General features: G+C 40.2%; 49 protein-coding genes and 1 pseudogene (1 of these 50 running past the window's edge). 27 read left to right on the forward strand and 23 right to left on the reverse strand.

Features of this window, described 5'->3' with window-relative positions:
- Positions 1-659: transposase (locus RMX98_RS02580; protein WP_409881017.1), on the forward strand; the 659-nt coding region annotated here is incomplete at its 5' end.
- A 57-nt stretch (positions 660-716) separates the two neighbouring features.
- On the opposite strand, the pseudogene RMX98_RS02585 reads toward RMX98_RS02580, so the two are convergent.
- The 3 genes and pseudogenes from RMX98_RS02585 to RMX98_RS02595 all read right to left on the reverse strand — a co-directional run.
- Positions 717-1,507, reverse strand: a pseudogene (locus RMX98_RS02585) (ISKra4 family transposase); the annotation flags it as partial.
- Between the two features lie 735 nt (positions 1,508-2,242).
- Positions 2,243-2,482, reverse strand: a complete 240-nt coding sequence (locus tag RMX98_RS02590; RefSeq protein WP_322676508.1) for a hypothetical protein — start codon at positions 2,480-2,482, stop codon at positions 2,243-2,245.
- A gap of 65 nt (positions 2,483-2,547) precedes the next feature.
- Positions 2,548-2,748 carry a chlorophyll a/b-binding protein gene (locus tag RMX98_RS02595; RefSeq protein WP_322676509.1) on the reverse strand — a complete coding sequence of 67 codons (201 nt, stop codon included), beginning with the start codon at positions 2,746-2,748 and terminating at the stop codon, positions 2,548-2,550.
- Between the two features lie 584 nt (positions 2,749-3,332).
- On the opposite strand from RMX98_RS02595, the gene RMX98_RS02600 reads away from it, so the two are divergent.
- Both RMX98_RS02600 and RMX98_RS02605 read left to right on the forward strand, forming a co-directional pair.
- Positions 3,333-4,295 (forward strand): orange carotenoid protein N-terminal domain-containing protein, encoded by a 963-nt coding sequence (locus tag RMX98_RS02600; protein WP_322676507.1) that lies wholly within the window; start codon positions 3,333-3,335, stop codon positions 4,293-4,295.
- 325 nt (positions 4,296-4,620) lie between these two features.
- Positions 4,621-5,313, forward strand: coding sequence for a hypothetical protein (locus RMX98_RS02605; RefSeq protein ID WP_322676506.1), 693 nt, complete (start codon positions 4,621-4,623; stop codon positions 5,311-5,313).
- A gap of 416 nt (positions 5,314-5,729) precedes the next feature.
- Here RMX98_RS02605 and RMX98_RS02610 read toward each other — a convergent pair whose 3' ends face one another.
- The 3 genes from RMX98_RS02610 to RMX98_RS02620 all read right to left on the reverse strand — a co-directional run bounded on the left by RMX98_RS02610 (position 5,730) and on the right by RMX98_RS02620 (position 9,478).
- Positions 5,730-6,185, reverse strand: coding sequence for a nuclear transport factor 2 family protein (locus RMX98_RS02610; protein ID WP_322676505.1), 456 nt, complete (start codon positions 6,183-6,185; stop codon positions 5,730-5,732).
- A 267-nt stretch (positions 6,186-6,452) separates the two neighbouring features.
- Complete coding sequence (locus RMX98_RS02615) at positions 6,453-8,666, reverse strand: Piwi domain-containing protein (RefSeq protein ID WP_322676504.1); 2,214 nt, start codon at positions 8,664-8,666, stop codon at positions 6,453-6,455.
- Entirely contained in the window at positions 8,663-9,478 is an 816-nt protein-coding gene (locus RMX98_RS02620; RefSeq protein ID WP_322676503.1) for a PD-(D/E)XK nuclease family protein, read from the reverse strand. Before RMX98_RS02620 ends, RMX98_RS02615 begins: the two co-directional genes overlap by 4 nt.
- Positions 9,479-9,586: 108 nt before the next feature.
- On the opposite strand from RMX98_RS02620, the gene RMX98_RS02625 reads away from it, so the two are divergent.
- The 3 genes from RMX98_RS02625 to RMX98_RS02635 all read left to right on the forward strand — a co-directional run bounded on the left by RMX98_RS02625 (position 9,587) and on the right by RMX98_RS02635 (position 11,300).
- The gene (locus tag RMX98_RS02625) at positions 9,587-9,943 is read left to right on the forward strand and encodes a helix-turn-helix domain-containing protein (RefSeq protein ID WP_322676502.1); all 357 of its coding nucleotides are present in this window, start codon (positions 9,587-9,589) and stop codon (positions 9,941-9,943) included.
- Positions 9,940-10,596 (forward strand): ImmA/IrrE family metallo-endopeptidase, encoded by a 657-nt coding sequence (locus tag RMX98_RS02630; RefSeq protein ID WP_322676501.1) that lies wholly within the window; start codon positions 9,940-9,942, stop codon positions 10,594-10,596. The genes RMX98_RS02625 and RMX98_RS02630 overlap by 4 nt, the downstream gene beginning before the upstream one ends.
- A 116-nt stretch (positions 10,597-10,712) precedes the next feature.
- The gene (locus RMX98_RS02635) at positions 10,713-11,300 is read left to right on the forward strand and encodes a Uma2 family endonuclease (protein ID WP_322676500.1); all 588 of its coding nucleotides are present in this window, start codon (positions 10,713-10,715) and stop codon (positions 11,298-11,300) included.
- A 2-nt stretch (positions 11,301-11,302) separates the two neighbouring features.
- Here the strand turns inward: RMX98_RS02635 and RMX98_RS02640 are convergent, their stop codons facing one another.
- The 3 genes from RMX98_RS02640 to RMX98_RS02650 all read right to left on the reverse strand — a co-directional run bounded on the left by RMX98_RS02640 (position 11,303) and on the right by RMX98_RS02650 (position 14,615).
- The gene (locus RMX98_RS02640; RefSeq protein ID WP_322676499.1) at positions 11,303-13,237 is read right to left on the reverse strand and encodes a type I restriction enzyme HsdR N-terminal domain-containing protein; all 1,935 of its coding nucleotides are present in this window, start codon (positions 13,235-13,237) and stop codon (positions 11,303-11,305) included.
- A 336-nt stretch (positions 13,238-13,573) separates the two neighbouring features.
- Positions 13,574-13,978: a biopolymer transporter ExbD gene (locus RMX98_RS02645; protein WP_322676498.1), complete on the reverse strand. Its 405-nt coding sequence runs from the start codon at positions 13,976-13,978 to the stop codon at positions 13,574-13,576.
- Positions 13,962-14,615 (reverse strand): MotA/TolQ/ExbB proton channel family protein, encoded by a 654-nt coding sequence (locus RMX98_RS02650; RefSeq protein ID WP_322676497.1) that lies wholly within the window; start codon positions 14,613-14,615, stop codon positions 13,962-13,964. Before RMX98_RS02650 ends, RMX98_RS02645 begins: the two co-directional genes overlap by 17 nt.
- 340 nt (positions 14,616-14,955) lie before the next feature.
- On the opposite strand from RMX98_RS02650, the gene RMX98_RS02655 reads away from it, so the two are divergent.
- Positions 14,956-16,452, forward strand: a complete 1,497-nt coding sequence (locus RMX98_RS02655; protein WP_409881018.1) for an energy transducer TonB — start codon at positions 14,956-14,958, stop codon at positions 16,450-16,452.
- Positions 16,453-16,645: 193 nt separating this feature from the next.
- Here RMX98_RS02655 and RMX98_RS02660 read toward each other — a convergent pair whose 3' ends face one another.
- Positions 16,646-16,804 (reverse strand): hypothetical protein, encoded by a 159-nt coding sequence (locus RMX98_RS02660; RefSeq protein ID WP_322676495.1) that lies wholly within the window; start codon positions 16,802-16,804, stop codon positions 16,646-16,648.
- 245 nt (positions 16,805-17,049) lie between these two features.
- On the opposite strand from RMX98_RS02660, the gene RMX98_RS02665 reads away from it, so the two are divergent.
- Entirely contained in the window at positions 17,050-17,295 is a 246-nt protein-coding gene (locus RMX98_RS02665) for a hypothetical protein (protein WP_322676494.1), read from the forward strand.
- 10 nt (positions 17,296-17,305) lie between these two features.
- Positions 17,306-18,343, forward strand: coding sequence for a hypothetical protein (locus RMX98_RS02670; RefSeq protein WP_322676493.1), 1,038 nt, complete (start codon positions 17,306-17,308; stop codon positions 18,341-18,343).
- An 87-nt stretch (positions 18,344-18,430) separates the two neighbouring features.
- On the opposite strand, the gene ilvA is transcribed toward RMX98_RS02670, so the two are convergent.
- Positions 18,431-19,942, reverse strand: a complete 1,512-nt coding sequence (gene ilvA, locus RMX98_RS02675) for a threonine ammonia-lyase, biosynthetic (RefSeq protein ID WP_322676492.1) — start codon at positions 19,940-19,942, stop codon at positions 18,431-18,433.
- A 513-nt stretch (positions 19,943-20,455) separates the two neighbouring features.
- Between ilvA and RMX98_RS02680 the strand changes: the two genes are divergently transcribed.
- The gene (locus RMX98_RS02680; RefSeq protein ID WP_322676491.1) at positions 20,456-20,755 is read left to right on the forward strand and encodes an RNA-binding protein; all 300 of its coding nucleotides are present in this window, start codon (positions 20,456-20,458) and stop codon (positions 20,753-20,755) included.
- A 609-nt stretch (positions 20,756-21,364) separates the two neighbouring features.
- On the opposite strand, the gene RMX98_RS02685 is transcribed toward RMX98_RS02680, so the two are convergent.
- From RMX98_RS02685 to RMX98_RS02710, 6 genes are all read right to left on the reverse strand, one after another.
- Positions 21,365-21,757, reverse strand: coding sequence for a peptidoglycan-binding domain-containing protein (locus RMX98_RS02685; protein ID WP_322676490.1), 393 nt, complete (start codon positions 21,755-21,757; stop codon positions 21,365-21,367).
- A gap of 694 nt (positions 21,758-22,451) precedes the next feature.
- The gene (locus RMX98_RS02690; RefSeq protein ID WP_322676489.1) at positions 22,452-22,748 is read right to left on the reverse strand and encodes a hypothetical protein; all 297 of its coding nucleotides are present in this window, start codon (positions 22,746-22,748) and stop codon (positions 22,452-22,454) included.
- Positions 22,745-22,993 carry a hypothetical protein gene (locus RMX98_RS02695; protein ID WP_322676488.1) on the reverse strand — a complete coding sequence of 83 codons (249 nt, stop codon included), beginning with the start codon at positions 22,991-22,993 and terminating at the stop codon, positions 22,745-22,747. The genes RMX98_RS02690 and RMX98_RS02695 overlap by 4 nt, the downstream gene beginning before the upstream one ends.
- Positions 22,994-23,105: 112 nt before the next feature.
- Entirely contained in the window at positions 23,106-24,908 is a 1,803-nt protein-coding gene (locus tag RMX98_RS02700; protein ID WP_322676487.1) for a PRC-barrel domain-containing protein, read from the reverse strand.
- A 132-nt stretch (positions 24,909-25,040) separates the two neighbouring features.
- A complete protein-coding gene (locus RMX98_RS02705; RefSeq protein ID WP_322676486.1) occupies positions 25,041-25,262 on the reverse strand; it encodes a hypothetical protein in 222 nt (73 codons plus the stop codon).
- A gap of 343 nt (positions 25,263-25,605) precedes the next feature.
- Positions 25,606-25,788, reverse strand: a complete 183-nt coding sequence (locus tag RMX98_RS02710) for a CsbD family protein (protein ID WP_096536142.1) — start codon at positions 25,786-25,788, stop codon at positions 25,606-25,608.
- Between the two features lie 618 nt (positions 25,789-26,406).
- Between RMX98_RS02710 and RMX98_RS02715 the strand changes: the two genes are divergently transcribed.
- A complete protein-coding gene (locus RMX98_RS02715; protein ID WP_322676485.1) occupies positions 26,407-28,008 on the forward strand; it encodes an XRE family transcriptional regulator in 1,602 nt (533 codons plus the stop codon).
- On the opposite strand, the gene RMX98_RS02720 is transcribed toward RMX98_RS02715, so the two are convergent.
- The 4 genes from RMX98_RS02720 to RMX98_RS02735 form a co-directional block, all read right to left on the reverse strand.
- Positions 27,970-28,317, reverse strand: coding sequence for a DUF4157 domain-containing protein (locus RMX98_RS02720; RefSeq protein WP_322676484.1), 348 nt, complete (start codon positions 28,315-28,317; stop codon positions 27,970-27,972). The two genes, RMX98_RS02715 and RMX98_RS02720, sit on opposite strands and share 39 nt — an antisense overlap.
- A complete protein-coding gene (locus RMX98_RS02725) occupies positions 28,265-28,465 on the reverse strand; it encodes a hypothetical protein (RefSeq protein WP_322676483.1) in 201 nt (66 codons plus the stop codon). The genes RMX98_RS02720 and RMX98_RS02725 overlap by 53 nt, the downstream gene beginning before the upstream one ends.
- A 359-nt stretch (positions 28,466-28,824) precedes the next feature.
- Positions 28,825-30,420: a mechanosensitive ion channel family protein gene (locus RMX98_RS02730; protein WP_322676482.1), complete on the reverse strand. Its 1,596-nt coding sequence runs from the start codon at positions 30,418-30,420 to the stop codon at positions 28,825-28,827.
- 16 nt (positions 30,421-30,436) lie between these two features.
- On the reverse strand, positions 30,437-31,642 hold the full coding sequence (locus tag RMX98_RS02735) for an RNA-guided endonuclease TnpB family protein (protein WP_322676481.1): 1,206 nt from the start codon (positions 31,640-31,642) through the stop codon (positions 30,437-30,439).
- 277 nt (positions 31,643-31,919) lie between these two features.
- Between RMX98_RS02735 and RMX98_RS02740 the strand changes: the two genes are divergently transcribed.
- Together RMX98_RS02740 and RMX98_RS02745 are read left to right on the forward strand one after the other, a co-directional pair.
- The gene (locus RMX98_RS02740) at positions 31,920-32,186 is read left to right on the forward strand and encodes a hypothetical protein (protein ID WP_409881023.1); all 267 of its coding nucleotides are present in this window, start codon (positions 31,920-31,922) and stop codon (positions 32,184-32,186) included.
- Positions 32,187-32,820: 634 nt separating this feature from the next.
- Entirely contained in the window at positions 32,821-34,023 is a 1,203-nt protein-coding gene (locus RMX98_RS02745; protein ID WP_322676479.1) for an AAA family ATPase, read from the forward strand.
- A 110-nt stretch (positions 34,024-34,133) separates the two neighbouring features.
- On the opposite strand, the gene RMX98_RS02750 is transcribed toward RMX98_RS02745, so the two are convergent.
- Together RMX98_RS02750 and RMX98_RS02755 are read right to left on the reverse strand one after the other, a co-directional pair.
- Positions 34,134-35,006, reverse strand: a complete 873-nt coding sequence (locus RMX98_RS02750) for a response regulator (protein WP_322676478.1) — start codon at positions 35,004-35,006, stop codon at positions 34,134-34,136.
- Between the two features lie 143 nt (positions 35,007-35,149).
- Complete coding sequence (locus RMX98_RS02755) at positions 35,150-37,126, reverse strand: scytonemin biosynthesis sensor histidine kinase (RefSeq protein ID WP_322676477.1); 1,977 nt, start codon at positions 37,124-37,126, stop codon at positions 35,150-35,152.
- A 1,897-nt stretch (positions 37,127-39,023) separates the two neighbouring features.
- Here RMX98_RS02755 and scyA point away from each other — a divergent pair.
- The 14 genes from scyA to RMX98_RS02825 all read left to right on the forward strand — a co-directional run.
- A complete protein-coding gene (scyA, locus tag RMX98_RS02760) occupies positions 39,024-40,904 on the forward strand; it encodes a scytonemin biosynthesis protein ScyA (RefSeq protein ID WP_322676476.1) in 1,881 nt (626 codons plus the stop codon).
- Positions 40,905-41,296: 392 nt separating this feature from the next.
- Positions 41,297-42,358, forward strand: coding sequence for a tryptophan dehydrogenase ScyB (gene scyB / locus RMX98_RS02765; protein WP_322676475.1), 1,062 nt, complete (start codon positions 41,297-41,299; stop codon positions 42,356-42,358).
- Between the two features lie 25 nt (positions 42,359-42,383).
- Positions 42,384-43,352 (forward strand): scytonemin biosynthesis cyclase/decarboxylase ScyC, encoded by a 969-nt coding sequence (gene scyC / locus RMX98_RS02770; RefSeq protein WP_322676474.1) that lies wholly within the window; start codon positions 42,384-42,386, stop codon positions 43,350-43,352.
- 107 nt (positions 43,353-43,459) lie between these two features.
- The gene (locus RMX98_RS02775; RefSeq protein ID WP_322676473.1) at positions 43,460-44,716 is read left to right on the forward strand and encodes a ScyD/ScyE family protein; all 1,257 of its coding nucleotides are present in this window, start codon (positions 43,460-43,462) and stop codon (positions 44,714-44,716) included.
- 123 nt (positions 44,717-44,839) lie between these two features.
- Positions 44,840-46,213, forward strand: a complete 1,374-nt coding sequence (locus RMX98_RS02780; RefSeq protein WP_322676472.1) for a ScyD/ScyE family protein — start codon at positions 44,840-44,842, stop codon at positions 46,211-46,213.
- 172 nt (positions 46,214-46,385) lie between these two features.
- A complete protein-coding gene (gene scyF, locus RMX98_RS02785; protein WP_322676471.1) occupies positions 46,386-47,582 on the forward strand; it encodes a scytonemin biosynthesis PEP-CTERM protein ScyF in 1,197 nt (398 codons plus the stop codon).
- A gap of 200 nt (positions 47,583-47,782) precedes the next feature.
- A complete protein-coding gene (locus tag RMX98_RS02790) occupies positions 47,783-49,231 on the forward strand; it encodes a glycosyltransferase family 4 protein (RefSeq protein ID WP_322676470.1) in 1,449 nt (482 codons plus the stop codon).
- A 201-nt stretch (positions 49,232-49,432) separates the two neighbouring features.
- Entirely contained in the window at positions 49,433-50,470 is a 1,038-nt protein-coding gene (tyrA, locus tag RMX98_RS02795; protein WP_409881027.1) for a bifunctional chorismate mutase/prephenate dehydrogenase, read from the forward strand.
- Between the two features lie 12 nt (positions 50,471-50,482).
- Positions 50,483-51,157 carry a DsbA family oxidoreductase gene (locus RMX98_RS02800; protein ID WP_322676468.1) on the forward strand — a complete coding sequence of 225 codons (675 nt, stop codon included), beginning with the start codon at positions 50,483-50,485 and terminating at the stop codon, positions 51,155-51,157.
- The gene (locus tag RMX98_RS02805) at positions 51,124-52,332 is read left to right on the forward strand and encodes a 3-dehydroquinate synthase (RefSeq protein WP_322676467.1); all 1,209 of its coding nucleotides are present in this window, start codon (positions 51,124-51,126) and stop codon (positions 52,330-52,332) included. The genes RMX98_RS02800 and RMX98_RS02805 overlap by 34 nt, the downstream gene beginning before the upstream one ends.
- Before the next feature lie 369 nt (positions 52,333-52,701).
- Entirely contained in the window at positions 52,702-54,912 is a 2,211-nt protein-coding gene (locus RMX98_RS02810; RefSeq protein ID WP_322676466.1) for an anthranilate synthase, read from the forward strand.
- Positions 54,913-55,085: 173 nt separating this feature from the next.
- Positions 55,086-55,913: an indole-3-glycerol phosphate synthase TrpC gene (gene trpC / locus RMX98_RS02815; protein ID WP_322678160.1), complete on the forward strand. Its 828-nt coding sequence runs from the start codon at positions 55,086-55,088 to the stop codon at positions 55,911-55,913.
- Between the two features lie 310 nt (positions 55,914-56,223).
- On the forward strand, positions 56,224-57,066 hold the full coding sequence (trpA, locus tag RMX98_RS02820) for a tryptophan synthase subunit alpha (protein WP_322678161.1): 843 nt from the start codon (positions 56,224-56,226) through the stop codon (positions 57,064-57,066).
- A 58-nt stretch (positions 57,067-57,124) separates the two neighbouring features.
- Positions 57,125-57,671: the 5' portion of a tyrosinase family protein gene (locus RMX98_RS02825; protein WP_322678162.1), read on the forward strand. The gene runs 677 nt beyond the window's last position; only the first 547 of its 1,224 coding nucleotides appear in the window; it begins with the start codon at positions 57,125-57,127; the stop codon falls past the right edge of the window.

Below are 57,671 nucleotides of genomic sequence, written 5' to 3' on the forward strand. Positions count from 1 at the left end.
ATCGGATTTATGACCCGGACAGAGATGGAAAAACAAAGATAGTTCATGTGATAGAGATGCTGCAAAACCTTGTATATCATAAGGTTTTACCATTTCAAACCGTGTTGATGGACACTTGGTATGCCACAAATAAATTGATGTTTTATATTGATGGGTTAGGGAAATATTATTATTGCCCTCTGAAGCGTAATCGACTTGTTGATGATACAGACAAGCAAGAAGATTATAAAAGAATTGAATTGTTATCTTGGGATAATGAGGAGTTAAAATCAGGTAAAATAGTTAAAATAAAGAAATTTCCCGCAGCCAAAAAAGTGAAACTGTTCCGGGTAACTGTCTCCACCGACAGAACGGATTTTATCGCTACGAACGATTTATCTCAAGCTTCTACGGACGTTGTACAACAAGTGTGTAAGGTTCGATGGAAAATTGAGGAGTTTCACCGTGAATTAAAGCAATTGACTGGCATTGAATCATGTCAATGCCGTAAGGGTCGGATTCAAAGAAATCATATTGCTTGCGCTATTTTAGTCTGGCTTAGGCTCAAAGATTTAGCTTATAAAACTGGCCAAACAATTTATCAAATTAAGCATGGATTGTTATCAAATTATTTAGTTCAGCAACTAAAACGTCCGGATTTTCCCATGTTTATCGTGTAGTTGCTTGGCGCGCGGCGCGGCTACACCGCGCCATTGCTTGTGACAGTTGCGTAAGTCCTGCCATAGTAGAGCCTGTGCTTGTTTCAAGCGTTTTTGCGAACCCCCGACTTTGTGGAGGTTTTCCATCAAATGGAACCAATCGAGTACTTCTCGACGTTGTACATCAGGTGCTAGTTGGTCAATAATCTTCCAAATGCCGTCATGTCCATCACCGATACAAGTGACTGTACTAGCAAGTGGTTGCTCATTCACCCAATCAATCACAACCTGGTTATTCTGGAAAGAAGTTCCTAAAATTCCTAGATGATGTAAGCTGATCGCTTTATAGCCAAGCCACGCACATACTTCACCTGATTGAGTCCGGACGCGGATGTTCCCACCATCAACACTTAATTCTTCAACCATATCTTCTTGTGTTGGCAATTCAAAGTTTTGACGATGCACCAATCTCTGTTGACTGCTGCGGGAAATATGTATACCCGTAAAATATTCGATATCTGATGCTGCATCTTCATAGCTGACATTCGCACTCACCCGTAAGCAACAAGTTTCTAGATATGGACTTAGTTGACTACTTGGCGCGACTTCTAGCTCAATAGCTTGTTTGCTCGTTATTGCTAACTCTCCCAAGATGCTTTTGAGTCGTCGTTGGTATCCTGCGGTTGTTCCTGTAACCGTTTCGACAAAAAAACCCCTACTTCTGGCATTACATGCTTCTGCATTTGATTCCGCACTGCTTGTTCAATTCCTGCAAGGCTTGTTAGCCTTTCTGGTGACGTGTCTTCGTACAATATTTTAGCGATCGCTTTCACATGTTCTTGAAGAGCTTGCTTTTGTTCTGGAGTCATCGGTAGGTAAATACTCTCGTCTTACTTATCCTGACTGATTTTTGACTTCTTTGCAAAAAACTGGGATGCTCCCCTTGCCTCTTGCCTATTGCCTATTACCTATTACCTATTGCCTATTGCCTATTACCTATTTCCTATTGCCTATTGCCTCTTGCCTCTTGCCTATTACCTATTGCCTACCTAAGCCAAGTGATTTCAGTAATCAAACCGGATTCCTATATCTGTATAGTTACTTTCGGGTAAAATTAATTGCACACTGGTTTTTGTTGCTTAATTGTAAAACCGGGCTTGATATAAGTACAGTAACAGTTCGATTTGCTGTATGAGAATCCAGACCAGATTTTAAAAGTTGAGATATCAATATTCTTCTATTTTGAATTACGTAGGTTTTATTTTGAACTGCAAGATGTTTGGAAACAATTTGTGCTACTTCTAAGCCCACGTATCCACAATACCGTGACAAATTGGGAAGCTTTATAAATCCAATTAACATCAAACTTTTTCCAAAGCTAAATAGAGTTTTTTAGAGATATTGAAAAGTACAAAGAAGTCTTGGTTTACAAATCCAAGACCTCTGTTAAATTTAGCACACACTAGTAATCTACTAAACCAAAATTGTTAGGTGAGGGCTGGGAAAAGGGTAAAGGTTAAAGGGTAAAAAAATAACCCTTTTTCCCTTTGCCCCTTTACCCCGCCAAGTTACGAAAGCGAACTACTAGTAATCAATAAACTTGCTCATCCCAATTGGCTAAAGTAAATACCCCAAAGAATTCCAGTTACTCCGATGGCAATTAAAAGGTTAGTGAAAAATCTCCCGAACTCAATTTCTTGCCCTAGTCCTTTATCGTCTTGACCAGCAGTAAAAAACAATGACCAGGCTTGATTTGCATTGATAGTCTCAAAGTCATTGAAATCAGGTCTAAAAACAACGGGCCCAATTAAATTCTTTTTAGGATAATCAAAATCAGTTTTCATAAGTTTGCCTCTAAATGGGTTTATTCGTCAAGTGAAGAAAATTCATAAATCTAAAAGTGTCTTTTCTAAAGGCTGGTTAGCCATCCAATCAAACCGTGTCTGGTGAGAACCTCTAAAGCTATGAGTGAGACAAAACCAATCATCGCCAAACGACCATTGATTTCTTCGGCATATTTGGTGAATCCTATACGTGGGGTTTCATCAGTTTTATCAACATAAACTTTGGGTTTGATCGCAAACCTGTTAAGTTGACCGCGTTCGTGAATCGTAAAGCCTTGTCATCTTTTACTCCTTGCTTTTGTAATTCGTGAAATAATATTAATTATTGTAAATATTTTTTGCAAGTACTTGACATAACAAAAAAAGTAGTAAAAACCGTACAAAATAAGTAGGGTATTTCGGATTTGTGCTAGATGTAGCCAATGTCTACAACGGATTGCGCCTACACTCTTGGAAGTGAATATACACAAAAGCACCAATTACGTTTAATTTAACTTCAGTAAAACTTATCGTATACATAAATAAAACTTATTTATGTATAACTGAGAAGGTATTGCTTATTTGTAACGAACTTGTTATGTTTCTTTACATAAAGATACAAAAGCAACATCAATGCGTTAAACCATTGTTGATCCAGGCTTCCTAAATAACTATGCATTTGAGCCTGCAATATGCTTTGCCGAGTATCCAAACTCAAGGGCAACGGCATTGCTATGCCTTTAGTAGAGCTATTTCTACGATGGGCTATTCTGCAATGCAAAAACTGCTGAGTGCCTTTTTCTCATGCGTCTTTGCACATTTGATTTTTCACATTCGATAAAACTGTAATTTTCTTTTTGGAATTTCTGCTATGTCTTTTACCATCCAATCTGCTCAAGGTATTTTTCCCGGCACCCTGGTTGCTGACGTTGTTCCAACTGTTGTCGAATCATTCTCTAAGCTCAATGCTGAAGATCAACTAGCATTACTTTGGTTTGCCTATACCGAGATGGGTAGAAGTATTACAGTTGCTGCTCCTGGCGCAGCCAACATGATCCTCGCTCAAGGCTTGCTTGAACAAATTAAGCAGATGCCTTTTGAGGCTCAAACGCAAGTCATGTATGATTTGGCTAACCGTGCTGACACCCCCCTGTGTCGTTCCTATGCATCCTTCACCGTGAACATTAAGTTGGGTTTCTGGTATCAGTTAGGAGAATGGATGGCGCAGGGAATCGTTGCTCCCATCCCAGAAGGTTACAAACTTTCTCCGAAAGCTGCCGATGTGTTGCAAGCAATCCGAAATGCTGATTCAGGTCAACAAATCACCATCCTACGCAATACCGTAATTAGCATGGGATTTGACCCGAACGCTCCTGGTAGTTACAAAAAAGTCTCAGAACCTGTAGCTCCTCCAACTGCACCAGCGTTTCGGACTAAAGTCAGCATCGAGGGCGTTAACAATCCTACGGTGTTGGGCTATATCAACAACATGAATGCCAATGACTTTGATGCTGCGGTTTCTCTGTTTACCTCCGAAGGTGCTTTGCAACCTCCTTTTGAAAGACCGATTGTTGGTCAAGAGGCAATTCGCGCTTATATGCGTGAAGAATGCCAGGGGCTGAAGATGATCCCAGAGCGTGGTATATCTGAGCCTGTGGAAGATGGTTATACCCAAGTTAAAGTTACAGGTAAAGTCCAAACCCCTTGGTTCGGTGCCAGCGTGGGAATGAATATTGCATGGCGGTTTTTGCTAGATCCCCAAGGCAAAATCTTCTTTGTAGCGATTGACTTGCTGGCTTCACCTAAAGAACTGCTGAACCTAGTACGTAAATAGAAAACTAGATCAGTTGCTGCTTAAGCGTGGTGAAGTAGCGTAGGCGTACCTCGTCGTAGACATTGCCACGCTTAAGCAAAAGAAACTGATAGCGCTTTATTTAGTATTTTGATATTGCGATCGCTATTAAAAACAAACGATTCCATCAACGAGCTTTTAGTTTAAAAGTCACAAAATATACGAAGCTAGAATAAATAGTACTGACTTCTATAACCTTTCTCGCTCAAGAACATCTCAACTATTCTTTACTTGTTTATATTTAAATAACAATATATCTTTGGATAGAGTAATAATTTCTTCATCTACCAAGAGTAATAGATTCTCAATGACTTTTTTCAATTCCTCGGAGCCGCTCCTGCGTGAAAAACAGCAAGAGCTAGATTTTCAAGATATTCAAGGTCTAGTCTGTCTCAACTACCAAATTGGAAATTTCACCCTCTTTTCAAAGTTTTATACTCGCGTCGATCAAGCATTTATTCTCTGGGGACTAATTTCATCTGGAATTTTTATAACCGCGCAGTTTCTACCCATTAGCTGGAGTAGCCAAGCAATTTTGTGGTCAGTGCTTACCTTATTCGGTGCAGTTGGCATGATAAGTTTAACTTGGTTTTGGGCAACTGTAGAACAGCTACGCTGGGTTGTTTATAGCTGGGCGATTTTAATCTTAATGGGTTTAATCTTGACCGATCTGAGCATTTTTTTGGGATGGGGAGAGGTGTTGATCCGTTTGTGTCCACTCTGGTTAGGATTAAGTGCCATCGGCTACTTTTGCACCGGGGTAGGAATGCGTTCACGCACATTTGTTCTGATGGGATTTATTCATTTGCTGGGAATTTTAGTTTTGCCATACTGCGGTGTCATGCAGTTTCTCTCAACGGGGCTAATTATGACCGTTAGTTTACTGTTACTAGCAGAATTACAATGGGATATGCAATCTTTAAGTGATTACAGCCAATTAACACCACAACAAAAGCAGTTTAATCAAGTACAGTCTCAACGGCGTCAAATGACTAGCTAAAGTTATAAAGAATTAAAATCTTACTTTAGACAAGTTTGTATAAACAATATAGCTATATCTCTTGACTAGGTCGTGTTTATACTTGAGAGAGAGAGTTTTTCACCCAACTGTTAGCTATTCTAGTTTATGAAAACAGACAGCACTGTATGGGTGTTATGCCGCTGTGGCCCAATATCAGACATCGAAGGAGAGCGATCGCAGATGTTTGAACAGTGTAAATTAATAAAAATCCTTGACGGTGTGGAGTTTTTATCGCTTCCTCCACTTTATTATCACTTAGGGAAGGTTAAATTCTTCATCAGAGCGGTCTGAGGTGGTAGGCGTCTCGCGTTTTTTACATTACAAGTTAGTTTTGAAATTCCAATATCCTTAATTCAAAATCAGTTAAGGATATTGAAGTCTCACGACTAATGTAACTATCTGTTAGCTGGCGTTTGTGTGTCAAAATATTCACGCCAGCGACTAATTTGACTATCCTTAAAATCTACAACAATTACGTCATCAGCTTTATTACGACGACCTGTCGCCTTTTCTGTGTCTTCGTAGTACCACTCTACTGCTGCCTGATTTTCTCCAATGATAATCCGCCGGATGTCTATTTTGACATCTGAATACTGTTGTTTAAACTGGGTAAGTTCTTCTCGAATTTTTTCTTGCCCCTGCCAGCATTGACCAGGTACGATTAGTTCTCCATCAATCGTAAACAATTGTGCAAGAGCATCGACATCTTGAGCAATCCATGCATCTTTAGCTTTTTCTATTAATATCTGGATATCTTGTTGGTTCATAGACTGACTGGCAAATAAAGGTGTGCTAAAAGTTAAGCTAACAAATATAGTTCCTAACACTAGCCATTTAGTTAACCAAAGCATCTAGATTTTTCTACCCTCTAAAGTATTAAGCTTATATAGGAATCCGGTTTGATTGCTGAAATCACTTGTGTAGGTAGGCAATAGGCACTCTTGCAATAGGCAAGAGAATTTCAGAAGATTAAGGTGTACTGAATTTTTTTCAAAAATCAAATATGAGTCCTATAGAGCATTAATAAAATTTAACCAGAAGTTGTTTGCATTGCGATCGCTCTTGCGAAAAGTCAGGTTTTGATTGGATACAGAATGTCTGTAGCGTTGATGTTAATTCTACAGCCAAAACTGGCGATCGCCCTCCATCTGGCTAGGACGAATACCTTGCAAACGTAGATAAGCCATGCGATCAGATCCATATAATGGCATAGGTAAGCGAGGTTCTTTTAAAGCTCCATGATGCAATAACGTAAGTTTTAGAGTAGTTTCTAAAACACTTTCTATTGAGATTTGGTGTCCTTTCTCATGAATTGTTAAACGTATAGGACGAGCCAAACCAACTTTATCAGGAACTTTAGTTGTTACCAGAATTGCTTCACGAGATGATAAACGAAGCCCTAAGCCTTGTGAAGGTGCTATTACAGCTTTCTGCTTTAAGTTATACAGTCGGGGAATACCAGATTTTTTACATTCCACCAAAATAAATTTAGCTCCTATTACTTTAGCTCTATCTACTAAATAATCAGCTTCATTTCCAACAAAGGAACCATCACGATAAATTAAGACTGTTTTGTTTGCTAATTCAGCAGCAGGTAATAATCGCTCCAATAGTTTAGGTGGTATTTCTTCACCATCAATTAAATCATCTTCTAGTTGATAACGAACAAACTCCCCTTGTTTGCCATAGAGACGTATACTAGCACAGGCATTTCTTGTACCTGCTTGCCTTTTTTTGGAAATTCTAGAAACATCCAAGCCAATAAAATAATCAGCATCTTTTAAGTCTTCAGCTAGAACGAAAGGCAAATTGCCTAATTTTGCTAGAATTCCTGGAATTACTTGATTCAAGATATACTGGTAATTTCCAGGTTTATTCAAAGTATCTTCATAAATCATTTGACTAGCAATTTGACGACGGAGCAATAAAGAGTATATTTGATGGTAAAAACTTCCCTCATTTGTATCATCCTCATGACGATCGTTTTGAGGTAAAAAAGTTACAACAATGTCGTGTGGTATCTCAATTAATTCATTAACTTTTTTCTCAACTTCTGCTCTTGCCTCAGTCTTAGTCAGATTATTCAGTGACAAAGGTCGCTTAGTAATAACTTCACTTTTAAATCCATATAGTTCCAGACGCTGCTTAAGTAAATTCAGAAACGGATCTACTTTTAAATCACAAAGCTTTAGTGCTGCAATGTGAATCACTTTGGATTTATCTTTAAAATCAGCGTGACGGCGATAAACTCCACCTTTTATAAGACCATTTAGAACATCATTTCTTTTAGTTATAAAGTTATTACCAAAAAGTAGAGCAGTTTCCTCTATAGGAAATTCAGGTTTCCAGAATAAATTTGGATGTTGAATGCTATTGATACTACGTTCTAGTTGAATTCCATAAGTACTTAAAGCGTCTGCTGCTATTTTTTTATAAGATGTCAACAGACTTGTTCTGTCTTGATGCGAAATTTTAGTAGCCTTAAGTAGCTTTCCGTATTCAACTTCAAATTGATCGGCTGTGGCAGATGTAACACAGGGACGTAAAGCTGCCATAGCATAGTGAAACTGTTTAGTATCTTTACCGAACTGTACAGCAACAACAGGTTGATCGTCTGGGGCATCTCGTAGTGCTTGTTTACTAGTTGAACCAGTAGCTTTTGCTAAGAGTTCATCTCTATGCTCTTCGATAGTTCCAATAATACCGACAATTGTCGCGTTACTACCTCGTTCAATTTCTTGAACTTTTAAACCAATTAAAAGCTGTTCTGAGTTCTGCCGTTGAGGATGTTTTTCGTAGAAATCAGCTAAATTATCACGAAAGACAATGCTACTGCACACTGTCAAACTAAGAGCAGGCTGTAACTCACCTTGTAATTCGATCGTTTCTGACCAAAAATCTGGTTCTCTTGTGACTATAACTCCATTATCAGACAGAACAACTGGAGAATCAAATTTAGTTTTATTCAAAATCTGAATAGATAACAGAGAATGAATAAAAGGTGTGGGTTGAGGCTGGCGTACTGCTTGGAAACCGAATAAGCGTTCCTTAAAATCTTCTACTTCATTTTGAATGTTTTTTAGTGCCTCTTGTAATTCTTCTTTACTAGGTAAATCTTTATGAGATGCTGCCAAAACCCAAAAATAAGGCTTGTACCAGATGACAACAGTCTCAGGTAATTTTCGACTAAAATGATAGCTCAATCGGTTGCCATCTTTTTTATCAATTTCAGGTGTTAGCCGAAAACACATCAACTTAAGTTGTAAAGTTTTGATTGGGAAAACTTCACTAAAAGAGGTAGAAATTTGGGAAGATGCAATAGCGATAGTCATGCAGAAACCTCCAATGAATTAAATTGGCAAATCGATGTGAATTGACAATTTCGACAGGGTATTCCAGGATTAGCAGGAAATATTTCAGCAAATGCAGATGGATTTTGCTTGTAACAACGCAATTCTTTTTGATGTTCTTGTGCTATTTGAGCTAATTTAGCTTGAATTGCCTTGAGTTGACTATCTGTAGCAGTAATAGGCTCAGACCATTTGCCAGTTTCTAAGTTATAAAATGAGGCAACAGCTTTTTGTCCAGGGAACATATAAGTAGCCGCCAACAGGTAGACAAATGCTTGTCGTCTATCAAAATTAGATGTGCCTGTTTTGAAATCTAAAATGTGCAGTCTGCCGTCGGATTCAGTAAAAATGCAGTCAATAGCTACAAATAAGTTAAAAAAATAATTACCTTGCTGAATCAGAATTGGTTCTGGAATTCCCTCATCACCTCGACTAAGATTAAGGATGTTCTTTCCAGAGAGAATCGGCTCCTGATAGTAGTTTGTCAAAATTTTAATAATTCGCTGCTTAACTTCGACAGGTTCTTGGTCTAATTTAAGCTTCTCTGCTACTATCTGTACACCATTTGAATGTGTCAAAAGTTGAATATTTTGGTGAAATTCGTAAATACCTTTCTGTGCCTGCAAACCGATATGTTGAGGAATAGTGTCTTGCTCCAACAATGGTTTAACTAATAATTCTTTTTTTCGCGCTCTGGAAAAACCTCGTTTCATATCACAGTGCCAATATTCTTGTCCAACAGATGAAGCGAACTGTGACCAAATGTTAAAACTCACATAGGGTCGCCACACCATAATTTATATCCTTGTTAGCTATGTTGATTTTTTATTCAACTATAGCCTAACGTGTATTGATTTTTTAGTCAACACTCTGTTATTATGTTTAGTTAAGTAGGAAAAAAAGTGAATCAAAGTTTTGGTCAGCTTATTCGTGAAGCCCGCAAAGATAAGGGATTTAGTCAGCGTGAGCTAGCAAAACTAATAGGGCTAGATTTCACTTATCTGTCTAAATTAGAGAACGATCGTGCGGACTATCCTCCAAAAGAAGATGTCATCCGTTCTCTGGCACGGCATCTGGATTTAAATGAGGAAGAGTTAATTTTTTCGGCTGGTCGTATTCCCCAGCGTGACGAGGATTTTCTCAAGCAACATTACAAGACAATGCCTGCTTTGTTTCGTCGAATGCAGGAAAATCCTGATTTTGCTAAAAGAGTTTTTCGAGAAGCTACACAACCAGAAAATGAGGAGAAGCAAGGTTGAGTATCATTAAGCAGTATCGCTATATTCCTGATAGCGAAATTGAGGCTAGGGCTAATAATATTCTCAAGCGTATGCAGGAAACACCTAAGTATATTCCCAAGTGGCCTTTAGATGCAACTCGTGTGGCAGAGTTTTTAGGGTTGAATGTTGTTTGGGATAGGATACCGCCTGATGCTGAAGGACAAATAGCAGCAAGGATTTTGCCATTGGAGCATTTAATTGAAATCAATGAAGATATTTTGAAACTTCCCAAAGGGTTTGAAGAATCAACGCTAGCTCATGAACTGGGACACTGGGAACTACATATTGACCAAAAGACGGCTGGTCAGTTTGAAGAACTGATCAAGCAGGGTGGTAAAAGTGAAATAGATATGCAGCCTTTTTTATGCCGTGCTGTTAGTGGTCAACTGCAAAAAATGGAGTTGCAAGCTCAACGTTTTGCGAGTTATTTACTGATGCCTCATTCTATTTTAGAACAAATGGCAACAGAACGTGATTTAACAAAATGGTCTCACCTTTATGCAATGCAAAAGGATTTAGGTGTAACAATAACTAATCTTAAAGTTCGCCTAGTACGGCTAAATTGGATTATTCTTCCTCCAGGTGACAAGACAATTTATTTGGGTAAGGCTGCGCCTATTCGGAAAAAATAAAGATTGAAATAAAGTGCGATCGCCCTCCATTATCTCATCATGCGAGGTCTACGACGGGCTACGCCTACGCGCCCCACAAACTACTAAACTAGAAACTAAGATGCTCACAATAGCCTATGAACGCTACGACAACCACTTTCCCTTCTACACTCAAATTGAAAATTGACTTGACTGATGAGCAATTTTTCCAGATGTGTCAGAAAAACCGCGATTATCGATTTGAGCGCACAGCATCAGGGGAATTATTAATTATGCCACCTACAGGTAGTGAGACTGGCAACCGTAACTTTGATATGGTTGTTGAATTAGGAATCTGGAATAAACAGACTAAATTAGGCAAAGGTTTTGACTCTTCAACTGGCTTTACCCTACCCAATGGTGCAGAACGTTCTCCTGATGTTTCTTGGGTGAAAATTGAGCGTTGGAATGCTTTAACCCCAGAACAACAAGAAAAATTTGCCCCAATTTGTCCTGATTTTGTAGTAGAGTTGCGTTCTCGTACTGATTCCTTGAAAGAATTGCAAGAGAAAATGCAGGAGTATATCGAAAATGGCACTCAATTAGGCTGGTTAATTGATCGGAAAAACAAGCGAGTCGAAATCTATCGTCCAGGTAAAGATGTAGAGATATTAGACAATCCTGCTAGTTTATCAGGAGAAAATGTACTACCTGGATTTGTATTATATTTACAGCAGATTATGTAGTTTTATCGATTAGGATAAATATAGCGCATTTCAAAGCGACTCTGTTCCCAAAGTGGTAGCAAAGCCTGTTTAGCAGCATTTAACTGAGCTTGAGAGAAAGAGATTTTGCCATTTTCTATAATCCAAATAAATATCCGAGTTATTAAATCTGCATTTAAACTCTTCTCGTATTCACAATTATTTATTCTTGCAACTTGCTCATCTAAGCAATCTATTGCATATTTAAAAGTCAAGTTTTTCCAGTCTGTGGAATTGCTATAATTTTCTTCTGGCGTATTTTTCCACTCAACTTTCCGCAAATTTCCGAAAATATAGTCTATGCCTGTTATAGAAGAATCTGTATTACGCACCAAATTTGTATAGGCTTGGTAATATGCTTTTAAGAGGGAAGCAGCAATATTTTCTACATATAGATGTAACCAAGATTGTATGCCACGAAGATAAGGTACTAAATCTCTAATATTATCAATTTCTTTAATCACCGCACCTTCACTTGTGTAATTTATTATTCTGGCTAACAATTCATCTTCAGATAGTTGAGACTTTCCTGAGTAATAACTAATAACTTTGGGAATATATTTCTCTAATAACCACTGTTTGGTATATCTAGCTGTCCAGGTTCCTCGTATTCCTATATCTTGCTGCCATGAGCTATGTTTACCTGTCTGAAAAGATTGTAAATTTACCTTGTTTAACTCATAAATTATGTGAATTTGATTATTCCGTAATAAAGATAAGTTACTATCTAGTCTAGGGACAATAAATGTATGATCACGAATTCCTCGACTGACTCGAATTGATATATCTTCTCTATGGAAGAGATGCCATTCTGACTTGCCTTTAGTATAATCAAATTCCTTAACAAACTGCTGCATTAACTCCCATAACTCTTGTTTTACAGAAAAAAGGATAAAACCGCGAATTCCTGAAAATTTTACGAGTTCAAAATCCCATGTTTCTAAAGCATTCTCACATTCAATTATTAAATTTTGATATTCTTGACAAACTTCATCAACACACAAACACAAGTCTATTACTTCTAAATTAGATAAAATAACTGTTGTTTGACTTAAATTTACTTTAAAAGTATTTTTATCTAACTGTTTTAAAAAACGACGACATCCCCAATCTGGCTGGGTGTGCAATCCAGTCATTAATTGACCTAAAATATCTTGATGATTTAAGTGAATTTTTAAACCTCGGAAAAGAATACTACTGAATTCTATTTGACAATTACCTTCTCCAAAAGCCTTGGGTAAATTACAGGCGATCGCTACTTTTGGTTTTGCAACAACTAAGCGGTAGCCTTCTCGCGTTATAGAAGGCTCAAAATCACATTTTTCTAAAATATCCTGTAAATCTGGATTGCGTATGATTAATTTTTCTATTAAGTTATATTTAGTATATGTCAAAATACTGGCTAGATTTTTATCGATATTCTTTACAAAATTAAAATTTAGTTGATTATAAAACTTTGAGGCGATATCATTATTTCTCAGGGCATCTATATTTATATCAAATACCGATTCTTCTCTCTGGTAATCTAGACGCTTAGAAACCTTGATTTCATATCCGTTAGTGACAATAAAGAATAATGTCTTAAAATGATTACTATAAAATTTAGCTTGTTCAATAGCATCATTTAACTTAGTTTTCCGTGGTTCTATTGTTTCCACAAAAATCAATGATGTATCTGTATTTTGTTGTCCAACATCATCTGTTGCAAAATAAATCTGAGCAACTTCTGGATTTTTGGTGTGGGTTTTTGATTGATATGTTTTCAAAGGATATTCACGATGACATTTCTCTGGATAGCAGAGATAGTGAAACATTGGCAAAATAAACTTTTCTTTTACATCATCTTCATTTTGTAAAATCCGATGGTCAAAACCTTGTATCCATGTAATGAATTTTTTAATTGACTCTGGAATAGTCATCAGATAGTCTACCTGCTTGTATAAATTTGCTAAACCTTATTTGGTTCGTGTAATTAGCAATTTATCAAGTCAGTTTGAATTATGTCGTGATTGTAGATACTAGAATAAAAGCATTCGTCTTAAACTTGACCTTGGCAAAACCTACACCAAGAAAAGTTACTTCCGTTAGAATCAAATATTTAGTGAAAATCAGGTATGCAAAATTAATGAATTGTGTATAACAAGGATTTTGGACAACGCATAATTGCTGGAGATGTCTATTAGACAAGAAGGAGTTAGGAGTCAGAATATAGAATTTTCCTGACTCTCTGAACTTCAGATGCCCAATATATCTATTTATTTTCTTTGGGTAGCGATCGCTAATTTAGCCCCCGGAACCTGACGTACCCGATCCATCACAGCCACTACCCGACCATAATCAACTTTTTCATCAGCATTAATAATCACTAATACTTCTGGGTTAGAACCAACTAAAGTCCGCACCTGCGCTGTCAAATCATCAACTGCAATTGGTTTACGGTTCAGGCTGATCTGTTCTTTTTCATCTACCGTAATCGTAATTTTAGTGGGAACTTGCTGTTGTTTAGCTGTGGTAGCCTTCGGTAAATTTACTGGTAAACCTTCTGAACGTGTTAAAAACAGAGTTGACATGATGAAAAATGTCAAAATTGCAAAAATCACGTCAATCATCGGCACGATGTTGATCTGTAGGGGAAGTTCTGGTTCATCTGGTAGACGCATAAGTTTTTTCTCCTCGTTCATAACGACGACGGTAAAGTAATTCTAGCTGTCCCCCATACTCCTGAATTAGTGCAATTTGCCGTTGGTACAATCCCCGGAAGGTATTGGCAAACATGAGTATGAATATAGCAACAATCAATCCTGATGCAGTTGATACCAAAGCTTCACTAATCCCAGATGTAACACCAGTTGTTTTACTACCTCCCACATCACCAAGGTTTAGGGAGGCAAAGGAAGCTATCAATCCTAATACTGTACCAAGAAGACCTAACAGTGGTGCCAGACTAATAATTGTCTCGAAAATGTTTTGGAAACGTTTGAGTACAGGTATCTCAGCTTGCGATTCGCTTTCTAACGCCAAACGAAATTCCTCTGGATTTGGTTCTTCTAATTCTAAAGCCGCCAGAAAAATCCGAGCCAGTGGCAAATCTGCGTTTTTCTGAAGTTTATCCATTGCACCGACAATATTATCGAGACGGTAGAGATTCAAAACATCTCGCACTACCCGGTTTTGACGCTGATTGATTCTTACCCAAAACCTGATCCGCTCAATGATCAGTGCCACACCTAATACTGAAAACGCCAACAGGGGCCACATGACGATACCGCCTGCTGCAAACAAATTTTGAATTCCCATGTAGTGCCTCTATAACGTCATCCACAATACAAAATCAGACTACCAGAATCTAGAGAAAACTGAAACTTATTCTCAATAAAATATAAAATATAATGATAATTTTTTCAAATGTAACGTTCATGATTTTTATTTACTCATTCGTTTGTTTTACATAAATTAATTTAATTTAATTGCAACAAAAGTTAATTTTGTCCAAAAAGCATGATATTGGTGGTTTAAAAAGATGTTTTTGCTAGTGCCGGGTTCTGTAGGCGATCGCAAATAATTTTAATTGTTTACTTGATATTTGTAACCTTGCATTCTAAGATAGCTAGATTAGTGAGAATAGGTAGCAATAGCTATGAGCTTTTCCGGCACTACTGTCGAGCAACGTTCCAAAGAAGTTGAGGCTCTCAAGTCTTTTCTGACTTACAGTCTAATAGGTTCACTGGCGCTGCATATCGGCGTACTGTCCTCAGGCATAAGTAATTATTTGACGAGAGTACCCACAGGAGAAGAACCTATAGATGTGGCGATCGTGGATTCTCCGACTGCCGAACCAGAAAAACCACTTGAAAAAATTCCAGAAGAACCGAAAAAATCACCAGAAGTTGTTCAAAAACAGTCTATAGAAACTTTACCAGTACAAAAACCAGTACAAGAATTTATTGAAAGACCAAAAATTGAGCCAGTTCAACAACCAAAACAAACTACTCAAACTCAGCCAGTTCAACAACCAAAACAAATTACTCAAAACCCACAACCAACAAATACAGAAATTGCTCCCAAACCATTCGTCCCTGTGACAACTGTTGCTCCTCATGGTGGTGGCGGTGGTGGCGGTGGTGGCTCTGGGGTTGGTTTAGGCTCAGGTAGTGGTATTGCTGTAGGTACAAGCAGTGGTACTGGCACTGGTGGAGGAACTGGGACTGGCAGTGGCGGTGGCGTTGGCAGTGGGACTGGGACTGGCAGTGGTAGTGGCGTTGGCAGTGGTACTGGGGCTGGCACTGGTAGTGGCGTTGGCAGTGGTACTGGGGCTGGCACTGGTAGTGGCATCGGTAGTGGTACTGGGACTGGCACTGGCAATGGAGTAGGAAACCGTCCGACAGTCGCAACAGCACCAATAGCGCCAACACCGCCGAAAATTAACAGTTCAGGTAATGGTAATGGTCGTGCAGCTTGCCGTGAATGTAATGCCAAGTATCCAGAAGCAGCAAGACGGCGAGGAGTGGAAGGCAGAGTAGAAGTAGCTGTAGACACTGATGCACAAGGCAATGTTACCAATGTGCGGATTGCTCGCTCCAGTGGAAACCGCGACTTGGATGAAGAAACCGCAAGACAAGCGCGTGAGTGGAAATTAAAACCCGCAGAAGGTGGTAGACAAGGGGTATCGATAGCCACTGAATATGCTATCAAAGGTTCACGGCGATCGCGCCAGGTTCAAGAACGGCAAGCACGAAGAGAAGCAGAAGAGAGAACTCGGCAGACAGCTACTGCCAACTCCACACAGGAAACTCCAAAACGCAGGCGCAGAGAGTTGACACCTTCATCTAATAATCAAGCTAGAGCTACAAGACCAGCAATATCTGGATTTAGTCGGCGACTGGAACCTCAAAGAGCAGAAAGTCCTGCTAGCTCATCATCTCAAGTTCGCACAACTCGCACTCAAGGAACAGCAAGAGAGTCCTTACGCCGCATCCGACCAGAGCAAACGACTACCGATTCATCACAAAAGCCACAAGCAATCACAAATCGGCGGCGGCGAAGAGATAACAATGGCCAGAATAAATTGCGGGACTCTTTGCGCCGTTTACGCCAACAACCTCAATCACAACCTGCGGCTCCCAGTCAGCAGTAGTCTGTCAAGTTGAAATTGATGCTTTCGTAGTAGGTGCTTGAGTGCTTAACACAAAGACTAATGTTCTGACTACGAACTTATTGACCCACTAAAGTTAACTTGACATACTATTAATAGAGGGATCAAACTTATTGGAATCATACTTTGATTAATGATGATCGCCGCCTCCTTGTTTTTAGGAGGCGGTTGTTCTTTAGACAGGAATGGCTTCATCAAGCATTACCCCTCTAGCATGAGGAAGAGGCGTTAGGAGTGCGGTAATTTGATGATGGGGAATTAGATACAGTGGCGATCGCGCCCTTTGCCAATCAATAGAAGTGGAAGTAAATAATCTTGCACTTTCCCTACCCATTTCTTTGATAAGGGCAATGTAAATCGCCTGCGCCTAAAGAATGGTTGTAGTGTTTGCTCATCAACTATATGCTGAGAAAATAGTCAATAGCTCATTTTCAAGTTGCTCATCTGCACTTTATGTTAGGCGTCAAATTCACTGATTTGAATAAAACTTCTACATAAACACACACTGATGCCGTTTGATTTGCTTGAATAGCTATATTGATAGGACATTGATACGACGGCAATTCACAATTCCTGATTATGGCAAGTAAATTCATTGATGTTAGGGAATATACTGTTAGGGCGCACAAAAGACAGATTCATACTCGTGTTTTCCAGTTTGTCTGTAAAGAGTGTAACGATCTGACAAAGCGCGAGACTTTTGGCCCTCGACCTTTATATTGTGAAAGATGTCGCCCTCCCCAACCGCCGAAGAAATCCCAGCCAGCATCTCACAAAGCAAAACCTAGAGCAATGTCTTATAAAAGTGACATCAATTTAAATTGATTAAAGCCTTATGACTCAAAATGGACAATTAGAACCACCTCCGGGCACTTTTCTCTCACCACTGTTGGAATTACGAGACTATTATGCTCGCCTCACAGAAGAGTATGAACGTCTTTTTGTACAGGCGCGATCGCAGCTTGACCATGTAGAAGCATTGTTGTCTAACTGGTCTTTTTCTGATGCCAACAAGCAAATATCAAGATTAACTGCGGCTGATGAAACCTCAAATCTTTCCCCAGAAGCTTCTCTGCGGTTTTTATCACCCCTTGATGACATCAACGAAATCAACTTAGTGGAGTCTGTACAGTCACAACGAAAAGACTCAGATCAGATTGAGATTAATAATTCTTTTTCTGCTGTTGATACAAAAGAGAATCAATCTCCAACTACATCAACAGATTCAAAAATCGCCCTAGAGAACAACGATAGTTCAACAAAGGTGGGAGAAATCCCCTTGCTACCTCAATATCAGCACGCTATCTCGCGAATGGAAGCCATAAAACAGCTATTGCAAGAGCAGATAGGCACTGTTTGTCATATAGATTTTATCGTGCGATCGCTTTATGGAGAGTTAGATTCCAATCTATTCAAAGTAGTTAAAGGTAGAGTGCAATCTTCCCTCACCCAAGGCAGAGAAAGAAATTACTGGGTAACTATTCCCGATGAGCCAGGTTGTTATACCCTGGATTTAAGTTTGGTAGCCCCAAGTAATCGCAATGGTGCTTCTAGGAGTATCAAAAACAAAAATAAGAAGCCTTTCGTACCCCCGACAAAAACAGTACCAATGCTCAAAGCCTTTGAGGGTCAATTCTTAATTGATGCCCTCACCTCTCTGTTGGAAGAAAATCCAGGTAAAGTTTTCAGTGTTGCTGAAGTCATTGCCGGAATTTATGGAGAACTAGATTCTCAGCAACTTAGAGAAATCAAAAATAAGGTGCTGAATGAACTATCTAGAGGCTATCGGACAGGCAGATTTTCTAGGGTTCCTAATCAAATCGGCTTCTATACTTGGGACTCCAATCTGATATTGAAGGGGAATTCTCGTTAAATTGGGCATTGGGTATGGGGTATTGGGCATTGTTATACTGCTCCTCTGCTCCCCTGCCCCTCTGCCCCTCTGCTTCTTCCCTACTCCCTATCCCAAAAACAGCTTGTATGCGGGATTCTTGTTTTCATCCCAATAGCGATAGCCCAAGTTATTGACAAAAGCTTGCCACTCTTCCATCTCGTGGGGAGGAACCTGGATACCAACAACGATCCGTCCGTAGTCTGAGCCGTTGTTGCGGTAGTGAAAAAGACTAATATTCCAGTTGGGACTCATGGAAGTCACAAACTTCATCAATGCACCGGGACGTTCGGGAAACTCAAAACGGTAGAGCAATTCATTGTGAGCCAGAGGAGAGTGTCCACCCACCATGTGCCGCAGATGTAGTTTAGTTAGTTCGTCGTCCGTTAAATCAAGGGTTTCAAATCCATGAGCTTCAAAGGTTTCTACCATCTTGACAGCATCGGCACGATTTTGAATTTGCACTCCTACAAAAATATGGGCTGTTTTTTCATCGGCAATGCGATAATTAAATTCAGTAAGATTACGGTTGCCAATACATTCACAAAACTGGCGAATACTTCCCCGTTCCTCAGGAATTGTGACTGCAAAGATCGCTTCGCGGCGTTCGCCCAACTCTGCACGTTCTGCTACAAAGCGGAGGCGATCAAAATTCATGTTTGCACCGCAGGCGACAGCAATTAAGGTTTGTCCCTCGATTTGTTCTCGCTCTGCGTAAGCTTTGGCAGCTGCGATCGCCAACGCACCGGCTGGTTCTAAAATAGATCGCGTATCCTCAAACACGTCTTTAATCGCAGCGCAAGTATCATCTGTATCCACCAAAATAATTTCATCTACATACTGCTGACATAAACGGAAGGTTTCTTCACCTACTTCCCGCACCGCCACACCATCAGCAAATAACCCCACTTGGGACAAGCGCACCCGATGTCCAGCTTTGAGCGATTGAGACATTGCATCAGCATCTACTGGTTCAACGCCAATAATCTTGATTTCGGGACGCAACCGCTTTACATAAGCCCCAATCCCAGAAATTAATCCGCCTCCTCCAATTGCCACAAAAATCGCATGGATGGGTTGCTGATATTGCCGTAAAATTTCCATCCCGATTGTTCCTTGTCCAGCAATGACATGAGGATCATCAAAAGGATGAATAAAGGTCAATCCTTTTTCTACTTCTAATTCACGCGCATAGCTATAAGCATCATCATAAGTGTTTCCATGTAACACCACTGCTCCGCCCCTCATTCTCACCGCATCCACCTTAACTTGGGGTGTAGTTACTGGCATGACGATAATCGCTTTGGTTCCCAAACGATTTGCTGCAAGGGCCACACCTTGAGCATGGTTCCCCGCAGACGCTGCAATTACACCCTGTGCCAATATATCTGGTGGTAGTTGCACCATTTTGTTATAAGCACCTCGTAGTTTAAAGGAAAATACTGACTGCATATCCTCACGTTTCAGCAGGAGTTGATTATTCAGCCGTGCAGACAAATTTGGAGCATACTCAAGTGGTGTTTCTTGGGCAACATCGTAGACACGGGCAGTCAGAATTTGGATGAGGTAGTCGCAAAACATGGGCGTCAAGGTGTTAGCAAATGCTGGATGGAGATTAATTTTACGTTACAAGCGATCGCACTGATTTTATTTAATTGCACTCTCTGGAAATTTTGAGTGAATAAAATTTCAAAATTATTAATACTGTTTGAAGAGAAATAAGTTCAGTGATGGAAATTTGGTGACTTTAAAATTTTATGCGATCGCGCCTACAGCAGATTTCAAGGAAAGTAAGGTACACAAGCTTACGTCTGTTACCCAGGTAGAAAGCGTCTTTTACTCCTGTTAGCGCAACCCATTCTGAATTCTGAATTCTGAATTCTGCTGTAGGTTGATTTTAAACCAGTTTCTCCAACTGTCCGAGTATTTAAATCAACACAGAAGTATAGTGTTGCTTATGAACATAACTTTTCAATTTATGTTAAAGTGTGCTTGGAAGATTAAATTCGGCTGTGTAGTTTGTTCTTATATATACTTGTACTACAGACATCTCCGGATCTAAATCTCTACAGCCCCTGATTCTGGAGACATTCTATGTCAATTTACGTCGGTAATCTATCTTACGAGGTTAAAGAAGATGACCTCCGGCAAGTCTTTGCAGAATACGGAACTGTAAAAAATGTTCAATTGCCTATCGACCGAGAAACAGGACGGATGAGAGGTTTTGGCTTTGTAGAATTGGAATCAGACGCACAAGAACAAGCGGCAATTGATGCCCTTGATAATGCTGAATGGATGGGTCGAAGCTTAAAAGTTAATAAAGCCAAGCCCAAGACAAATGGAGGTTCCTCTGGTGGTAGACGAGGAAATTATGGTGGTGGTGGCCGCTATTAAGGTCTAAAACAAATAATTTAACTTAACTCTAAGGTCTTGAGGGCAGACAAGGTGTCTGCCTTTTTTGTGTTTCGGTTGACCGAAAAAAGGCAGAGTAGAGGAAGTTTTAGCAAATAATTCTTATGAAGCCATGCTAACGCATAGCTTATCGCAGGTATCGTTTTTGTAATCCGGTGTAGCAACCATGAACCCAGAAGCTAAACATATTGTTAACGAACTAAGGCATAATATCATGTCCGCTTGATTGCTTATTAAACCCGAAAAACCCCACTCCGCCAAAGCTGTGCTTTGTCTCCCCTCCCCGCAAGCGGGGTTGGGTTTTTTTCTGGCGTTGCTGAATTGAAGTATGAATCTAGATGTAGAGACGTAGCAGTGCTACTTCTCTACAAGGATTTTGGTATTATGCAAAATCGTTTTCATACATGGAATCAGCAACGCCTTTTTTCTTATGGTTAATTTGGCGGACATGATATCAGAAGTAAAATAGGCTTTGAGATTTATAGCGATTTTCGGCCCTTGTGGGCTACAAGAACCCCACTTCAAACCCCTCCCCGCAAGCGAGGAGAGGATTATGATTTACCCTATATAATTAGGAAACTAACTATAAGCTTATTTAAGAGCTGCTAAAGTTCGGTGTCCAATTATTCCATCTGCTCTTAATCCTTTAGACTTCTGAAATTTGATCACTGCTGCACGAGTTTTGTTATCAAAGACACCATTCACACTTGCTGTATAGAATCCTTGCTGTTTTAAAGAATTCTGAACAGTTTTCACTGTCTCTCCCCTGCTACCTACTGTAAGTACATTACCGGTACTACGCTTTGCTACATTATTGGACTTGCGTTTGGCATTAAGCTTTGGTACAGCATTAGTTTTTTTAGTACTTTGTGCGACGTAGGTAGTAGTAGCCGTATTTTGGCTTTTATTATTAGTTAAAGAGTAAGCAGGCACAGCAGTAGCTAGAGTCAAAGCAGGGAGCAAAGCAAGTACTTTCCAATTCATCTTCTTGTTCCTTTCAAATATATGAAATTTTGCAATTTTGATTTGAAGAGTCATCTCCATAAGCGCTTGTGCCTTAAGTGATTCTCTTCGTTAGACTCTGGTGTGTAGGTTTAGTATGAGACTATTTCCCAAGTCATAGCTATAGCATCACACATCGTATTGACAAAGCTATTGCAAAAATATGACAAAAGCATGACTAAATTTATTCAAATTGATATCGCACGAGGTCGCAGTCCAACCATCTCTGCGTTTGTAACTTTTGTAACCTATACCAATTCTGGCTTAGATACAATTCGCAGTAGCTAACCACTCATTGAGGAATCTACCAACTACTAACAGACCCTTGAGCAACTATCTATGTGGCTTAGAGTGTAAACATGCAGATAGAAGCGCAAACCAACCGCGTTCCATGCCAACGATAAAGCGCGATCGCAGAGCCTGCTCCTTCCAGATAAACATAGATAGAGGTTTGATAATTAGTTTGCAAATCTCTAATTCTGGGATATCTGCACGAAGCCATTCAGTATCGAACTTACGCTTTCTTGGCTCACAGTCTTTAACATTCCTAGCATGAAACGTTGCTTTTTGAAATTAATTGGTTTCATGAATGATTTTCGTGCTTCTCCAATCAATTTCCCCATCGCCAGTTGAATTTCTGACTATTTTTTCTTTCCCCGTAGTAACAAAAGAGGGATCAATGTAAAATCGCCCTTCTGTAATCAGCAGATCGGTGATTTGCGATCCAGACTGATTGGAAGTAGCTGAATTGCGTAGGCTTTGCCCGCCGTAGGCATCGCTTGCCGGCAAATAAATTTCCGTTATGATTGGCGATCGCTCGAATTTCGCGCGTTGCCGCATCCCAACGAGCAGGCAAAGCAGCCACCAACTGTTCTAAACTGCGAGCGCGATCGCGCCGATGTAGGGCATCTAAATCAACGGCGATTATCCCCTCCACGCCTTGTGGGGTGGCGATCGCTTCCGCAGCAGTCACAGCTTGTCCGAACTGTCGCTTTTCAAAGACTTGGTGACAGAGGTAATACCGAGTGGTCGCGTTTTTAGCAGACTCAGGCGATCGGCTCCCAGGAGTCCGGCTAGCCCGATGCCACTGCGATAGGTGGCTGTGACAATCGTGCCAATGCTAGCGATCGCACTCGGATGGCGAGGCGGTGGTTCTAAGGTTTGTGGCTGCCAAAAAATCAGCCTATAGCCGTTTGCCGAATTTGCTTCAACCGGCATTGGTGATTGCGGTATGAATTAACTAAACACAGGGATAGAACGATACTTCAAGTCGAAAGGGGAAAATGTTGTGATCGCTCCACCACTCCCTACAAAGGCATCTGAAGCAGAATTAACTCGATGACACTGTTAGTCGCTCTTTGATTTTAGTTTTTGGTGATGGATTTAATAGAGCGATCGCAGGTTGTTCTTCTTTTTTGTACACCGAGCTTAATAGGATATCTAGCACATCAGCTTTCCGGGCAAGTTCGATGGCACGATGGGTAATGATATCGCCTGGAATTAAAATTACGCTATCATCCTTGTTTAAAATGATTCGATTCACGGTACGTCCTAAAGCATCTTTGATGCGGTGTTCTTCTAATGTTTGAATTGCTTGCTGGCGTACCTGTTCAAATCTTTTTTGGAGGATTGCCACGAAGCTAGTTACATTCTCTTGTACGCGAACAACGCTATCAAACACCAATTCGCTTGTATCCGCAAGTGTGCGATTGGCACTAGAACCAACTGCGTCAATGAACGTCAAGCCAACGGCATTGAGTAGCGCCCGTTCTTGCTTGTAACTGCGGCTGCGCTCAATTACTTGTTGGGTAACAATTTGTCCTGGTGCAGCTACAACCAATCCGTCATTAGTGCGAACTAACTGATGCACTCGTCGTCCCAAAGCTTGTTCTACTAAATAACTAGCAACAATATTGCTGGTTGAGTTACTCAATTCGGCTGTTAAGCTGCCTTTTGTTGCTTGGAACAGTTGGTTAAGTATTCCCTGATGCTCGGCTCGTTCGGCAATCTCCAATGTAATTAGCTCTCCTTGAGCAATTAGCAATGTTCCATTCGGGGAAATTACGTCGTAATCAACCACTCTATCAATTACCAATGCCTTTTGTTCTTCTGGATTGATAATTGCATTCATTAATTTGGTGGCAGTGTTACGAGTTGTCAATCGCAACTTTTCATCAGCGATCGCAGTTGTTTGTTTTACAGTTTCCTGGAATTGATTGCTAGTTGTGTCTACAGTTTGCTGAATTTTGCGATTTAACTCGGCTGCAACATCACCTCCAGTTGCTTGATAAAGTCGATCGAGTACACCCAGACGTTCGGCCTCATCTGCAATCGATCTGGTAACTGTTTGTCCCCGCATCGCCAACATGCTGCCATCTGGAGCAAATACATCTCTATCTGCAATTTGACCAACCACAAAAGCTTTTTGCGCTGTTGAATCAATAATCGCGTTTGTCATTGATGTTGTTGCTGCTTGATTGACTTCTTGCAATTGTCTGCTAACAGCTTCAGTTGTTTCTTGCAACTTTTCTGTAGCAATCTCGCCTACTTTCTGAAGTTTTTGATTAGCTGCTGCTGTGGTGTCTTGTATTGTATTGCTAGCTGTTTGAATGGCTCCTTTGAAACCACCCACTTGTTCTTGCATGAGTTCAGCAGTTTCAACGGGTACAAATGCAAAATTCTCTCCGATTTTGAGCGTGTTAGTAGCAGGAACAAAGCATCGTCCAGAATAAGCATCAGCAAACAAACCGCCAGATACTTCGTATCCTTCAACGACTCCTGTCTGTTCGTCAAAATAAAGGTCAATCATTGTTCCCAAATCCCGTCCGTTTACAGTCAAGATTCGGGTTCCTTTGAGCACATTGTTGCGTTTTACAACAGCTCTAATTTCTGGCGCTTTCTTAATTTTGACAACTGCTGCTTTTGAAGGTACAATTACAGCGTTTAAACCGATGGCTTGCACTTGAGCAAATGGAATCACGCGGGCACTACGAAACAAGCCGCCATCATCCACAAGCAGTCCCAGAAGTCGATCGCTCTGTTGGTCAAAAATCAAGTCTTGAATCCGCTCAATTCGCTCTCCGGTATCGTAAGCAACAACAATTTTTCCGATTAAATCAGTTCCTCGACGCATATCTTTGATTCCTTTGGTAGTGCTGAGTTCCTAAAATTTGTTCGCAGGTAAATCACGCCACTTGCTTTGAAACAGGGAACCCGTCCTACGCAATGGCTTTTCCTCACAGTTTTTCGATGATTGAAAAATCAATTATGAATACTTATTACTCAGCACTATTTTAGATAAGCGAGTTGTTGGATAATTAGAAGATAAACTGCTTGTGTTCAGCTTTATTTTTACTTGTTGAACCAGATTCTCTAAATTGAAGACACCTTGATATTCAAGTACTCCAGCTGCGGCGATCGCAACAACAATCGCAGAAAGCATATACAAACCAGCAGGCGATCGTCGCTGTCCTATCAATCTTGGCATTATTTTGTTCCTTATTATCTTATCGATTAAAAACAGAGTAACTATGACTAATTCATAGCTCTATCGAAGCTAGAAAATACTTTTCTTTTCAAAATTAAATTTGAATTAGTTAAGACCACAGAATAAAAAAGCAATCCTCTAGATATTGTATTTATTTATGAGGATTGCTATTTGAATCAAATTCATCGTCAAAATTAGTAAACAAATTAGTACGCTTGCGATTGCACTAACAGTCTACAAGTTAGCCACAAATCCTGCGGTACAGTTTGAAAAACGATGAAAAGTCTGAATTTATTACTAATTCTGAATTCTGAATTTTGGATTTTTGAGACAGCAAGCTTGATTAGTCAATGAGTTTTTTCACTTCATCTTTGGTGTTTTCAACTGACTGGCTAACATTAGCCTCAGCTTGTTTTAGCTTGCCTTCGGCTTCTAGCTCTGGATTGTCAGTTACTTGACCTGTAATTTCTTTAGCTTTACCTTCAATGTTTTTGGCAGTTGCTTTGATTTTATCTTCTAAGCTCATGAAATTCTCCTTCGATAATCAGGTTCAAAAGTTTGTAAAAAATCAAGACTTTGGATTCTTACTACTCTTTCTTACGAAAGATATAAGTATGATTCGTAAGAATTATTGACATGCAAACATATCAATTTTATAGCTTGATTGTGCTTTTTTTAGAAAGCTTGTAGCTTTCATTATTTAGTATACATAAAAATTTAAGAATTTACATACAGCTACTAAAAATGCACGAGTCTATTAGTTTATCTGTATTGTAAAAACTTTGTAAAAACCTTTAAATATTTAACTTTTTAATATAGATGCGTGACCTGTTTCTAGCAATTTTGTGACCTGTTTTTAGCAGCAGATGTAAAATCCTGAAACCTTGATGAATAAAAGGTTCGACATCATAGTTTTACTAATTTTTAGACCTTACATCTTGCTGGTTGTAAATAGTATTGATTAATTATATTTATAGGTTTGACAATTAAAAATTTATGAAATCATCATGTTTTAGGTTAAAATTAAAGATTGTCTCCTGTGCTTTATACAAAAATTATTTAGAATAAAGTTTGCATGTCAAAAATCTGCACATAGCAAAGATCAAAAATTACTTTTAGTAAATGGATAAAAATAACAATCAATATGGAACGCTTATCTGACGCATTACGAAATCGGATAAAGGTTACAGTAAAACAAACAAGAGAAGCGATCGCAGATTCCTTAGTTAACTTAGAACAAAAAAGTAAAGTCAGTTTAATTGACGTAGAAAAGCAGGTTAAAACACAGCTTTTTGAAACAAAAAATCAAGTTAAAACTCAAATTGCTGAGGTTCAACAGCAGGTTGAAACACATCTGGTCACTTGGAACAATTTTCGTCACATTGAGAGTATCCAGTCGGAGCGCTTTGCGATTTTCTTGCTGAAAGTACTACTTAAAGAGCAGAAATCTCCAGCCAAGAAACTAAGGTTCAAAGCAGGTTCTTTATTTCCTAATGGCTGGACAACATTAGCAGCATTGACGTTGGTACTGCGAGGTGTGGCAGAAGTTTTGTCACAAAAATCAGATTTATCCTGGAAAATTAAGTCTGATGCGATTTTGAGTTACGAAAAACCTGTTAATAAAGGACGTAGTGGCAAAATCGAGTATTATATCAGCAATGAAAATTTTTCTACACAAAAGCAAGCATTAACAACAGATGCTGCTCTTACCACCATTGAGGAATTTGATCCAAGAGCAGGTGCTATTCATCTAATTTACTGTGCTAAAGCGATTCAGCTTCACCAACCTTGGAATCAAGCTTTTGTGATTGATGATAAACAGTTAGTTGAATATACAGGTTTATCAAAGCGCCGTGATTTGAGCAAATCACAAAAATTAGAGATTCTAGATAGTTTGGTAAGACAACCTGCTCAAGTGTTGGCAGAAATTACTTGGTTCAATACAGAGAAAATTCCGGCGTTTACAACAACAGATTGGCAAATTTGGAACGTTTCTGTGGAACACAAATTTGCTGAAGCAGAGAATAGCCATTGCAAACCGATTGGTTTAACTGTTACCGTCAAACCCGGCGAGTGGGCAAGATACTTTTTGAACAAATCAGAATATTATTACCATACAGGCGTCATCACCAAGAAAACCGTACAAACGCTTTTTAGTATTGGCAAGCATAATGTCGGTGCTGCGAGAATCCTGATTTGGCTGACTTTTCAGATTGGGCCCGGATTACAAAACCGCTTGATTGGCAAAACGCTGTTAGAAATTGCCTATGGAGAAAAGCGAGTTACAGCAGCAGCAAGCGATCGCCAACTGCGTCGTTGTTTAGCTGACGACTTTGAAACTGATATGAATGTTGTTAAAAAAGCTGGATGGCAAATAGAACTTGAAATTGGGCCAGATTGGTTGGAAAACAAGCAAGGCAAACGTCCGACTGGATTTTGGCAAGAACTTTTAATGTCACGCTGGCGGTTAAATTTACCGTTAGAAGCACAACAAAGGTTAAACAACCCGCAAAGCCAAAACAGAATTAACCGCCAAACCAAAAATCAGCGTCAACTGCGATCGCCATCAGGTGAGATTATTCGCAAAGCCAGAAAAGCTAAAGGCTGGTCGAGGGCGTTTTTTGCCTCAACGATGGGAAAAAGCATTTCTTGGGTTGACGCTGTAGAAACCAATCACCGCCAAGTCTGTGCCAAAGATTTACCCATGCTAATAGAACGTCTCGGTCTTCACCCTATGGATTGGTAAATAGAGGTCATGTGTATGTACTCTTACCTCGCTAAAATCGTGATTAAAGCGAGATTCCATGAAAGTGCAAGTATTGCGATCAAGCGGTTGTCCAGGCGATCGCAACACTTCATGCACAATCGGTGGCACTTCTGTAACCTCAGATTGATCGTTTGCCCGTCGCTGAAGCAGTTTTTTCCCCTGACATTGGCTACACTGACCCGTCAAGCTTGCCGATTTGCCGCAGTCGCATTTGCGCTGCAAAATTTCCGAACGATCAACATTCAATGAAGGCTTTGTTTCTGTTTTGGCAAGAGTTTTGGCTGTCATTTGCTGAACCTCCGTAGATTGATTGAGCAATTTGAACGCCGATCGCATCGGGTTTCATGGCAGGCGCGATCTCGATTGTACCGCCATTAAATTGAGGCACTGCACCCCCTTGAGCAAGCGATCGCGGCACACCTTGTTCGCTAAACAATCGGCTGAGTTCTTGCTGTAAAGCGGCGCTGATCAGGTGGCGATCGCTTCAAAAGTCTACAAAGTAGAGAAAATGATTACTCAAGTTGACTAACAAGACCAAGAAATTATCAGTCCAATAGTCAACAAAGTTAAGAATTCTGTTTCTCAAATAGATTTAGAAACAGTGAACGCAATACGGTTCGGTCTAGCATTTTCACAATCGAGTGTGGTCTGAAGAAAGGGGAACAGATAAAGGGTAAAAGATATATTCAAAAATTTTCCCCTTTTCCCTTTCCCCTTTAACCGAAACGTATTGACAGTGAACGCAGATTTAGCCTATTGCCTATTGCCTATTGCCTATTGCCTATTGCCTATTGCCTATTCCCTCTTTGATAATCGTTCAACCATCTGTATTAAAGCTAACTGCATTTCTGGCGTAAATTCCAATGTGCCAGAACGCACATGTAAATCTAACTGAGGGAAGGGGATTTCAATTTGTCTTTGCTGTAATGCTTCGTACATATTGTAGTATAAATCACTTTTGAGCAAGAATTGTTTATTTGGTTCCGCAGTCCATACTAATAACTCAAAATTTAAGCTGTTGTTGCCAAACTCTTTAAACAGTACTAGAGGAGAAGGAGCTTGTAATACATTGGGATGCTTAGAGGCAGCCTCTAACAGAGCCGCTTGCACAGTTTTGGGATCTGAACTAAAAGCAACGCCAACAGGGAGATGAAGGCGAGAAATCGGGTTGCGATGGCTCCAGTTGATTACTTCTTTTTCCAAAAAGCGAGAGTTGGGTACAATGATTGAAACGTGGTCAAGAGTACGAATCTCGGTACTTCTTGCACCTATTCGCTCGACAGTACCTGTATATTCCCCAACTTCCACAAAATCTCCAACCTGAATCGGACGCTCAAATACTAGTACTAAACCACTGCCAAAATTCTTAGCAATATCCTGTAAACCAAAGCCAATTCCAACGCTTAAAGCACTTGCTAAGATTGTCAAAGAGCTAATGTCAAGCCCCCAGATTTGTAGCAGTACCAGTGTGCCAATAAAAATTACACCATATTTGAAAAGTATTGTAATCGCTTCTTGAGCGCCGCGATTGATTCCTGTAAAAGATAGAATTCGAGAACGGAAAAAATTGGTTAAAGTTCCAGCAAAGATAACTAAGCCAAACAACAAACCAACCAAAATTATTAATTCACTAAGAGAGTAAGGATTTTTGCCTAACGTCAGAATAGGTGATGTAAAACTGGTGATTAGGATATTTGAAATTTGGTAGCTCCATTGACGAGTGAAAGGAAAGAGATTAGTGATATAAAGAATCGCACTTATCCAAAGTCCGATCCGCATACTCGCCAACACTAATTTGAAAAATAATTCTAATACTTTTATTGGTTCTGAATTTGGTATCGCATTGCTAGTAGTAGTTAAGCGAAGTGAAGCTACTCGAAAAAAGTGATGTTTAATCCATCCCAATAGCCAACTGAATACGGCAGTTATGAGTAAAATTACTACTGCTATAAGTGTTGTTTGTTGGAGATAGGTTTTAGTTCGCTCTAACTGAGCTTGCTGTAACGCATCTTCAATTTGCTGCCCCCAAATCTTTGCCTGTTCATCAACTGTGCTACCTGGAACAGTATCTTGTTCTGTAACTGTTAACAGATAGCGATCGTTTAGCAAAATAGTAGGTAGCTGATTGCGTTTTTCAATTTTAACTTGAATAGATTTAGAAGTTTGAATCGCATTTTTTAGTTGTGAGTTGATTATATTTGTCCGTTCTTGAGCGCTATACCGACCAGAATCGCTAATCTGAAAAATTTGTTCACCATCCAAAATAACCGGAGCTTTAGTTAATGCTTGAGCAACGATAGGAGTTAAGCAGAGGAACAAAATAAAAATTAGTACTGGAATAAGAATATTGAAATATTTGGATGGCAGTCGCATACGATGAGAATAAAACATGAAGATTGTGAACTACCTACACTGACGCTTCGCGTACAGTGTAGGCTTCCTGTCCAACAGAGAGCGTAGTAGTAGATTTCTTGCGTCCTCTATTACTGCGACTTACATCTGGGCGACAGGCTTTATCCCCCGTTCCAGAGGTCAAAATCCGTAGACCTTCATCTCGAAGGTTAATACTGGCGTTAATATCCCTATCATGCTTAGTTTTGCAATGCTCACAAGTCCAGGTTCTTACATCTAGTGGTAAGCTACTGACTTGATTCAAGCATACATGGCAGGTTTTTGAACTAGGGAAAAATCTATCTAGTTCTTGGTAAATCTTCCCTGATATCTCTGCCTTGTATTTAAGCATTGTACAAAACATCCCCCAGCCAACCTGTTGAATAGATTTGGCTAGGCAGTGATTTTGCATCATGCCTTTAATATTAAGATTTTCAACCACAATCACTTGGTTTTCGTTAACTATCCTACGCGATAGCTTATGCAGAAAATCTTCACGGCAATTAGTAATTTTTCTGTGAATACTAGCAACTTTATTTCTAGATTTAATGCGGTTATTAGAACCTTTTTTCTTCCTAGATAATTGTTGCTGTTTCAGCTTCAGATTTTTTTCGTATTTGTTGAGTATTCTAGGATTGTCAAATTTAGACCCATCACTAGTAACAGCGAAGTGAGTTAATCCCAAATCAATACCTATTGCTTTACCATCTGTAGAGCAATAAGGTTTATCTTTACCATCATCAAAGAGAATGGCGGCGAAGTATTGGTTAGAACAGTTTTTAGATATAGTTACAGTCTTAACTTTTCCTTCAATAGGTCTATGAATTATTGCTGACACATCCCCTATTTTTGGGAAAGTTAAGTACTTGTCAGCAATCCTAACATTTTGAGGATACTGTATTGACTGCTTATTATGCTTTGACTTGAAGTTTGGATATTTTGCTCTTTTTTCAAAGAAGTTATTAAAAGCCACTCCAAGATTTAAACAGACTTGTTGTAAGCACTGTGAGTAAGTTAAAGCCAACCAATCATGCTCTTTTTTAAGTTGCGGGATTAGCTTTTTAACTTCATATCCAGATAGCCCCTTACCTGTTTCTTTGTACGTCTGATTCATCAAGTTCAGGCAATAATTCCAAAGCCAACGACAAGAGCCAAAAGCTTGTGCTAGTGACTGCTGTTGAAGGACATCTGGATATAGTCTGACTTTGACGACTTTTAACATCTTAGAGTGAAATCAATTTACTATAAAATAATATAACACATCGCGCAGCGTCCCGAAGGGAAGGAGAAGGGTAGTCCGCCTACGCAAACTCAAAGAATTTGAAACCCACCTCCGTGGGTTTTGTCTGTATAGCCGCGAATTCCATTGGCTAGGGTAGGCTACTAATAGTGCCATCAGTCAGCAATTATACTCAGACAAAAACAGTAAAATCTGTCGGATTGTGTAAGAATTTCCTGTATCCTGGTATATCCTACCTTTTGTTTACCTTGTGATAAATATGGATATGCGACAACTCATCAAAAAATCTGACAGACCCATTCTCAACAAAACAGAAACAACCCCACCACCTACTGAACCGATTGAGATGTCTGAAAGTCAAGATATTCTAGAACCAGTAGTTGAAGATGAGCTACCACAGTATATTGAAGCATTAGAATCAGACTATATTCCTGAACGCTATCATCTCTCCCATTCCATTGCTAACTCAGGTTGGCAACCGTCAGATGTCTGGCGCGATATTCGTGTAGATGATTTCTGTGGTTAAGCAATGGGAGAGTAGTCAAGGCAGAGTATTTTTTACCAAGTTATATCATACACTTGACCAAGTAAATGAACTTTACTAAAAAGTAGAGTTCTTATTTTTAATATTCTTCCGAAAAATAAAGACCGTAGTAACTTTTTATTCATATAGAGCATGTCTTTGCAGTGCCAAAGGCAATATCTATGACGGGCTATTCGCTAGAAGCGAATAGCTCTAATCCATGCATTTCAAAATCATCGCGCTTTCTCTACAATGCCGGAAAAAGAAATACATTGCTTTTTTCGAGTGTCAAGTGCCACAAGGAATAATATGTCCTTACTTTAATTCCCTAGTTTTAACTATGGGGTAACTAAGCACTCCTAAATGATATAGAAGTCAAGAAATGGCACACGTAAATCAATAGCTAAAAGTAAATCTCCACTTATACCAATTATTTTGTCAAAAAAGTTGACATAGGTAGTCTATATGTAATATAGTATGTTACATTAAGAATGAGTTAAATTAAAAAAATTCCTAGCCAGCACGGTGAAAATAAAATTACCATTTGTAGGAAATTAGTTGAGATTACGATAAAACTTTTTTAAAATCTTCTATTTCACACAAAATAACTCGATTAACGCTGCATAACTAAATAAATATGGATTTTGACTATTTTAGAAGCAATGAAGGCAATCCGACAAATAATACCCGGCAAAGCTTGCTTGCTAGCGGTTGGCGACCATTTAACCGAGAGTTAGACTGGGAGTTTTTGTGGCAACTATTGTACAGTGACTCCCGCGAATTAAGTCAAAAGAGTTTGAATTTAGCGAGTAATGTTGCTGATATTTTAGGACGAAATAATTATGCTTGGTGGGCTAATTTATTGAGTGTTGTATCTGATAATACCCGCTATGAAATTGAAAAGTTTTGGAACTATATCACCCCAGATCCTCAATCACCAGATCATCGCTACAAAGATGTTTTGAGTACGGAAACGCCTATAGTTCAATTTGTGAGTCGTAGTAGTATTCCCATTGATTATGTTCTTAATCGATTGCAAGAAATTACTGTACTGCGAGTTTTAGGTGTGTTGGGTACTCCCGATATTATTACTCAGTATTACTCAGAAAGAGATTTTTATTTTCCTATAGATAGATTTATTAGCTGGGAACGTTTAGACGTTATTAATACTGTTTATGCTTATTGGTCAAAGTCTGACGTTTGGTTGCAAATTGACCCCTACGATCGCGGGCGACGACAATATACTTTAATGGCGAAAAATCTCGCGCCACTAATTAACAAAGCGACTTACGACTTAGCAGTGATGCTAAGTGGATATCAAAGTCGTGTAGGCAAGGTTCATAGTCAATTTAACATTCGGACATTTCCCGCAGATATCCAAAACTTTACTGATTCTGTACAGCAAGCAATTTTAAATCAAAATCAGTTAGCAGTTGTTGTACATGGGCAACCAGGTACTGGTAAAACAGTCTGGACACAGGCAGTAGCAAAGGAAATTCTTGTACCTTTAGGGTATGTAATTTTTATTTTAGATCATGATGCGATCGCTAATTTTGTCCCACCGACTTACATAGAGCGTATTTGTATAGTTATTAACGAAGCTGATAACTTAGCGCAAAATCGTGCTTCGGAAGTAGCGCAATACAATAACAAAACCGAACACATTCTGAGTTTACTGGATGGTACTTTGTATCAGAGTGTAATTGATGACTCTGGTATTCAGATGCAGCAAAGGTTAGTTGTCTTGATGACTTGTAACACTACTGAAAGATTAGATCCAGCTATGTTACGTAAGGGCAGGGTGGATTTAATATATGAGTTTACGCAACTATTTGTATGAGGAGGCAGGGGGCAGGGGGCAGGAAGAATAATACTTTTCTTGTTGAACTATTCCCCATTCCCCATTCCCCATTCCCCATCTCAATCTTGAAAATTGCTGTAAATCGATTTTCACCAGAGTCTCACCTGTTTTTGCGATACAAGCTGATGCTCTTTGCGCCAAGCTTGGGGAGGTAAACCGTGATGTTGGCGAAACTGGCGGGAAAAATGAGACACATCCTGATAACCCAATGCTTTCGCTATCTTCTCGACTGTCTGATTATTATTTTGGAGTAAAAAACAAGCTTCCGCCATCCGGCGTTTGACAATCCAGCAGTTTACAGTCTCTCCACTTGTCTCCTTTACTCGGTTAGTTAAGTAAGCAGGTGAGTAACCAACAGCAACAGCCACATCAGACAAAGTAATTCCTTCATGATAATGGGCTTCGATAAAGTCGAAAACTTCTTGCAATTGGGGAATGCAGGGAAAGATTGACTTAGAAGAAATGTTGGCTTCTTTATCAGATGCTACGGCAACACCGGAAGCGATCGCTGTAGTATCATCTGTAAATACTGGTTTTGGAGCTTTATCGAATTTTATAGAACACCAGTATTGCATAGTAGCTTGCTTTTCCAAGCGAGTTGCGATCGCTCTGAGTAATTCATCTAATGTCGAGGGTTTGGTAAGATAGTCATCTGCACCCAATTCCATAGCTTTGCGAACATCTGCTTTAGTACTACTGCCAGTCAGAAAAATAAAAGGAATAATTGCCGTAATCGGATCTTGGCGTAGCGTAGTTAAAACGTTATAACCATCCATATCGGGCATCGTGATATCGCAAATCACTAAGTCGGGTATATCCTTTTGTGCTTGTTGGATACCAACACGACCGTTTTGAGCGCCTATCATATCAAAACCTTTGGCCTCAAGACCTCTTAAATAAAGATTGCGGGTAACGGTATCATCTTCAATGACGAGAATTTTCTTTGGCGATTCATACATCATTTTCTATTACCATAACTTTTTATAGAAGCTAGTTACTAGACTCTTCGGTGAATCTCTAATCTAAATAGAGATGAAATTAATTACTTTGTTCCGAGAGTTATGATTATTAGGTTTTTAATTAACAACTATCTTCATTTCAACATTCATAACTCGGAACAGCTAAACTCTGATTTCATTAATGGCAGGATTACAGTAAACGTAGTACCCACACCAACTTCACTTTCTACAAAAACTTGACCATGATGTAAATCTACCAGGGTTTTAAGAATCGATAGTCCTAGTCCAGTACCAGGTATATGATCAATATTACTACCACGATAAAATGGCTCAAATATTCGTTGTTGATCTATTACCGAAATACCAATTCCCCTATCTTTTACCTGGAAAACTAATTTTTCATTTTGGCAAGATAGTTCAAAATTAATTGCCAGATTCGAGGGAGAATACTTAATCGCGTTATCAAGCAAATTCTTCAAAATTGGCTCTAACAATTTTTTATCTATGTATGCTGTTAAAGAGTTATCTTGACTTACAAAATTGATTGGGGTTTGGCTGACACTTATTTGCATTTGTGCAACTAAATCCTGACAAAACTGAAATAACTCAAGCGGTTTGGGTTCAAAGTTTAATTTTGCTGATTCCGCTTTAGAAAAGAACAAAATATCATCCAACATCAGGCTCAGTTGTTCAGTGGCTTTTTGAATATGATCGAGTAGTGGTTGGATTTTCTTCTGTGTATGTTTGTCTACTTCTTCCTTGAGTAAACTATTAGAAAATGAAACAATATTCAACGGAGTTCGGAACTGATGGCAAACCATAGAAAGAAAACGCGCTCTAAGTTCACTAAGTTGTTTTGCTTGTTCTAAAGCTTGGTTAAGACCTAATTCTGCATATTTGTAATCAGTAATATCGATGCCTGCAATCAGTTCGACTTGTTTTCCCCCAAAATCTAGCACTCCCTCAAGCTTGGCAACCGCACAGGCTAACCAGCGCTCTGTACCGTTTTTTGTCAGAATATTCATCTCCTGATATTCAAAGTTAGCTGCTTCATCCTGCTTACGTATCTGCCTACTTTTTTTGTTCTTAATTAGTCGGCGAAGATCAAAACCTGTTAGCAGTTCATCTTTTGTATAGCCAGTGAGTTGTTCTACCGCCGGATTTATATAGCAAAGCCGCGTGCCTTGAATCAGAAAAGTGCTGGCATCTGTCGTTTCGGCTATTGTCCGAAATCTATTTGCGTTCAGCCGTAACGCTTCTTCAGTTTGTTTCGATTCAGTAATGTCCCAAATACTCCACACTCTACCCATAATTTTGCCCTCAAGCAACTGAGGTTTAGAATAGTGTGCGAAAACTCTCCCATCTTTCAACTCCAGAATGTCGTAGCTCTCGAAATCAGATTGGCTAGACACTTCCCAAATCAACCGACTAAAAGCTTGGGGATCTTTAAGTTGGTTCTCAAAAAATTCTTTGCATCGAGGACATTTTTTAGATAATATTAGAGTTTCTGGGATCTGCCACATCTCCACAAATTTCTGATTCAAGCTCAGAATATCTCCCTCAAAGTTAACTGCAACAATACCAATAGCAGTAGATTCGAGAGTAGAACGAAGTAAAGAAAGAGATGTTTCTAGTTCTACTTCTTTTGCTTTGAGTTGAGAAAATTCCTGTTGTAAATTGTTTTTGGCATCCCTTAATTCATCAGTCCATTTCTGGACGCTCAGTTCTACTATTTCATCAGTTTTTTCACGAGCAAAGGCACAGCCAAATTCCATATCTTGGTGTTTGACATAGTTCATGGATATTTCTACCAGAAATATCCGACCTCCTTTTGTCCGATAGCGAGATTTAAAGGTAAAGGAACCCTGTGAGCTAATTTCTGACCAATTGTGTAGCGAAAAGTCTACATCTATATCATGCAGCCTCATGGAAAGTAATTCCTCACGGGAATATTCAGTCATCAGGCAAGTGGCATCGTTGACGTAAAGAAACTGTGCGTTTACTCCTAAACAGAAGGCAGCATCTGTAGCATGATTTATTAAGAAGTGAGCAAACTTCATCTCTATTTCTGGTTGTAGTGCCCATTGATTGTTTGATCTAGATAGTGTATCGCCAGAATTCATATTCCTACTTCCTCCTGGTAATCAATCAGCAATATAGCCATTATTGAGTTAATAGTCATAACTTACTAAAATCTTTGGTACACTCTTCGAGTGCTAAAAAATAAACTTAGTTAGGAAATTAAAAAATATTACTACTTCCCTTAACAAAACTTATCATACCAAAAAATGGTAAATTATCAAACCAATTTTTCGGAAAAAACTAAGTATTCAGAAATCTTTATTTCTAAAGTAAACAGCTTTTTATCGTAACGCAAAATTTAGACCAATCAAATCTAGATTAGTCAACCAAGCTTGTTAGATAAGAGCTGAAAACTCTTAATCTATAAGTAGAAAATAAATTTTAAATTTAAATTAGCCCAGCACCAGAACTAATCGTTCACTAACCTAAAATTGCAGGGTTTCGGCTGAGAAAAAGTTAAAGGATAAAAGATAAAGAATTTTATCCTTTAACTTTTCCCTCGCCAAGGAATTTAGTGAACTACTAATAGATTCTGACGACGGTTTGCCTACCTTTAACAAGTTGCTTGAATCATTTATTTGTCTTGTTGATTGAGATGTGCGTTACTCAGTGCTACTAGCGGGATGTTTTATTTGTACTGAGTAGTAAAAGTTACTCAGTACTGGGTTACTTAGTAAAAGCAACTCTCCTCATGGAGCCACTGCGGTGTAGAGGGTTTGCACCATCAGCAAGTGGCAGCCTTTTAACTCAGCGCTTTTGATGCAGTGCTGTACTTGGATAGAATCATTTGATTTTTAAGATACATGAATTTGTAGTGGTTGGCTTGACTTTAATGAACAAATTTCGTTCATCAATTTATTTTCTTAATTTATCTTAACTTATCTCTCACGTATCTAACTATATAAGAATATGCTTAGTCATCCATCGTCAGGAGTACATTCGTATTAAGCAATGCGGAAATTTTTACGTATAGTATTGTATTTTTTTGTCATGAATAAACATTATATTACTATACTAAGTATAAATTACTAGATTTATGTGATAAATAATCGGAAACGAACTAAATTAATTACGTAATGAATGTTTAGTCATCTATCCGAGGGAATATCAAAGTTAAGAAATAAAGTTAATAAATAATGTTTTTGTCGTTACAAATAATTGACTCACAGAGTTTTTGGTGGCAATATTAAAGACTACCAAATTGTTGTAGTTCTGCTGATGCTTTAATTTGGATAAAAAGTTGTGTAAGTTTTAAAGCAAAAGAATTGACAGCCATATCTAAAGATTTTCTATTGTAAATTTGGTAATGTATCGGTTTTGCAATGCCTACGGCGGACTACGCCTACGCAAAATATCAATGCTTTAGAGTAACTAGGTTAAAAATGTTACAATTACGACAAAAGCGAAAGAATTGACACCCTCATCAAAAGATTTTTCATTGCAAATTAGGTTTTCATCATAATGACGATCGCAAGTTAAGAATTTCCTCAGGCGGTTTAGTCAAGATAACGGTGCTATAAAACTTAACCATGTTAAGTTTTATAAAGATTATGAGAAACACTAGAATTCAGCTTAGTTGCTAGTTTATAGACCTTTAGATGATTTAGTTTTTCCCCACCAACTGACTTAAATACTATAGTCATCACCATAGAAACGAAAAATTTGACACCCTCGCCAAAAAATTGTTGATTGCACAACCCTCTTCGTCTCCCTTATTGTGGTTTCAAGAAGCACAACCTCAAGTGTTGTATGCTTTTGGTAAAAATTTTTTGGTACTGCGCTCACAAGCATCAATCAGCAGCCATCAACCACTTCTACTATTGACCTAGCTTGGTCATAGCTGTCGTAAACAACAGAGTTGTTTGTATTAAATATTTCTAGAGCTGTGATTGTAAACTAAAAAGCTTTTGTCTAACTTTAATGTAATTATGTGAAACCATGAGTCAAAACTATACTGGTTCAAACTCTCCTCCAATCATCACCGAGCCATACAAGGAAGTTGCAGCAAACAGATATGTAGAATCTGTATCTGACTCTCGTAAGGTAGATGAATCAGAGAATAATGGGGGAATTCAGCCTTTTTTAAACGACCAAACAACCCCAACCCTCTCAGTTGCCGATGCGATCGCTCAGATGTTGGAAAATTTAGGAGTAAACTACGCTTTTGGTGTCGCCGGTGGAGCGATGGCCAGCCTTTGGGGTGCGTTATCCAATAGCAGCATAGAGGTGTTGAACTTCCGTCATGAAGCCGGAGCAGCATTTGCAGCGACCGAAGCATACTTTGCGAATAATCGTCCGACTGTAGTTTTTACCACAGCCGGGCCGGGGATCACCAACGCCCTCACCGGATTATTTGCGGCTCGTGGTGAAGGTGCAAAGGTAATTTTGCTCTCGGCTTGCACATCAGCACCGCAGCGTGGACGTTGGGCAATTCAAGAAACCAGCACTTATACCTTGCCAAGTGGGGGAATTTTTACCCCAGGAGCGTTATTCAACTATGCAATCACTATTGAATCTGCGGCTCAACTACCGCAGATTTTTCGCAAACTTGCATTAGCTATGGCGCAACCAGGCGGGTTTGTCGCCCATTTGAGTATTCCCACCGCAGTGCAGACAAGTTTAGTTGAGGATATAGCCTTACCCCAACTAGATGTTACTCCTTTTCCGATGACTGCTTCCAAAGAAGCGATCGCAAAATCTGTAGAGTTATTATCATCTGGCCCCTTTGCTATCTGGGTTGGTTTCGGTGCGCGTGACGCAGCAGAGGAAATCATTGAACTCGCTGAAAAAACCGGAGCCGCCGTCATGTGCTCACCCCGTGGTAAAGGTATCTTCCCCGAAGATCATCCCCAATTTGTGGGCGTTACAGGTTTAGGCGGTCATGCTTCCGTCTTAACTTATATGGAAGAACAACCTCCACTCCGCACACTTGTATTAGGAACTCGCCTTGGTGAACCGACTTCTTTTTGGAGTTCGGCGCTGGTTCCAAAAGGAGGTTTTGTCCATGTAGATATTGACCCGGAAGTGCCAGGTGTAGCCTATCCCCATGTTGAAACTTTCGGGGTTCGGTCTGATATCAAAGCTTTTGTGAAAGAGTTATTGCAGCAATTACCAGATGCTTCTGATTCCACAATAGTGTTACCTCGTCCAGAACACAAAGCAATTGATCCTGCATCAGACGTAGATTATCCAGTGCGGCCAGAAGTATTGATGGCAGCAATTCAAAAGATCATTGTTGAAGATAGCGATGCCATAGTCATGGCGGAGTGTGGTAACTCCTTTACTTGGTCAACTCATCTACTCCAATTTGCCGAAGCCAATCGTTACCGAGTCAGCACCGGAGTCGGCGCAATGGGTCACGCCGTCACCGGAGTATTGGGTGCAGCGCTAGCAAGCAATAGCAAAGCTGTAGGGATTGTTGGCGATGGAGCAATGCTGATGAATAACGAAATCAGCACAGCCGTGAAATACAAAATTCCCGCAATCTGGATTGTACTTAACGATGCGCGTTACAACATGTGCCATCAAGGGATGAAAATCTTGGGGTTAAAGGGTGCAGATGCAACACTTCCACCGACAAACTTTGCCATGATTGCTCGTGGGATGGGAGCAGAAGCGATCGTCGTCGTCAGAGAGTCGGATATTGAAGCGGCATTAGAACAAGCGATCGCATCAAATGTTCCCTTTTTGATTGATGTAGTGATTGACGCCGATCGCCCAGCACCCTCTGGTGGACGTAATAAAAGTTTGGCAGCACAAGGAGTTAAATCAAGTCCCGCGAAAAATGTAGTCAAGCAGGTTTCCTTTCCAATGGTTTGATTTTAAAACCTAGCAATCCCATTCGATTGTTGTAGACATTACCTCTTCTGGCTCGAAGATTTTTTTTAACGAACCGCAAAGGACGCGCTCGCGCAGCGTCTCGAAGAGAAGGAAGAGAGTAAAACACGAGAGCATCTCTATCTTCCAAAAATTCTTTACAGTTTTTTTACCTTTGTGTTCTCTGCGCCCTTTGCGGTTCGTTTCCTCATTTTTTTATTCCAGCTAATAACTACACTCGTAAAACTGGAATTTTAAATGTTTATTTGAACACAAAAGTCTTTCTTAACTTCATCCAATCTTAATATTCGAACGGAATTTTGTGTTTATATCTTTACATTTTGTAATGTTCATTACTTTCTCTAACCAATCCCAACCAATATCGAGAGGTCAATATGTTGCTATTTGAAACTGTTAGAGAGATGGGTCACGAACAAGTTCTGTTTTGTCATGGTAAAAATCCCGAAATTAAGGCAATTATTGCCATCCATGACACAACCTTGGGCCCAGCGATGGGAGCGACAAGACTCATGCCTTATGTGAACGAAGAAGCTGCTTTAAAAGATGCACTTCGTCTAAGTCGCGGGATGACATATAAAGCTGCTTGTGCCAACATTCCGGCTGGTGGAGGTAAAGCAGTCATTATCGCTAATCCTGAAAATAAAACAGATGATCTGTTGAGAGCTTACGGACGTTTTGTTAACAGTCTCAATGGGCGTTTTATTACCGGACAAGATGTCAATATTACCCCTGATGATGTCCGAACAATCAATCAAGAAACTCAATATGTTGTAGGAGTATCAGAAAAATCTGGTGGCCCTGCTCCTATAACATCACTAGGAGTTTTTCTCGGAATTAAAGCTGCTGTTGAATCTCGTTGGCAGAGCAAAAGACTTGATGACATGAAAGTTGCAGTTCAAGGCTTAGGAAATGTCGGTAAAAATCTTTGTCGGCACTTGCATGAGCATAATGTTCAGCTTTTTGTTAGTGATGTAGATCCAGTAAAAGCGGAAGAGGTAAAACGGCTTTTTGGCGCAACTGTTGTAGAACCAACCGAAATTTACTCACTTGATGTTGATATCTTTTCTCCTTGTGCTTTAGGAGCAATTCTTAATAGTCATACAATTCCTTTCTTGAAAGCTTCGATTATTGCTGGTGCAGCTAATAATCAATTGGAGAATGAGCAGCTACATAGTCAAATGCTTGCTAAAAAAGGTATTCTTTACAGCCCAGATTATGTAATTAATGCTGGAGGACTAATCAATGTTTACAACGAAATGATTGGTTATGACGAAGAAAAAGCTTTCAAGCAAGTGCATAACATTTATGACACGCTATTAGCAATTTTTGAGATTGCTAAAGAGCAAGGAGTTACTACTAACGATGCTGCTAGACGATTAGCAGAAGACCGGATCAAGAACGGTAAGCGAACCCAGGCTAAAGCGATCGCAGCTTAATTTTTATTATCTTCAGGAGTGAGAAGTGGAAAAAAATACCTTTGCTACATCAGCTTACATTGCAACTTCACCAGAGAGCGCCTTTGACTATCTTTGTAGTTTAAAAAACTTAGATGAATGGACGCTTTACAGCCGGATGAAAGAGCAAATTGACGAAGATACTTGGCTCGGAACTGCATCCGGCTATCACAAAAATCTTTACTATCATGTTAAAAAACTAGAAAATCCACTATTCTATGGCATTGAATGGCACTGCGGCTTAGAGTATCAGAAATATTTTCAGGTTTACCCTGTTTTGCTGTTTCCTACCGACTACATTGAGCCAGGAACAGATGAAAAAGGCGTGTACTTTCACTGGTTGAGCTTTGTCGATCCCAAACGGCAAACTCAGATGATTATGCAGGGAATTCATACAGTACACACTTCCGAATGTCGTTCTCTCAAAGGTAACTTGGAACGGAAAGCTGGTCTAACCTCAGCAGCTAAAGGACGCCACTTTATTGATACAGACACAATTTATGTTGATGCCCCAATTGAAATCGGCATTGAATACTTAAAAGACTTAACAAACGTAGATGAATGGGCACATTTACTGCGGCCAAATGGTGATATTACCTCTGAATCAGGTGAATTCAAAGATGAATATGACCAGAAAGTAAAAGTGTCTGTACGAGTTCATAGTCTGAGTAAATATTACTTACTTGAACAAGAACATTTTTATCCAGACTACGAATATTATCAGCGCTCTGTAGCGTTACTCATCCCAACAGCATACTCTTTCGCTGACCCAGAGGCTTCTGGTTTCATCCTACATCGAATCACATTCTGGAGAACAGATGGAACTGTCACCCACGGCAAACTTCAGATTGAAGACTTTGGCGCTGAAAGCATGAACATCAAACGTTTGCTCGAAGCCAAAGCTGGCAATCTCAAATCCTTTGACCGGGGAATGAGCTATCTGCCAAAAACTCCAGAATCATTAGTTACTAACTAAAACCTCAGCGTTACTCTGCGCTTCCCAGCCTGCGGCAAGCCGCAAAAGCGTCTACAGCGTTCCTTTGCGTTTCCCTCAATTCCTCTAGATTACCTGTATTGCAACACATGAAACTCAAGCCACTTACCATTACCATCCTCACTTTTTGTGTTGCCGCTTTTTCGGGAATGAAAGCTGCCTCAGCTGCATCATTTTCGGTAATCGCCGATGGTTTATATAATGCCGGAGGTTTAAGCTTTGATCCTGATGGTAATCTCTATGTTACAGAGGCGGGAATCGGGGGAAATGGCGCTTGTGTTCCACCAGCAAGTGGTCAAGGTGATTCTTTATGCTATGGCACAAGTGGGGCAGTTACCAAAATTGAGAATGGTAAAACCGAGCGCATACTCACAGGACTACCTTCTATAGCATTACCAGATGGCACTGGAGCTGCTGGGCCTCGTGACATCAAATTTGATGCTACAGGTAAACCTTATGTTCTGATTGGGTATGGGGCTAATCCAGCCTTTCGCGATCGCAATTTAGGTTACACTGACCTCGGTAAAATCATCGCTCCCGACTTTAATACCAATTCCTGGAAGAGTGTTGCTGATATAGCTAACTATGAACTCGCCAACAATCCCGATGGTGGTGATGTTGGTAGCAATCCCTTGGGTTTGCTCATAGATGGCAATAATTTAGTTGTAGTTGATGCAGGTGCGAACGACTTACTACGTGTGAATACTAGTGGTAGTAACTTGCAAGCTATTACTACCTTTCCCCAAGACATATTAACTAATCCCATCTTTCCACCTTCTGATACCCCATCTAATGAGCCTGCACAGGTTCCATCTATTGGTGAAGAGGTGCGATCGCAGTTTGCAATTCAACCAGTACCTTCAGGTGTGGCAAAAGGGGCTGATGGTGCTTATTATGTCAGCCAGTTTACTGGTTTTCCTTTCCCAGAAGGTGGGGCAAAAATCTATCGAGTTGGGGCTGATGGCTTACCAAAAGTCTTTGCCGATGGTTTTACCCAACTCACAGACTTGGAATTTGATACTGAGGGCAATTTGTATGCTTTGCAGTACGCCAATGAGTCAGCCTGGAAGGGTAATCTTGATGGTTCTGTCATCAAAATCGCTCCTGATGGGACACGTACAACTCTTCTGAGTGGCAACGGATTAGAGTCGCCTAGCGCCTTAGCTATTGGTGCTGATGGTGCAGTATATGTCACAAACCGAGGCGATCGCCCTGGAGGTGGACAAGTTCTCAGGATTGAAAATATCAAGTCTATTCCTGAACCTGATTCTGCTTTCGGCGTATTAGCGATCGGTGCTTTGGGCATTGCTTGGTTGCACAAAAAGAGAAAACATCCAGAATTCTGACTTTTGCATAGACGCGATTTATCGCGTCTCTACTCTTGTACAGAGGCGATTTATCGCGTTTCCTGAATTCTTCTTGATAAAAATTTCCCCAAACAAATTATTTAATTCTCAATCTCCAAAGGTATGAAACTCAAGTCATTTGCCCTTACATCTCTAACATTTTGTTTTGCTGCTATTTGTGGAACACCAGATGTAAAAGCTGCAACGTTAACGACAGTTGTCGATGGAATCAGTAATGCACGGGGTGTTAGCTTTGGCCCTGACGGGAGTCTCTACGTAGCCGAGCCAGGTATCGGCGGTAACGGAAATTGTCAACCATCTCCGAGTACGTTGTTTCAGCCGATCTGTGCTGGTAATACTAGTTCGCTGGTTAAAGTTTCACCAAACGGCACCAAACAGCGTCTACTTACTAACTTTCAGTCTCTAGCAGAACAACCTACTGGCAACCAAGGGGCTGGTATTGAAGACATACAATTCGATTCTAAAGGGAATGCTTATCTTCTGACAGGATTTGCTGGTTATCCAGGAAACCGCGATCTAGAAACACTTAATCTTGGTTCTAAATTCCCGCTTCCAGAAAAGCAACTTGCAACTTTCCCACCATCAACACCCGATAAAGTTTTGAATACACCGCTTCTAGGGCAACTGTACAAAGTTGACTTGAATACGGGATCTCTCAACAGTATTTTTGACTTTGCCAAGTATGAAATCACCAAAAATCCAGACAGTGGCGATGTCGTTACCAATCCCTACGATCTGACTATTAATGGTGATAATGCTTATGTCGTTGATGGGGGTGGGAACACTGCTTACAAAATTAAACTTGATGGAAGTGAGTCAGAGGCGATCGCAATCCCGAAAAACATCATTAGTAAGTCAGATTTGCCACCAGGCTTACAAGTACCTCCTGGGTTATTAGATGAGCTTCCAGGAGACAAAATAGCAATTCAAGCAGTACCCACAGGTGGCACAATTGGCCCCGATGGAGCTTTATACGTTGGGGAATATACGGGTTTTCCTTATCCAGATGGTAAATCGCGGATCTTCCGCATTGGCGAAGATCAAAAACCAGAAGTTTTTCTAGATGGCTTTACGCACATCACCGACCTAACCTTTGATGAGAAAGGCGATTTGCTGGTTTTACAATTCAGCGATACCTCGCAATTAGGGGGTGACATCACAAATCTACCTGGTTCTCTGATCCAAATTGCTCCTGACGGCACTCGCACAACACTTGTTGCCGCAGGTCAAGGGCTAGATTCGGCTGATGGGATTGATGTTGGCCCTGATGGCAAGATTTATATTACCAATCGCGGTGTCGGCCCAGGACGAGGAGAGGTTGTTCGGGTGGATGGCATCGTTGCAGAAAAAGTCCCCGAACCTGGTTCAGTAGTCGGCTTATTAGCACTTGCTAGTGTAGGTGCAACTGCTGCGATCGCCAAGCGCAAACGCCAAGAAAAGTTGGGTGAATTGCTACCCGAAGCAGAGACTGTCTAATTCCTTTTCATCTGGCTTTGTCAGGGAATGCTTACAGAATAAGCTGCTGCCTCAGAGAAAGTTGCATTTCCAAGAAGAGGCAGCAGCCCAAATTTCAGAGTTCCCAAACTAGGACTGGGAACGAAATTAGTCTAGGAACGAGTATAACCCATACAACCAGGACTTAAAACTCATGGGATTAGTCAAAAATTTCTCAATAGGCATTCTCAGCGCCGGATTCACCGTGTTGGCAGCAGCAGCCCAAGCCAAGGCTGTAACATTAACTTACGACAGAAGTATCGGCAGTCCTGGCTTCGGCCCTGGGCAGTTGTTTGTTCCCCAAGGTATAGCGGTAGACAGCCAAGGGAATACCCTCATAGCTAACGGACGCGGTGTTAACCCGGATGGTACTCCTAACTACAACATCGGTGACAAAATTGAAAAATTTAGTCCAAGTGGTCAGTATCTTGGAGCAATTGGCTCCGGCGGCACAGGGCCCGGACAGTTTGACGAGCCAACAACTGTAGACTTTAATCCCGTAACAGGGGATTTGTATGCAGGTGATGTTTACAACAACCGCATCAATCAATTCGATTCTCAGGGTAACTTTATTAGATCTTTTGCAAATGGACAATTTACCCCTCTCGTAGAGGGTAGGCTTTTCTTTGGGCCATCTGGTGTAACATTTGACAAAACTGGCAACGTTTACGTTGGTGATTTTAACGGCGAAAGAATTCTTAAATTCACATCAGACGGAAAGCAAATTGGTGTCATTGGTGGCACCACTGGCACTGCACTTGGAGAATTCCAAGGTGTAGCCGGTACAAGAATTTCCCCAGTTAGTGGAAATATCTATGTAGCTGACCAGTATAACAACCGCGTTCAAGTACTCGATCCAAATGGTAAACCTCTGTACACATTTGGTTCAGCAGGTAGCGGGCCTGGACAGCTTCTTCAGCCAATTGGCATCGAAGTGGACGAGCAAGAGAATGTTTATGTAGCTGATTCTATCAACAGCCGCGTACAGGTATTTGATAAAAACGGTAAATTCTTGACTGCCTACGGTCAACCAGCCCTAGATGCATCAGGCAACCCAGTCGCGCCTCCAGGATTAACTGATCCTCCTTTTGGCAATCCCCTCGACCTCACACCAGGCAGATTTAACTGGACGGGTGGCACAAGCTATAAAGATGGCAAGCTTTATGTGGGCGATTTCTTCCAAGGTCGCGTCCAAGTAATAAACGTAGAAGGCAGACAACAAGTGCCGGAACCTAGTTCAGAATTGGGTTTCGCATTGCTAGGACTTGGTGCTGCTACCGTCACATTGCGGAAACGTGGACAACAAAAGCCAATCTTCAGTTTAGAAAAGCAACTGCAAAAACAGTGCTGAGTTCTGATGCTTGAGTAACAGTTTTTTAGGGTGCGTTAGCTAAGGGCATAACGCACCATCTCAATAATTTTGCTGGCGTAGTCTCGGCGGTAACAGACCTACAAGAGTTTCAGGTTATTAAATCTGGAATAAGGCAGATAAAAACTGGATAAGACAATAAGACCAACATTATTAAGGTGCTTTTAGGACATTAATAGTTCATGCAAATTCTGATTTATTCATACAATTATCATCCAGAGCCAATTGGTATTGCACCTTTGATGACTGAACTAGCAGAAGGGCTGGTGAAGCGAGGGCATCAAGTGCGGGTAATCACAGGTATGCCTAACTATCCTCAACGTCAGATTTACGATCGCTATCGGGGTAAGTTATATGTTACTGAACATAAAAATGGTGTCAAAATTCAACGTAGTTACCTGCGGATTAAGTCTAAACCTAACCTGATAGACAGGCTACTCCTAGAATTGAGCTTTATTTTTACAAGCTTGCCACAAGCCCTGAAGGGCGAACGACCTGATGTAATTCTTTTAACAGTGCCGCCGCTACTAGTTTGCTTGCCTGCAACCTTAATAGCTTGGCTATACAACTGCCCAGTAGTGCTGAATGTGCAAGATATCCTCCCGGAAGCTGCTGTGCGTGTTGGGCTTATTAAAAATAAGTTGATGATTCAAGCTTTAGAAGCTTTAGAAAAATTCGCCTATCGAACTGCACATACCATTAGTGTGATTGCCGATGGCTTTGTAGATAATTTAATTAATAAAGATGTACCTGCTAATAAAATTGCCTGCATTCCCAATTGGGTAAATCTAAATTTTATTCGCCCTTTAGCAAAGGAGAATAACTCTTGGAGAGCTAGCCATCAACTCGATGGTAAATTTGTAGTGCTTTATTCAGGTAATATTGCTCTCACTCAAGGTTTGGAGACAGTAATAGAAGCAGCATCTCGGTTACGTCATATTAATGATATTGTCTTTGTCGTAGCAGGTGAATCTCAAGCTCTTGAAAGGTTGCAAAAACATTGTCTTGCTTGTGGTGCAGATAATGTTTTGCTTTTACCATTGCAACCGCGAGAAAAACTCCCGCAAATGTTGGCCGCAGCTGATATCGGGTTGATTGTGCAAAAAAGCAATGTGATTTCCTTCAATATGCCTTCTAAAATACCACTGCTGTTAGCTAGCGGTCGCCCAATTGTCGGTTCAGTTCCCGCAACTGGTACTGCTGCCAAAGCTATCAAAGAAAGTGGTGGCGGTATTATCGTTGAGCCGGAGTCAGCAGATGCTTTGGCCAGTGCGGTATTGAATTTATATAATCAGCCAGAATTAGCCGCGCAATTAGGGCGCAAAGGAAGAAAGTTTGCAGTAAAAAACTATTCCTTTGAACAAGCACTAGATCGGTATGAAGAAGTATTTTATGATGCGATCGCCAAAAGAGCAACAACTTTGGATATCTTGCCCGAATTGAGTTCTAATAAATCACTTGTTACTCAAGACTTTTTAGTACATACCTTGCCCATTGTGAACGAAAAAAGTAATCATATTGGACTAATCAAAACCAAGTCGCGTGTGCGCGTGGTATCTCAAGGACTAATGACAAATACTTCTCTACGAGAGGCTGCGCCAACGGCTTCGCTCAGTACAAGTGACAAATGACAAATACTTCGGCTTACCTCGACTTCTCTACGAGACGCTACGCGAACGCTCGGCACAAGTCGCTCAGTGCAACTGACAAATGACAAATGACTCCGCAAACCTAGCATTCTCTACAAGACGCTACGCGAACGCTCGGCACCACTCGCACAGTACAAGAGACAAAGGACAAAATCATATCAGCTTAAAAAAACAGACGAAAGCTTGATCGCCCTACTTAGCGATCGCATATCATTATTAGCAGCATCAGAACAACCTTCTTTAGATGAACAACTGGCTGATGTCGCTCCCCTACTTGCTCGAGCTGGTATCCCTGAGTCTGTTTGGGCAGGTGTGCTAAAAAGTTGTCATGCTACTTTGATTCCTAAATATGCCACAAATTATGTCACTCCCCGAAAAATTACCATCATCGGTGGACGCGGCAGAATGGGAAAATTATTCCAAGAGCAACTTTCGCTAGTAGGTAACAATGTTAGCGTTCTTGAACACGAAGATTGGAAATATGCAGATAAATTGTTGAATCAGGCAGAATTAGTATTAGTAAGTGTTCCCATTGAGCATACAGTTGATGTTATCAAGCGTGCTGCTAAATACCTTGCACCAACTACAGCTTTGTGTGACCTTACCAGTATTAAAATCCAGCCAACTCAAGCAATGCTCGAACACCATTCCGGCCCAGTCATGGGTTTACATCCAATGTTTGGGCCAAATATCAAATCGTTCTTTGGACAAAAAATGGTAGTGTGTCCAGGTCGAAACGATGATTCATTTCAATGGTTTCTAGATTTTATTAAAAGTAAAGGTGTCGAGTTAGTTGTTTGTACGCCTGAAGAACACGACCAGATGATGGTGATTGTTCAAGCAACGCAACATTTCTGTAGATTTAGTCTTGGCGTTTTCTTAACACAAGCTAAAATTGATATAGAGCAGAGTTTAATAATGTCAACTCCTAACTATCGTCAAGAAATTGACATTGTTAAACGTTTGTTCTCTCAAAATCCTAATTTATGTGTTGATATAATGCTAGCTACAGAAGAAAGGTGTAACGCCATTAGCTTTTTAGCTGACACTTACACCCATTTGGCGAAACTGGTAGCTAAGAAAGATAGAGACGCATTAATTAAAGAATTTGAGAATACTCAAAGCTTTTTTCAAGAAAAAATCAAAAATTTTCTCCAGCCTTTAAATCCAACGAACCAGCGAGATTGTAACCCACAAATGCACACAAAGATTAGCATTTGAAAAACTAAAACTATGCTGATAGACATCTTTCACGATCCCGTTTGCCCCTGGTGCAGAATAGGGAAAAAACATTTATTTGATGCACTAGCACAATTCCCAGAAAAAGAAGTAGATATCCGTTGGCATCCCTTTATTCTTGATAATACTGTTCCGGCTGACGGGTATGAGTTTCGCAGTTTTATGCAAAATAGAAAAGGCATCAAAGCAGATAAGCTGCAAAATTTATTTGATTATACGCAATATGCAGGTGAAGCGGCTGGAGTCAAGCTAGATTTTGAAAAAATCCGTTTGGCTGTCAATACTAGGCTTTCGCACCTACTGATTACACTCGCACCAGCAAAGGTAAAAAACGATGTTGTAGAAGCCATTTATAAAGCTTACTTTGAAGATGGTTTGAACATCGGAGATATTGACGTTCTTATTGCCATTGGTAGAGCTTACCAAATGGATTCTAGAGAATTACGGCTGCAATTGAGTGATGATGCTGCGGTTAAAGCTTTGGTAGCGGAATCAATATTTGATCGACCAAATGGCATTAACAGCATACCCTTCTTCATCATCAATAATAAAGTCAAGATAAATGGTTCTCACTCGGTAGAAATGTTCCTTGAAGCTTTAAATCGTGCCGCACTTTTAGATAGATCAGCAAAAATATGGTCATTGACATCAAGCAAAAAAGTAAATTAAACCTGCAACCAATTGCTCAACGTGTTTCGGTTACTTTCAACTATGGGGTTTACTTCACCCAAAATTTATTTGAGTTGAAAAATCCCACCTTAGCCCAAGTTCTAGCGGCAGATGGGGAGACAAAGCCGAAGAAAGTACTTGCAGTAGTAGACGCAGGAATATTGCAGCATCAACCGGAATTAGTTAAGCAATTAGTAGCGTATACCAAGTTTTATGCAGAGGTACTAGCGATCGCAGCCGAACCAATGATAATTTCGGGAGGAGAAGCTGCCAAAAACGATCGCACTTTAGTAGAACAAATCCAGCAACAGATAGAAGCAGCCGGATTATGTCGCCACTCTTACGTGTTAGCGATCGGCGGCGGGGCGGTGTTGGATTTGGTAGGATATGCAGCCGCAACAGCTCACCGAGGAATTCGCCTAATTCGGATTCCGACGACGGTTTTAGCACAAAATGATTCCGGGGTTGGCGTGAAAAACGGCATTAATGCCTTTGGTAAAAAGAACTTTCTCGGCACATTTGCGCCACCTTATGCAGTTGTAAATGACTCTGCCTTTTTGACAACCTTAGACGATCGCGATTGGCGTTCTGGAATCGCAGAAGCAATCAAAGTGGCGCTGATTAAAGATGCTAACTTTTTTCATTTTATCCATTTCCACAGCGCAGCCCTTGTACAGCGAGACATGGATGCTATACAACAGGTTATCTATCGTTGCGCCGAATTGCACCTAGAACATATTGCCAATGGCGGCGATCCTTTTGAAATGGGTTCGTCTCGTCCCCTAGATTTTGGACATTGGGCGGCTCATAAACTGGAGCATTTGACAAATTATCGTTTGCGTCATGGCGAAGCAGTTGCGATCGGTATTGCTTTAGATAGCACTTATTCTTATTTAGCAGGATTGCTGGATTGTTCGGAATGGCAACGGATATTAACTACTTTATCGGCGTTGGGTTTCACGTTGTATGTACCAGAACTAGCACAGAATTTATCACAACTAGAACATCCTGATTGTTTGTTTCGAGGTTTGACTGAATTCCGCGAACATTTGGGGGGAGAATTGACTTTAACGTTGCTACGACGTATTGGAAAAGGAATTGAAGTTCATGAGGTGAATTTGTTTTTGTATAAGCAAGCAATATCGCTGTTGCAGGAATTTAAGGTAAGGTTTTAAACGCAGAGGGACGCTGAGGGAAGCGCAGAGTTTCGCTGAGGTTTTATGAGGTAATTTACTACTTTTGGGGGAGGTGGAGGGGGTTTAATATTGTTATTAGTAAATGGATTAGGACAAGATAAAAAGCGAATAAATTGACACCTGATCGAAAAATTGTTCAATATATTATTTGCTTGATATCTAGTATTCTTAGATAAGAAACGAAAAGTTTTTAATCAGATTTTTTAACAAGAATATACGGATTAAAATAGGCTGGCTTAGATTGGCAGTAAATTATCTAAGTTGGTGATTGATCCAAAAATAACTACAAATAATGGTTAATGATTTTTGACTAATGATTGACTAATAACTATTCTAGAGAAATTACCCATGATTTTTGATTCCCGTTCTTACCAAACCCTTGGCGGTGTAAGTGTTTATCGCTCCATCACCGAAGTGAAGATAGACACTGCTCTCGAAGATATTCTCTTCCACTTGAATTCTCAGCGTGGTGGGTTGCTAAGAAGCAGTTACGAATATCCAGGGAGATACAAAAGATGGGCAATCGGATTTGTCAATCCACCACTGGAATTGACTACGCAAAAAAATACTTTCACTTTGATTGCGTTAAATGAACGCGGGCGAGTACTTTTACCATTTTTCTTAGAGCGTTTATCCAAGTCAGAACAAGTTGAGAAAGTCACCCAAGATAATAACCAGATTGTAGGCTTTGTTAAACCTGCGAAAAAGTTATTTATTGAAGAAGAACGAAGTAAACAACCTTCAGCATTTACAGTTATCCGCGAAATTCTTCAGACTTTCTCTAGCCAAGAAGACGAGCATTTAGGTTTGTATGGTGCGTTTGGTTATGACTTAGTTTTTCAGTTTGAACCAATTACCCAACATCTGGAACGTCCTACAGATCAGCGAGATTTAGTGCTTTATTTGCCTGATGAATTGATTGTTGTTGACTACTATCAGCAACGGGCATTTCGTCTCCAATATGAATTTGAAACAGCGCACGGTAGCACTAAAAATCTGCCTCGAACAGGTGAGTCTGTAGATTATCGCGGAAAACATCTTCTCCCGAATCAAACTGCTGACCATAAAGTAGGCGAATACGCGAAAAAAGTTGAGCTTGCACTCGATTATTTCCGCCGAGGTGATTTATTTGAAGTTGTTCCCAGTCAAAACTTTTTTGAGGGCTATGAAGACGAACCCAGTAAACTATTTAATACCTTAAAAGAAATAAATCCTAGCCCTTATGGATTTATTTTTAATTTAGGTGGAGAATATCTGGTTGGTGCATCTCCAGAAATGTTTGTGCGGGTTGAGGGTAGGCGGGTAGAAACTTGTCCGATTAGTGGCACTATTAGCCGGGGACAAGATGCTCTTGATGATGCGGTACAAATTCGTCAGTTACTCAACTCCCACAAAGATGAAGCCGAGTTGACCATGTGTACTGATGTCGATCGCAATGACAAATCTCGAATCTGCGAACCTGGTTCAGTACGAGTCATTGGTCGTCGCCAAATAGAATTATACAGCCACCTGATTCATACAGTGGATCATGTTGAGGGTACTCTGCGATCGCAATTTGATGCTTTAGATGCCTTTCTTTCGCATACATGGGCGGTTACAGTCACCGGCGCACCCAAAAGAGCCGCAATAGATTTTATTGAACAGCATGAACGTAGCGCCCGACGTTGGTATGGTGGAGCAGTCGGCTATTTAAATTTCAATGGCAATTTAAATACTGGCTTAATTCTGCGGACAATCCGGTTAAAAGACTGCATCGCCGAAGTGCGAGTCGGTGCTACTGTCCTTTATGATTCCATACCACAGGCAGAAGAACAAGAAACAATTACCAAAGCTGCTGCTTTATTTGAAACAATTCGGCGTGTAAAGCAAAGGAGTCAGAAAATTGATGAATCCAGTTTTATAAAATCAACTAAAATCCTTCCAAGCGGGGCAGATGGCAAACGCGTCTTACTAATAGACTATGAAGACTCATTTGTTCATACCCTAGCCAATTACATTCGCCAAACTGGTGCAAGCGTTACGACACTCCGTCATGGTTTCTCAGAATCGCTATTCGATACAGAACGCCCTGACTTAGTTGTATTATCTCCTGGCCCTGGTAGACCAAGTGATTTTCGAGTTCCCCAAACTGTCGGTGCTATTCTGCATCGCCAAATTCCTATTTTCGGAGTTTGTCTAGGATTGCAAGGTATCGTCGAAGCTTTTGATGGCGAGTTGGGAGTTCTCAACTACCCTCAACATGGTAAATCCTCACGGATTTTCGTCACCGATTCCAATTCTGTCACCTTTAAAAACTTACCCGAATCCTTTCCAGTGGGTAGATATCACTCATTGTTCGCCCTACCGCAACGTTTGCCAAAAGAACTCAAAGTAACAGCGATTTCTGATGACGACGTAATTATGGGCATTGAACATCAGACACTTCCTATTGCTGCCGTTCAGTTTCACCCGGAATCAATCATGACTTTAACCGGAGAAGTCGGTTTGGAAATCATCAAAAATGTGGTGCGTGCGTATACGCAGACGAAAGAGCCATTGGGAATAGGCAATAGGCAATAGGTAATAGGCAATAGGCAATAGGCAATAGGCAATAGGGCATTCATTATTTTTCCTACCTCCCCTACCTCCCCTGCCTCCCCTGCTCCCCCTACTCCCCCTGCTCCCCCTGCCCCTCGGTCACTGAGCGTAGCCGAAGTGCTGCTCCCCTGCTCCCCCACTACCCTTAGCAGTTTATGACTAACCAAGTTACCACTTCTCGCCATATTCTCGAAGAAATTGTGTTGCATAAAAGGCAAGAAGTTGACCAAATGCAGCAAGAATTGCCTTTAGCCTCCTTGCGACAACAGTTAAATACAGCCCCGACTGTGCGAAATTTCTTGACTGCTTTGCAGGAAAATTACAACCAACCGAGTTTAATTGCCGAGGTTAAAAAAGCATCACCTAGCCGTGGGATTATCCGCGCAGATTTTGACCCAGTAGCGATCGCTCAAGCTTATGAACGAGGTGGTGCAGCTTGTTTATCAGTCCTGACTGACGAAAAGTTTTTTCAGGGCGGTTTTGAAAATCTGCAAAATGTGCGATCGCAAGTTGCATTACCCTTACTGTGCAAGGAGTTCATCATTGACCGCTATCAAATTTATTTAGCACGCACAGCAGGCGCAGATGCTGTATTGTTAATTGCTGCCATTTTATCAGATCGAGAACTTCAAGATTTTTTGCAAGTGATTCATGATTTGGGCATGACTGCACTAGTAGAAGTTCATACCTTGGCTGAACTAGATCGAGTGCTAAAGCTTGACAACCTAAGTTTAGTCGGAATCAACAATCGCAATTTAGAAGATTTTACCCTTGATTTAGGAACAACGCAGCAACTTTTAGCACAGCGTCAACAACAATTACAAAGTTTGGATATCACCGTCGTCAGCGAGTCTGGATTGTATACACCTGCTGATTTATCTCTTGTCGCTGAGGCTGGTGCGCGTGCAGTTTTGATCGGCGAGTCTTTAGTTAAGCAAAGTGATGTAGAGCAAGCTGTACGTACTCTTTTGAGCCTTTCTTAAACCTATTACCTAATTACTAAAAATCTGAAATCTAAAAAATGAAGCTCTGATACTCATTAATGAAGTTCAAAGACTCATTAATGAAGCTCTGATACTCATTAATGAATATAAAAGACTCATTAATGAAGCTCTGATACTCATTAATGAAGCTAAAAGACTCATTAATGAAGCTCTGATACTCATTAATGGAGCTAAAAGACTCATTAATGAAGCTAAAAGACTCATTAACAAAAAATTTAGCATAGGCATCGCTAATTGCTAAGTGTTAATTATTTCAAAAGTATTAACCAATCATTAACTATTTTTCAGCATGACTTCTATTTCAGAGACCTTTCAAACTTTACGCGATCGCCAACAGTGTGCTTTAATCCCCTTTATTACAGCAGGCGATCCTAACTTAAAAACCACTGCCGAGGCTTTACGTATCTTAGACCGCAACGGTGCTGACTTTATCGAGTTGGGCATTCCCTACTCAGATCCTCTGGCGGATGGGCCTGTAATTCAAGCAGCAGCAACCCGCGCTTTGCAAAAAGGCACAAAATTAGAACAAGTGCTAGAGATGTTGCACATGATAATTCCTAGCCTAACAGCGCCAATCATTCTATTTACTTACTACAATCCTATTTTGCACCGGGGTATTAAGTCATTTTTGGCGCAAATTGCTGCTGCTGGGGTGCAGGGATTGGTAGTGCCAGATTTACCCTTAGAAGAAGCAGAAGAATTAATCCAGACTGCTGCATCCTTTGGAATTGAAGTAATTTTGCTCGTAGCTCCTACCAGTTCTCAAGATAGAATTGAAGCGATCGCTCGTCAATCTCAGGGTTTTATCTACCTGGTAAGCGTAACAGGAGTTACAGGTATCCGCGCTCAAATCCAAGATCGTGTCAAGGATTTAATTACAGAATTGCGAAGCGTCACCAATAAACCCATCGGCGTTGGTTTTGGCATCTCAGGGCCAGAACAAGCACATCAAGTAAAAGAATGGGGTGCAGACGCAGTGATTGTTGGTAGTGCCTTTGTTAAAAGATTAGCAGAAGGTAGCCCAACTGAAAGATTGCAAGCAGTAGAAAAGCTTTGCCAAGAACTTAAAACAGCCATTACAGAAAGTCAGCGCGAAAGTCCATCTCTTCAAGCAGTAGGGAATAGGGAGTAGGGAATCAATATCAATTATCTCTCTCCCTGCCCTTCTGTCCCCTGCTTCCCTTAAGACAATGAAATTCCTGCTGAAATCTGTCAAAATATTAATTTACAGCGTACTTCTAGTTACCACCTGTGCTATTGCAGTCTTTGCCCACGATCGCATTGATCACAGACAATACAAATATCATTGGAATTACAATTTTCCAGGACAATACGCTCACCTAGCTGTAAGAAAGAATGTAACTGACCTGACATCAGCAGAGAAAACAGCCTTTGTCAAAGCTATCAAAACCTTAAAAACTGTTATACCCGCAGGTAGCAAGCTCAGTATTTATGACCAATTCGTTGCCATACATCTAGGCGCAACACGCTTGATTCATAACCATAAAGGACATTCCAATGGTTCCGTTCAAGAACTTGCTCATGAAAATGCCGCATTTTTCCCTTGGCATCGAGAATATATTCGCAGATTTGAACAAGCACTGCAAGCAGAAGACCCAACTGTTACTCTCTCATACTGGGATTGGACTGACCCCAAATCACTTGATGTGGTTTTTAACGATGACTTTCTTGGTTCTAACGGTCAAGGAGTAACCATCAAAATTCCCAATCAGGGAA

The organism is Nostoc sp. DedQUE02 (assembly GCF_034531035.1).
Classification (GTDB): Bacteria; Cyanobacteriota; Cyanobacteriia; order Cyanobacteriales; family Nostocaceae; genus Nostoc.

Coding starts and splice junctions, on each gene's coding strand:
- RMX98_RS02590 (WP_322676508.1), bottom strand. CDS start 2,482: ATGAAAACTGATTTTGATTATCCTAAAAAGAATTTAATTGGGCCCGTT.
- RMX98_RS02600 (WP_322676507.1), top strand. CDS start 3,333: ATGTCTTTTACCATCCAATCTGCTCAAGGTATTTTTCCCGGCACCCTG.
- RMX98_RS02605 (WP_322676506.1), top strand. CDS start 4,621: ATGACTTTTTTCAATTCCTCGGAGCCGCTCCTGCGTGAAAAACAGCAA.
- RMX98_RS02610 (WP_322676505.1), bottom strand. CDS start 6,185: ATGCTTTGGTTAACTAAATGGCTAGTGTTAGGAACTATATTTGTTAGC.
- RMX98_RS02615 (WP_322676504.1), bottom strand. CDS start 8,666: ATGACTATCGCTATTGCATCTTCCCAAATTTCTACCTCTTTTAGTGAA.
- RMX98_RS02620 (WP_322676503.1), bottom strand. CDS start 9,478: ATGGTGTGGCGACCCTATGTGAGTTTTAACATTTGGTCACAGTTCGCT.
- RMX98_RS02635 (WP_322676500.1), top strand. CDS start 10,713: ATGAACGCTACGACAACCACTTTCCCTTCTACACTCAAATTGAAAATT.
- RMX98_RS02640 (WP_322676499.1), bottom strand. CDS start 13,237: ATGACTATTCCAGAGTCAATTAAAAAATTCATTACATGGATACAAGGT.
- RMX98_RS02645 (WP_322676498.1), bottom strand. CDS start 13,978: ATGCGTCTACCAGATGAACCAGAACTTCCCCTACAGATCAACATCGTG.
- RMX98_RS02650 (WP_322676497.1), bottom strand. CDS start 14,615: ATGGGAATTCAAAATTTGTTTGCAGCAGGCGGTATCGTCATGTGGCCC.
- RMX98_RS02655 (WP_409881018.1), top strand. CDS start 14,956: ATGAGCTTTTCCGGCACTACTGTCGAGCAACGTTCCAAAGAAGTTGAG.
- RMX98_RS02660 (WP_322676495.1), bottom strand. CDS start 16,804: ATGGGTAGGGAAAGTGCAAGATTATTTACTTCCACTTCTATTGATTGG.
- RMX98_RS02665 (WP_322676494.1), top strand. CDS start 17,050: ATGGCAAGTAAATTCATTGATGTTAGGGAATATACTGTTAGGGCGCAC.
- RMX98_RS02670 (WP_322676493.1), top strand. CDS start 17,306: ATGACTCAAAATGGACAATTAGAACCACCTCCGGGCACTTTTCTCTCA.
- ilvA (WP_322676492.1), bottom strand. CDS start 19,942: ATGTTTTGCGACTACCTCATCCAAATTCTGACTGCCCGTGTCTACGAT.
- RMX98_RS02680 (WP_322676491.1), top strand. CDS start 20,456: ATGTCAATTTACGTCGGTAATCTATCTTACGAGGTTAAAGAAGATGAC.
- RMX98_RS02685 (WP_322676490.1), bottom strand. CDS start 21,757: ATGAATTGGAAAGTACTTGCTTTGCTCCCTGCTTTGACTCTAGCTACT.
- RMX98_RS02695 (WP_322676488.1), bottom strand. CDS start 22,993: ATGCCGGTTGAAGCAAATTCGGCAAACGGCTATAGGCTGATTTTTTGG.
- RMX98_RS02700 (WP_322676487.1), bottom strand. CDS start 24,908: ATGCGTCGAGGAACTGATTTAATCGGAAAAATTGTTGTTGCTTACGAT.
- RMX98_RS02705 (WP_322676486.1), bottom strand. CDS start 25,262: ATGCCAAGATTGATAGGACAGCGACGATCGCCTGCTGGTTTGTATATG.
- RMX98_RS02710 (WP_096536142.1), bottom strand. CDS start 25,788: ATGAGCTTAGAAGATAAAATCAAAGCAACTGCCAAAAACATTGAAGGT.
- RMX98_RS02715 (WP_322676485.1), top strand. CDS start 26,407: ATGGAACGCTTATCTGACGCATTACGAAATCGGATAAAGGTTACAGTA.
- RMX98_RS02720 (WP_322676484.1), bottom strand. CDS start 28,317: ATGACAGCCAAAACTCTTGCCAAAACAGAAACAAAGCCTTCATTGAAT.
- RMX98_RS02730 (WP_322676482.1), bottom strand. CDS start 30,420: ATGTTTTATTCTCATCGTATGCGACTGCCATCCAAATATTTCAATATT.
- RMX98_RS02735 (WP_322676481.1), bottom strand. CDS start 31,642: ATGTTAAAAGTCGTCAAAGTCAGACTATATCCAGATGTCCTTCAACAG.
- RMX98_RS02740 (WP_409881023.1), top strand. CDS start 31,920: ATGGATATGCGACAACTCATCAAAAAATCTGACAGACCCATTCTCAAC.
- RMX98_RS02745 (WP_322676479.1), top strand. CDS start 32,821: ATGGATTTTGACTATTTTAGAAGCAATGAAGGCAATCCGACAAATAAT.
- RMX98_RS02750 (WP_322676478.1), bottom strand. CDS start 35,006: ATGATGTATGAATCGCCAAAGAAAATTCTCGTCATTGAAGATGATACC.
- RMX98_RS02755 (WP_322676477.1), bottom strand. CDS start 37,126: ATGAATTCTGGCGATACACTATCTAGATCAAACAATCAATGGGCACTA.
- scyA (WP_322676476.1), top strand. CDS start 39,024: ATGAGTCAAAACTATACTGGTTCAAACTCTCCTCCAATCATCACCGAG.
- scyB (WP_322676475.1), top strand. CDS start 41,297: ATGTTGCTATTTGAAACTGTTAGAGAGATGGGTCACGAACAAGTTCTG.
- RMX98_RS02775 (WP_322676473.1), top strand. CDS start 43,460: ATGAAACTCAAGCCACTTACCATTACCATCCTCACTTTTTGTGTTGCC.
- RMX98_RS02780 (WP_322676472.1), top strand. CDS start 44,840: ATGAAACTCAAGTCATTTGCCCTTACATCTCTAACATTTTGTTTTGCT.
- scyF (WP_322676471.1), top strand. CDS start 46,386: ATGGGATTAGTCAAAAATTTCTCAATAGGCATTCTCAGCGCCGGATTC.
- RMX98_RS02790 (WP_322676470.1), top strand. CDS start 47,783: ATGCAAATTCTGATTTATTCATACAATTATCATCCAGAGCCAATTGGT.
- RMX98_RS02800 (WP_322676468.1), top strand. CDS start 50,483: ATGCTGATAGACATCTTTCACGATCCCGTTTGCCCCTGGTGCAGAATA.
- RMX98_RS02805 (WP_322676467.1), top strand. CDS start 51,124: ATGGTCATTGACATCAAGCAAAAAAGTAAATTAAACCTGCAACCAATT.
- RMX98_RS02810 (WP_322676466.1), top strand. CDS start 52,702: ATGATTTTTGATTCCCGTTCTTACCAAACCCTTGGCGGTGTAAGTGTT.
- trpC (WP_322678160.1), top strand. CDS start 55,086: ATGACTAACCAAGTTACCACTTCTCGCCATATTCTCGAAGAAATTGTG.
- trpA (WP_322678161.1), top strand. CDS start 56,224: ATGACTTCTATTTCAGAGACCTTTCAAACTTTACGCGATCGCCAACAG.